The 57,671-nt window shown below is 71.6% G+C and carries 46 protein-coding genes, 1 tRNA gene and 1 pseudogene (2 of these 48 running past the window's edge); 21 read left to right on the forward strand and 27 right to left on the reverse strand.

Translation table 11 applies throughout. The annotated features are described in order from the left end of the window. A tRNA-Arg gene (locus OG226_RS31950) sits at positions 1-66 on the reverse strand (it extends 7 nt beyond the left edge of the window). Between the two features lie 322 nt (positions 67-388). Between OG226_RS31950 and OG226_RS31955 the strand changes: the two genes are divergently transcribed. The 8 genes from OG226_RS31955 (at position 389) to OG226_RS31990 (ending at position 9,991) form a co-directional block, all read left to right on the forward strand. After that, on the forward strand, positions 389-1,996 hold the full coding sequence (locus OG226_RS31955; RefSeq protein ID WP_328683274.1) for a dynamin family protein: 1,608 nt from the start codon (positions 389-391) through the stop codon (positions 1,994-1,996). A 3-nt stretch (positions 1,997-1,999) separates the two neighbouring features. After that, on the forward strand, positions 2,000-4,027 hold the full coding sequence (locus tag OG226_RS31960; protein ID WP_329350842.1) for a YfjP family GTPase: 2,028 nt from the start codon (positions 2,000-2,002) through the stop codon (positions 4,025-4,027). Between the two features lie 202 nt (positions 4,028-4,229). After that, the gene (locus OG226_RS31965) at positions 4,230-4,754 is read left to right on the forward strand and encodes a single-stranded DNA-binding protein (protein WP_328683276.1); all 525 of its coding nucleotides are present in this window, start codon (positions 4,230-4,232) and stop codon (positions 4,752-4,754) included. Between the two features lie 270 nt (positions 4,755-5,024). After that, a complete protein-coding gene (locus tag OG226_RS31970; protein ID WP_443066924.1) occupies positions 5,025-6,437 on the forward strand; it encodes a Cys-Gln thioester bond-forming surface protein in 1,413 nt (470 codons plus the stop codon). Positions 6,438-6,496: 59 nt separating this feature from the next. Beyond that, positions 6,497-7,099 carry a hypothetical protein gene (locus OG226_RS31975; protein ID WP_328683277.1) on the forward strand — a complete coding sequence of 201 codons (603 nt, stop codon included), beginning with the start codon at positions 6,497-6,499 and terminating at the stop codon, positions 7,097-7,099. A 143-nt stretch (positions 7,100-7,242) separates the two neighbouring features. Further along, positions 7,243-8,907, forward strand: a complete 1,665-nt coding sequence (ettA, locus tag OG226_RS31980) for an energy-dependent translational throttle protein EttA (RefSeq protein WP_328683278.1) — start codon at positions 7,243-7,245, stop codon at positions 8,905-8,907. A gap of 5 nt (positions 8,908-8,912) precedes the next feature. Next, positions 8,913-9,326, forward strand: coding sequence for an acyl-CoA thioesterase (locus tag OG226_RS31985; RefSeq protein ID WP_328683279.1), 414 nt, complete (start codon positions 8,913-8,915; stop codon positions 9,324-9,326). Further along, positions 9,323-9,991, forward strand: a complete 669-nt coding sequence (locus OG226_RS31990; RefSeq protein ID WP_328683280.1) for a hypothetical protein — start codon at positions 9,323-9,325, stop codon at positions 9,989-9,991. Before OG226_RS31985 ends, OG226_RS31990 begins: the two co-directional genes overlap by 4 nt. Before the next feature lie 6 nt (positions 9,992-9,997). Here the strand turns inward: OG226_RS31990 and OG226_RS31995 are convergent, their stop codons facing one another. The 4 genes from OG226_RS31995 to OG226_RS32010 all read right to left on the reverse strand — a co-directional run bounded on the left by OG226_RS31995 (position 9,998) and on the right by OG226_RS32010 (position 17,752). Beyond that, positions 9,998-10,954, reverse strand: a complete 957-nt coding sequence (locus OG226_RS31995) for an ABC transporter ATP-binding protein (protein WP_328683281.1) — start codon at positions 10,952-10,954, stop codon at positions 9,998-10,000. Positions 10,955-11,036: 82 nt separating this feature from the next. Next, positions 11,037-13,769 (reverse strand): FtsX-like permease family protein, encoded by a 2,733-nt coding sequence (locus OG226_RS32000; protein ID WP_328683282.1) that lies wholly within the window; start codon positions 13,767-13,769, stop codon positions 11,037-11,039. Positions 13,770-13,964: 195 nt separating this feature from the next. Then, positions 13,965-17,192 (reverse strand): ABC transporter permease, encoded by a 3,228-nt coding sequence (locus tag OG226_RS32005; protein ID WP_329350843.1) that lies wholly within the window; start codon positions 17,190-17,192, stop codon positions 13,965-13,967. Between the two features lie 146 nt (positions 17,193-17,338). Continuing rightward, positions 17,339-17,752 carry a globin gene (locus OG226_RS32010; protein WP_327404007.1) on the reverse strand — a complete coding sequence of 138 codons (414 nt, stop codon included), beginning with the start codon at positions 17,750-17,752 and terminating at the stop codon, positions 17,339-17,341. Positions 17,753-17,829: 77 nt separating this feature from the next. On the opposite strand from OG226_RS32010, the gene OG226_RS32015 reads away from it, so the two are divergent. Continuing rightward, on the forward strand, positions 17,830-18,813 hold the full coding sequence (locus OG226_RS32015) for a methyltransferase domain-containing protein (protein WP_329350844.1): 984 nt from the start codon (positions 17,830-17,832) through the stop codon (positions 18,811-18,813). 90 nt (positions 18,814-18,903) lie between these two features. Here OG226_RS32015 and OG226_RS32020 read toward each other — a convergent pair whose 3' ends face one another. From OG226_RS32020 to OG226_RS32085, 14 genes are all read right to left on the reverse strand, one after another. Then, positions 18,904-20,913 carry an FHA domain-containing protein gene (locus OG226_RS32020; protein WP_329350845.1) on the reverse strand — a complete coding sequence of 670 codons (2,010 nt, stop codon included), beginning with the start codon at positions 20,911-20,913 and terminating at the stop codon, positions 18,904-18,906. Between the two features lie 61 nt (positions 20,914-20,974). Further along, entirely contained in the window at positions 20,975-22,321 is a 1,347-nt protein-coding gene (locus tag OG226_RS32025; RefSeq protein ID WP_328683286.1) for a vWA domain-containing protein, read from the reverse strand. Positions 22,322-22,435: 114 nt separating this feature from the next. Then, positions 22,436-23,779, reverse strand: a complete 1,344-nt coding sequence (locus tag OG226_RS32030) for a PP2C family serine/threonine-protein phosphatase (protein WP_329350846.1) — start codon at positions 23,777-23,779, stop codon at positions 22,436-22,438. Next, positions 23,780-26,320, reverse strand: a complete 2,541-nt coding sequence (locus tag OG226_RS32035) for a serine/threonine-protein kinase (RefSeq protein ID WP_329350847.1) — start codon at positions 26,318-26,320, stop codon at positions 23,780-23,782. It lies immediately after the preceding gene. 26 nt (positions 26,321-26,346) lie between these two features. After that, complete coding sequence (locus tag OG226_RS32040) at positions 26,347-27,678, reverse strand: hypothetical protein (RefSeq protein WP_328683289.1); 1,332 nt, start codon at positions 27,676-27,678, stop codon at positions 26,347-26,349. Between the two features lie 66 nt (positions 27,679-27,744). After that, positions 27,745-28,806, reverse strand: coding sequence for a glutamate ABC transporter substrate-binding protein (locus OG226_RS32045; protein ID WP_328683290.1), 1,062 nt, complete (start codon positions 28,804-28,806; stop codon positions 27,745-27,747). A 14-nt stretch (positions 28,807-28,820) separates the two neighbouring features. After that, complete coding sequence (locus OG226_RS32050) at positions 28,821-30,266, reverse strand: hypothetical protein (protein ID WP_443044816.1); 1,446 nt, start codon at positions 30,264-30,266, stop codon at positions 28,821-28,823. 185 nt (positions 30,267-30,451) lie between these two features. Continuing rightward, complete coding sequence (locus OG226_RS32055; RefSeq protein WP_329350848.1) at positions 30,452-31,423, reverse strand: N-acetylglucosamine kinase; 972 nt, start codon at positions 31,421-31,423, stop codon at positions 30,452-30,454. Beyond that, positions 31,414-32,679, reverse strand: coding sequence for a 6-phospho-beta-glucosidase (locus tag OG226_RS32060; protein WP_329350849.1), 1,266 nt, complete (start codon positions 32,677-32,679; stop codon positions 31,414-31,416). Before OG226_RS32060 ends, OG226_RS32055 begins: the two co-directional genes overlap by 10 nt. 6 nt (positions 32,680-32,685) lie before the next feature. Further along, entirely contained in the window at positions 32,686-33,579 is an 894-nt protein-coding gene (locus OG226_RS32065) for a carbohydrate ABC transporter permease (protein ID WP_328683293.1), read from the reverse strand. Positions 33,580-33,581: 2 nt separating this feature from the next. Next, positions 33,582-34,550 (reverse strand): carbohydrate ABC transporter permease, encoded by a 969-nt coding sequence (locus OG226_RS32070; RefSeq protein WP_328683294.1) that lies wholly within the window; start codon positions 34,548-34,550, stop codon positions 33,582-33,584. Positions 34,551-34,557: 7 nt separating this feature from the next. After that, a complete protein-coding gene (locus OG226_RS32075; RefSeq protein ID WP_328683295.1) occupies positions 34,558-35,895 on the reverse strand; it encodes an ABC transporter substrate-binding protein in 1,338 nt (445 codons plus the stop codon). A 537-nt stretch (positions 35,896-36,432) separates the two neighbouring features. Next, on the reverse strand, positions 36,433-37,659 hold the full coding sequence (locus tag OG226_RS32080) for an ROK family transcriptional regulator (protein ID WP_328683296.1): 1,227 nt from the start codon (positions 37,657-37,659) through the stop codon (positions 36,433-36,435). A 190-nt stretch (positions 37,660-37,849) separates the two neighbouring features. Further along, positions 37,850-38,701, reverse strand: coding sequence for a hypothetical protein (locus OG226_RS32085; RefSeq protein ID WP_329350850.1), 852 nt, complete (start codon positions 38,699-38,701; stop codon positions 37,850-37,852). A gap of 353 nt (positions 38,702-39,054) precedes the next feature. Between OG226_RS32085 and OG226_RS32090 the strand changes: the two genes are divergently transcribed. Beyond that, positions 39,055-39,666 (forward strand): hypothetical protein, encoded by a 612-nt coding sequence (locus OG226_RS32090; protein ID WP_329350851.1) that lies wholly within the window; start codon positions 39,055-39,057, stop codon positions 39,664-39,666. Between the two features lie 142 nt (positions 39,667-39,808). Here the strand turns inward: OG226_RS32090 and OG226_RS32095 are convergent. Then, positions 39,809-40,138: pseudogene (locus OG226_RS32095) on the reverse strand (DUF397 domain-containing protein); the annotation flags it as partial. Between OG226_RS32095 and OG226_RS32100 the strand changes: the two are divergent. Continuing rightward, positions 40,043-40,801: an ATP-binding protein gene (locus OG226_RS32100; RefSeq protein ID WP_329350852.1), complete on the forward strand. Its 759-nt coding sequence runs from the start codon at positions 40,043-40,045 to the stop codon at positions 40,799-40,801. The pseudogene OG226_RS32095 and the gene OG226_RS32100 overlap by 96 nt on opposite strands. Then, entirely contained in the window at positions 40,798-41,157 is a 360-nt protein-coding gene (locus OG226_RS32105; RefSeq protein WP_329350853.1) for a hypothetical protein, read from the forward strand. The genes OG226_RS32100 and OG226_RS32105 overlap by 4 nt, the downstream gene beginning before the upstream one ends. On the opposite strand, the gene OG226_RS32110 is transcribed toward OG226_RS32105, so the two are convergent. Then, entirely contained in the window at positions 41,144-42,238 is a 1,095-nt protein-coding gene (locus tag OG226_RS32110; RefSeq protein ID WP_328683301.1) for a mechanosensitive ion channel family protein, read from the reverse strand. The two genes, OG226_RS32105 and OG226_RS32110, sit on opposite strands and share 14 nt — an antisense overlap. Before the next feature lie 345 nt (positions 42,239-42,583). Here OG226_RS32110 and OG226_RS32115 point away from each other — a divergent pair, with 345 nt between their 5' ends. Beyond that, on the forward strand, positions 42,584-43,120 hold the full coding sequence (locus OG226_RS32115; protein WP_019063156.1) for an HNH endonuclease: 537 nt from the start codon (positions 42,584-42,586) through the stop codon (positions 43,118-43,120). 83 nt (positions 43,121-43,203) lie between these two features. On the opposite strand, the gene OG226_RS32120 is transcribed toward OG226_RS32115, so the two are convergent. The 3 genes from OG226_RS32120 to OG226_RS32130 are packed head-to-tail and all read right to left on the reverse strand — an operon-like array spanning position 43,204 to position 45,787. Next, positions 43,204-44,562: an ABC transporter permease gene (locus OG226_RS32120; protein WP_329350854.1), complete on the reverse strand. Its 1,359-nt coding sequence runs from the start codon at positions 44,560-44,562 to the stop codon at positions 43,204-43,206. Further along, complete coding sequence (locus OG226_RS32125; protein WP_328683303.1) at positions 44,559-45,257, reverse strand: ABC transporter ATP-binding protein; 699 nt, start codon at positions 45,255-45,257, stop codon at positions 44,559-44,561. Before OG226_RS32125 ends, OG226_RS32120 begins: the two co-directional genes overlap by 4 nt. Then, positions 45,254-45,787 carry a PadR family transcriptional regulator gene (locus OG226_RS32130; RefSeq protein ID WP_329350855.1) on the reverse strand — a complete coding sequence of 178 codons (534 nt, stop codon included), beginning with the start codon at positions 45,785-45,787 and terminating at the stop codon, positions 45,254-45,256. Before OG226_RS32130 ends, OG226_RS32125 begins: the two co-directional genes overlap by 4 nt. Before the next feature lie 184 nt (positions 45,788-45,971). Here OG226_RS32130 and OG226_RS32135 point away from each other — a divergent pair, with 184 nt between their 5' ends. The 3 genes from OG226_RS32135 (at position 45,972) to OG226_RS32145 (ending at position 48,755) form a co-directional block, all read left to right on the forward strand. Beyond that, positions 45,972-46,283 carry a hypothetical protein gene (locus OG226_RS32135; RefSeq protein WP_329350856.1) on the forward strand — a complete coding sequence of 104 codons (312 nt, stop codon included), beginning with the start codon at positions 45,972-45,974 and terminating at the stop codon, positions 46,281-46,283. Then, complete coding sequence (gene malQ, locus OG226_RS32140) at positions 46,284-48,410, forward strand: 4-alpha-glucanotransferase (protein ID WP_329350857.1); 2,127 nt, start codon at positions 46,284-46,286, stop codon at positions 48,408-48,410. Between the two features lie 66 nt (positions 48,411-48,476). Then, entirely contained in the window at positions 48,477-48,755 is a 279-nt protein-coding gene (locus OG226_RS32145) for a hypothetical protein (RefSeq protein ID WP_329350858.1), read from the forward strand. A gap of 73 nt (positions 48,756-48,828) precedes the next feature. On the opposite strand, the gene OG226_RS32150 is transcribed toward OG226_RS32145, so the two are convergent. Continuing rightward, on the reverse strand, positions 48,829-49,446 hold the full coding sequence (locus OG226_RS32150) for a TetR/AcrR family transcriptional regulator (protein WP_329350859.1): 618 nt from the start codon (positions 49,444-49,446) through the stop codon (positions 48,829-48,831). Positions 49,447-49,545: 99 nt separating this feature from the next. On the opposite strand from OG226_RS32150, the gene OG226_RS32155 reads away from it, so the two are divergent. Beyond that, the gene (locus OG226_RS32155; RefSeq protein ID WP_329350860.1) at positions 49,546-51,012 is read left to right on the forward strand and encodes an FAD-dependent monooxygenase; all 1,467 of its coding nucleotides are present in this window, start codon (positions 49,546-49,548) and stop codon (positions 51,010-51,012) included. A gap of 54 nt (positions 51,013-51,066) precedes the next feature. Here the strand turns inward: OG226_RS32155 and OG226_RS32160 are convergent, their stop codons facing one another. Next, positions 51,067-51,561: a MarR family winged helix-turn-helix transcriptional regulator gene (locus OG226_RS32160; RefSeq protein WP_328683310.1), complete on the reverse strand. Its 495-nt coding sequence runs from the start codon at positions 51,559-51,561 to the stop codon at positions 51,067-51,069. Positions 51,562-51,698: 137 nt separating this feature from the next. On the opposite strand from OG226_RS32160, the gene OG226_RS32165 reads away from it, so the two are divergent. The 3 genes from OG226_RS32165 to OG226_RS32175 all read left to right on the forward strand — a co-directional run bounded on the left by OG226_RS32165 (position 51,699) and on the right by OG226_RS32175 (position 54,803). Continuing rightward, positions 51,699-52,772: an EamA family transporter gene (locus tag OG226_RS32165; protein WP_329350861.1), complete on the forward strand. Its 1,074-nt coding sequence runs from the start codon at positions 51,699-51,701 to the stop codon at positions 52,770-52,772. Further along, positions 52,694-53,935 (forward strand): sigma-70 family RNA polymerase sigma factor, encoded by a 1,242-nt coding sequence (locus OG226_RS32170; protein WP_329353569.1) that lies wholly within the window; start codon positions 52,694-52,696, stop codon positions 53,933-53,935. Before OG226_RS32165 ends, OG226_RS32170 begins: the two co-directional genes overlap by 79 nt. A gap of 94 nt (positions 53,936-54,029) precedes the next feature. Continuing rightward, on the forward strand, positions 54,030-54,803 hold the full coding sequence (locus tag OG226_RS32175; protein ID WP_329350862.1) for an SDR family NAD(P)-dependent oxidoreductase: 774 nt from the start codon (positions 54,030-54,032) through the stop codon (positions 54,801-54,803). Positions 54,804-54,867: 64 nt separating this feature from the next. Here OG226_RS32175 and pepN read toward each other — a convergent pair whose 3' ends face one another. Beyond that, complete coding sequence (pepN, locus tag OG226_RS32180) at positions 54,868-57,441, reverse strand: aminopeptidase N (RefSeq protein ID WP_329350863.1); 2,574 nt, start codon at positions 57,439-57,441, stop codon at positions 54,868-54,870. 112 nt (positions 57,442-57,553) lie between these two features. On the opposite strand from pepN, the gene OG226_RS32185 reads away from it, so the two are divergent. Next, positions 57,554-57,671, forward strand: partial view of a DUF1203 domain-containing protein gene (locus OG226_RS32185; RefSeq protein WP_329350864.1) — the 5' portion only. Its footprint extends 356 nt past the window's final position; 118 of the gene's 474 nt are visible here — the first part of the coding sequence; the start codon lies at positions 57,554-57,556; its stop codon lies beyond the right edge, outside the window.

The following is a 57,671-nucleotide window of genomic DNA, read 5'->3' on the forward strand; positions in this document are numbered from 1 at the left end:
GGCAGGACTCGAACCTGCGGCCAAGCGCTTAGAAGGCGCCTGCTCTATCCACTGAGCTACGGGGGCCGGGTGTGTGGCCTCGGTCGTGGTGTGCCCGGGTGTGGGCCGGTCCGTGACGTTGCCGGGGACAAGGATAGGGCTCCCGGGTCCTTGTCCCTGTTGCTTCACCTCCGTGGCTCGATGTGGAGGTTCAGTGAAGCGGTCCTGATAATCGCAGGCAGGTACGAATCGTGCATCGCTTTTGGTGCGCGGCGCCACGGGTGTTGTGCACTCGTTATGCCTGGACTGTGCCCATGCCCCAGTCATCCCTTCCGTCCGTTGTGTTCCGTCGGCGCGCAGACATGCTCATATGCTTCAGAATTCCCCCAAAATTGGGCATTCTTCACATGTGGTGACCTTGGACGTACGGCCTCAGCTGCTCGACGCACTCTCCGCCCTGCGCGACCGTGTCGCCGCCGCACGCTTCCCGCTGCCCCTGGCGGGGGCTCCACGCGCGCGTGCCAATCGCGATGAACTGCTCGCCCAGCTCGACGACTATCTGGTGCCCCGCCTGAAAGAACCCGAAGCACCCCTGCTGGCCGTGGTCGGCGGCTCCACCGGCGCGGGGAAGTCGACGCTCGTCAACTCCCTTGTCGGGCGCCGGGTCAGCGAGGCCGGCGTGCTGCGGCCGACGACCCGCACACCGGTGCTCGTCTGCCACCCGGAGGACCATCACTGGTTCAGCGGCATGCGGGTGCTGCCCGACCTCACGCGCGTGTGGGTGCCTCATCAGGACCCGGGGGACGAGTTGCTCCTCCCCGGTGAGGACGGTATGCGTGTGCTGCGGATCGAGACCGCCGACACCCTCCCCCGCGGAGTCGCCCTCCTGGACGCGCCCGACATCGACTCCCTGGTGGCCGACAACCGGGTGCTGGCCGCCGAGTTGATCTGCGCGGCCGACATCTGGGTCATGGTCACCACGGCCGCCCGCTACGCCGACGCCGTGCCCTGGCATCTGCTGCGCACCGCCAAGGAGCACAACGCGACCCTGGTCACCGTCCTGGACCGGGTGCCCCACCAGGTGGTGTCCGAGGTGTCACGGCAGTACGGCGCCCTGCTCGCCAAGGCCGGCCTCGGCGACGTACCCCGCTTCACGGTGCCCGAACTGCCCGAGTCCGCCTGGGGCGGGGGGCTGCTTCCGGCCAGTGCCGTGGCGCCGCTGCGGAGTTGGCTCGTGCAGCAGGCCCAGGACCCGGGCGCCCGCCAGGAGTCGATGGCCCGTACGGCCTACGGCGTCCTCGACTCGCTCACGTCGCGGATGCCCGAGCTGGCCAGCGCCGCCGCCGCCCAGTACGCCGCCGCGCTGCGCCTCACGGCCGCCGTCGACGGGGCGTACGACAGCGAGCACGCGCGGGTGCGGGGGCGGTTGCAGGCCGGGGCCGTGCTCGCCGGGGACGCGCTGAAGCGCTGGCGCGCCTTCCCGCTCGACTGCTCCGCCGGTGAACTGCTCGACGCCCTCGCGGAGAGCCTCGCCGCACTGCTGCTGTGCGCCGTCACGGCCGCCGACGAGCGTGTCGACGACGCCTGGCGCCGCGAACCGGCCGCGGGTGCCCCAGAGCTCACCGAGCGCGATCCGTCGCCGGAGAGCGCCGAGCACCGCATCGGGATGGCCGTACGGCGGTGGCGGCGCGAGCTGGAGGAGTACGCCGAGGAGGAGGTGGCCGACCTCGACCGGAGCATCGCGCCCGATCCCGAGGTGGTCGCCGCCCTGGTCGCCACCGCGCTGCTGGGCGGCCGTAGGGCGCGGTCCGCGGGCGAGGGCCTCGCCGAACGGATCGGCGCCCACGGCGCGTTGCGGCTGCGCGACCGGGCCGGGCGGCTGCTCGACGAACATCTGGACCGGGTCGTGCACACCGAGCGCGAACGACGGCTCGCCCCGCTCGACGCCCTTGAGGTGCACCCCGAACCCCAGGCCGAACTCATCGCCGCGCTGTCCGTACTGCAGAAGGAGAGGTGACCGGTGACTGCCGTCACTGACCAGGACCACACGGACGAGATGGACCACGTCACGCACGCCGGGGACGCGGTCGCCGCCCAGGACGAGCACCCCGAGAACAGCTCCCCCGTAGAGGGCGATTCAGCGGCGGCTCCCGCGAACGGCCTCCCCGTGGAGGGCGCGGAGGAGGCGGGTGCCCCGGAGGACGCCGACGACCACGCGCGCGCGCGGGCCGACGCCGACACCTCGGGTCGTACGGAATCCAAGGCGTCCGCGGACCCGGCGGACCCCGAGGCGGACCCCGAGGAGTCGACCGGTTCCTGGGACGACGGGCTGATCGCGCGGCGGGTCAACGAGACCACCGCCGCGCAGCAGGCCGCCGCCGTGGAGATCAGGGCCTCCCGCGCGCAGGCCGCGCACAGCGCGCACGCCGCACAAGCCGCGCACGTCCCGGCCCCGTTGGCGTACGACGGGCCGCTACGGTCCCGTCTCGACGCGCTGCGCGAACTCGTGGGGCTCTCCCGCACCCGGCTCGACAGCGGCACCCTCGCGGAGGCGGGGCGGGTGCTCGACGAGGCCGCCGCGCGGCGCAGGCTCTCCGGGCAGCACACCGTGGTCGCCATCGCGGGCGCCACCGGCAGCGGCAAGTCGCAGCTCTTCAACGCGCTCGCCGGAGTGGCCATCTCGGAGACGGGCGTGCGACGGCCCACCACCGCCGCGCCCATCGCGTGCAGCTGGAGCGACGGCGCGGCCACCCTCATCGACCGGCTCGGCATCCCGGGACGGCTGCGGCGACGCCCCCTGCAGAGCGCCGAGATGGAGGCCCAGCTGCGCGGGCTCGTCCTGGTGGACCTGCCCGACCACGACTCGGCGGCCGTCGCGCACCGGCAACAGGTCGACCGGGTGCTCGCGCTCGTCGACGCGGTCATCTGGGTCGTCGACCCGGAGAAGTACGCCGACGCGATCATCCATGAGCGCTATCTGCGGCCGATGGCGGGCCACGCGGAGGTCATGTTCGTCGTCCTCAACCAGATCGACCGCCTCCCCGGAGAGGCCGCCGACCAGGTCCTCGACGACCTGCGGCGACTCCTGGACGAGGACGGCATCGCCCTGGGGGAGTACGGGGAACCCGGCGCGACCGTGCTCTCCCTGTCCGCGCTCACCGGGGACGGCATCCCCGAACTGCGCGAGGTTCTCGGCCAGTTCGTGGGGGACCGCGGGGCCGCGGCACGGCGGATCTCCGCCGATGTGGACGCCGCCGCGTGGCGACTGCGGCCCGTCTACGCCACGGGGCGGCGCACCGGGCTCAGCGAGGAGGCGCGGGACGAGTTCGCCGCGCGGCTCGCGGACTCGGTGGGTGCCACCGCGGCGGGCGAGGCCGCCGAACGTGCCTGGCTGCGCAACGCCAACCGCGCCTGCGGCACGCCCTGGCTGCGGCTGTGGCGCTGGTACAACGACCGGCGCGAACCCATCACCGGCCGACTGCCGGTCCGCGCGCAGGCGGACGAGGAGGCCACGGCACGCCAGCGCGTCGAACAGGCGGTCCGTACGGTCGCCGACCGGGCCTCCGGCGGGCTCCCGGCGCCGTGGGCGCAGGCGGTGCGCGAGGCGGCGGTACGCGGGTCGCAGGGGTTGCCCGAGGCGCTGGACGAGCTGGCGGCGCGGGCCGGGCTGCCCGTGGGGCGGCCCCCGCGGCCGGGCTGGTGGCCGGCGGCCGTCCTCGCGCAGGCGTCCATGACGATCCTCCAAGTCGTCGGCGGGATCTGGCTGGTGGGTCAGATCGTCGGCTTCATGGCACCGAACCTGGGCGTTCCGGTGCTGCTGATGGTGGCCGGCATCATCGGCGGCCCGCTCGTCGAGTGGAGCTGCCGGATGGCGGCCCGCGGCCCCGCCCGCCGCTACGGCCTCGACGCGGAACGCCGACTGCGGGAGGCGGCGGCGGGATGCGGACGGGCGCGGGTGCTCGACCCGCTGGCGGCGGAACTGCTGCGGTACCGGGAGGTGCGGGAGCAGTACGCGCGGGTCACGGGGGCGGGGATCGGGGCCGGGTGAACACCGGCCGCGCTGTGGGCGGGTGAGTCACGGTCCGAACGTCGTTCCCTCGTCCGGGTGACGAGGTTTTCCACAGGTGGGCGGTGGTCCACAGCGCTCAGCGGGTCCGGCTCGGCGGAGGCAGTCTGACTGCAGCCGTACGGGACGGGCCCGTACGCGTTTCCGCCCGGCCCCGCGGGGCCGGGGCAGGGAGGGACGAGCGATGAACGAGACCACGATCTGCGCGGTCGGGAATGTGGCGACCCAGCCGATGTACCGGGACCTGGCGACGGGACCGTCGGCGCGGTTCCGGCTGGCGGTGACCGCGCGGTACTTCGACCGCGAGAAGAGTGTGTGGACGGACGGTCACACCAGCTTCTTCACGGTGTGGGCCAACCGCCAACTGGCCACGAACGTGGCGGCGTCGCTGTCGGTCGGCGACCCCGTCGTCGTCCAGGGCCGCCTGAAGGTGCGGACGGAGGTACGCGAGGGACAGTCGAACTGGGCCTCGGCGGACATCGACGCGATGGCGATCGGTCACGACCTGGCACGCGGCACCTCGGCCTTCCGCCGGGCCAACAGGCAGGAGACGGCGGCCTCTCCGCCCCGGCCCGAGCCCAACTGGGAAACGCCGACGGGGGATTCGACCGACTCGACCGCCGATTCCACCGATTCCGCGGAGGACGCTGTTTCCGCCGACGGACAGCATTCCGACCAACAGCTCGCGGAAAGCCTCGTGGTGACGTGATGTCAGTGAATGCCCCCGACTGATCGAACTGCGGCTTATCGATGAATACGCTCCGAAAGACCCGGTGGATTTGTCGATAAGCCCTGCTCGCAGGCGATCTTGGGGATAACGATTCCGAGTCGGATCGGTTATCGGACGATCCGACTGGGGAAGGCGGTGTGCTCGCGTCCCTAGGATGCCGGGCATGGCTCGGGCACAGTTCCCGGTGCTCTGATTCTGCTGGTGGGACAGCACTCCCACGTCGACGGGTCCTGCTCGAAGGGGAGTTCCGTGTCACCTGCGTTGTCTGTGTTCTCCGCGTTGTCCCTGCGCGGCCGAGGCGCTGCGCGCTTCGTCGCCGCGACCTGGGCGTGCGGACTCGTCGCCGCCGGAGTGCTGGCCGGTGCCGGCCCGGCCGTCGCCGACGAGACACCGCAGACCCAGGGCGGGGCGACGGCGACGATAGGCGGGCTCAAGACGTACGGCGCCGCCGTGATCCACGGGGACAGCGGCGACCAGCAGGTCTCCGCGGGCCTGTTCGAGATGTCCGTGGACGGCGGCGGCACCCTGCAGACGTACTGCGTCGATCTCCGCAACCCCACCCAGCGGGACGCCAAGTACCACGAGACCGCGTGGAGCGGCACCTCGCTGGGCGCCAACAAGAGCGCGGGCAGGATCAGTTGGATCCTGCAGCACTCCTACCCGCAGGTGAACGACCTCGCGGCGCTCTCCGCGAAGGCCGGCACCAAGGGCCTGACCGAGAGTGACGCGGCGGCCGGCACCCAGGTGGCCATCTGGCGTTACTCGGACGGCGCCGACGTCGACGCGGTCGACCCGCAGGCGGAGAAGCTCGCGGACTACCTGGAGAAGAGCGCGCGGAACGTGGCGGAGCCGAAGGCCTCGCTGACCCTCTCCCCGCCCGCCGTGTCCGGGCACCCCGGTGGGCGGCTCGGCCCGGTGACCGTGCACACCAACGCGACCGGGGTGACGGTGACGCCGCCCGCGGATGCCGCCACGACCAAGGTCCGGATCGTCGACAAGGACGGCAAGGTCGTCACGTCGGCGGCGGACGGCAGCCAGGTGTTCTTCGACGTGCCCGAGGACGCGGGGGCCGGGTCGGCCAACCTGACCGTGCAGGCCTCCACCACCGTGCCGGTCGGCAGGGCCTTCACCTCCGAGAGCAGAAGCCAGACGCAGATCCTCGCCGGTTCCAGCGAGTCGACGGTCGCCGCGGCCGCGAGCGCGAACTGGGCGGAGACCGGTGCCATACCGGCACTGTCGGCGCAGAAGAACTGTGCCGAGGGCGCTCTGGACATCACCGCGACCAACCAGGGCGACCAGACGTTCACCTTCGAGCTGATGGGCATCGAGCACGGCATCGAGGCCGGGAAGTCCGCGACGGTGAAGGTCCCGCTCCAGGAGGACCAGGCGTACGACTTCACGATCACGGCGCCGAACGGCTACGAGAAGAGATTCACCGGGGTCCTCGACTGCCGCACGCAGAGCGACGCGGGCGGTGCCGTGACGCAGACGCTCAGTGAACCGAGCCCCGCGACGGTGGGCGGCACCACCGTCGACACGAACCTCGCGGAGACGGGCGGCTCCGGCATCACCCCGATGATCACGGTCCTCGCCCTCGGCCTGGTCGGCATCGGCGCGACGACCCTGGTCCTGCTGCGGGACCGGAAGCCCGGACAGGGCTGAGCGACAGCCGTACCGGTACGGAACACCGTCGACACCGGATGTGGGGGGAAAACCCACTGATGAAGACCACCGTTCGCCGTGGAGCGGTCGTCATGGCCGCGAGCGGTTTGCTCGGCGCCGTGCCCGGGACCGTCGCGGCCGAAGCCGCCCAGCCGCGGGCCGCGACGGCCGCGGCGTACACGTGCGGATACGGAGCGGTCTCGGTCTCCGACGCCGCCGGGTCGGTGGTGCCCACGGCACACAGTGCCGACGTGCCGCTGCACGCCCGCCTCCGCGTGCACGACACCGAGGCGGTGGCACTGCCCAGGGCCACCTATGTCCTCGCCCTGGGCGATCTCATGAAGAACCGTGGGCCGGCGCCCCTCGTGCAGTGGCGCGTGGGCAACGGTCACTGGCACAAGGCGAGCCTGCACCGGAACAAGAAGACCAACGGTTCACTGGCGCTGTGGAACTCCACGTCCCTGCCCCTGGGCACGATCCCCGCGCGGGGCACGGTCACCACCGAGCTGTCGGTGACCTTCCCCAAGAAATCGATCAAGGCCGTCGACTACGACTTCCTCGATGTCCGCAGTGGCGTCTGCGGCGGCACCAGGCTCGACTGGTACACCGGCAACGGGTTCGAGTACTGGCCGCGGAACGGGACTCCGGGCAAGCCGGCGTAGTTCCCGCCGGGCCGGGCGCAGCCGTCCACGGCGAACCCCCAGCTCACAGCCCCCCGACCAAACGGGTTACCACCCAAGCCGGGACCTCAGGCAAGATGGATACGTCTGCCCACTCCAGATTTCAAGCTGCCGGACGGTTTCTCTTGGCTGAGTACATCTACACCATGCGCAAGACGCGCAAGGCGCACGGCGACAAGGTCATCCTTGACGACGTGACGCTGAGCTTCCTGCCCGGCGCGAAGATCGGTGTGGTCGGGCCGAACGGTGCCGGTAAGTCCACCGTTCTCAAGATCATGGCGGGGCTTGAGCAGCCCTCGAACGGCGACGCGTTCCTGTCGCCCGGTTTCAGCGTCGGCATCCTCATGCAGGAGCCGGAGCTGGACGAGACCAAGACGGTCCTGGAGAACGTCCAGGACGGCGCCGCCGAGATCATGGGCAAGCTCAACCGCTTCAACGAGGTCGCCGAGCTGATGGCGACCGACTACTCGGACGCGCTCCTTGACGAGATGGGCAAGCTCCAGGAAGACCTGGACCACGCCAACGCCTGGGACCTCGACGGGCAGCTGGAGCAGGCCATGGACGCGCTGGGCTGCCCGCCCGGCGACTGGCCGGTCGTCAACCTCTCCGGTGGTGAGAAGCGCCGCGTCGCGCTCTGCAAGCTGCTGATCGAAGCCCCGGACCTGCTCCTCCTCGACGAGCCCACCAACCACCTCGACGCCGAGTCGGTGAACTGGCTGGAGCAGCACCTCCAGAAGTACGCGGGCGCCGTCGTCGCCGTGACTCACGACCGGTACTTCCTGAACAACGTCGCCGAGTGGATCCTCGAACTGGACCGCGGCCGCGCGATTCCCTACGAGGGCAACTACTCCACGTACCTCGAAAAGAAGTCCACCCGCCTCAAGGTCGAGGGCCGCAAGGACGAGAAGCGCCAGAAGCGGCTCAAGGAGGAGTTGGAGTGGGTTCGCTCCAACGCCAAGGGCCGTCAGACCAAGTCCAAGGCGCGCCTCGCCCGTTACGAGGAGATGGCAGCCGAGGCCGACAAGATGCGGAAGCTGGACTTCGAGGAGATCCAGATCCCGCCGGGCCCGCGTCTGGGCTCGATCGTCGTCGAGGTCCAGAGCCTTTCCAAGGCGTTCGGCGACAAGGTCCTCATCGACGACCTGAGCTTCACGCTGCCGCGTAACGGCATCGTCGGGGTCATCGGTCCCAACGGCGCGGGCAAGACCACGCTGTTCAAGATGATCCAGGGCCTTGAGACCCCGGACTCCGGCTCCATCAAGGTCGGCGACACCGTCAAGATCAGTTACGTCGACCAGAGCCGCGCCAACATCGACCCCAAGAAGTCGCTGTGGGCCGTCGTCTCCGACGAGCTCGACTACATCAACGTCGGCCAGGTCGAGATGCCGTCGCGGGCCTATGTGTCCGCCTTCGGCTTCAAGGGCCCGGACCAGCAGAAGCCGGCCGGTGTCCTCTCCGGTGGTGAGCGCAACCGCCTGAACCTGGCGCTGACCCTCAAGGAGGGCGGCAACCTGCTGCTCCTCGACGAGCCCACCAACGACCTCGACGTGGAGACCCTGTCGTCGCTGGAGAACGCGCTTCTTGAGTTCCCCGGTGCGGCCGTGGTCATCTCCCACGACCGCTGGTTCCTGGACCGGGTCGCGACGCACATCCTCGCGTACGAGGGCGAGTCGAAGTGGTACTGGTTCGAGGGCAACTTCGAGTCGTACGAGAAGAACAAGGTCGAGCGACTCGGTGCGGACGCGGCGCGTCCGCACCGCGCCACCTACAAGAAGCTGACCCGGGGCTGATCTTCTTGCGCCACATCTACCGTTGCCCGCTGCGCTGGGCGGACATGGACGCGTACGGCCACGTGAACAACGTGGTCTTCCTCCGCTACCTGGAGGAAGCCCGTATCGACTTCCTGTTCCGCCCGGACAAGGACTTCCAGCAGGGGTCGGTGGTGTCGCGCCACGAGATCGACTACAAACGCCAGCTCGTCCACCGGCACGCGCCCGTGGACATCGAGCTGTGGATCACGGAGATCAGGGCGGCGTCCTTCACCATCACCTACGAGGTGAAGGACGGCGACCTGGTCTACGTCCGGGCCGCCACGGTCGTCGTCCCGTTCGACTTCGAGGCCCAGCGCCCGCGCCGGATCACCGCCGAGGAACGCGAGTTCCTGGAGGAGTACCGGGACGACGCCGAGGACGAGGCCGTCGCCGCATGACGGTCCTCCACCTCGCCGACGAAGGGGAGGCGGCGGATCTCGCGGCCTTCCTCTCCCGGCTGCTCCACTACGACCGCGCCGCCGCGGTCCGCCTCCAGGCGTCCGGCACGGCGCTCGCCGTCTTCGGCCGGCCGCCGTCCTTCGAGGTCCTCGCCATCCGCGCGGTACGCCTCGCCAAGCCCTACGAGAACGGCCTCGACGTCACCCTCGACGTGACCGTCTCCGCCGGTGAACTCCTGGAATCCCTGGACGAGTTGGCAGCGACGGCCGGGGTACCGGCCGCGGTGACCGGCCCGCCGTGGGCCGGGGTGCTGCCGCCCCGCGGCGGCTGGACCCCCGAGTCCGGGCTGCCGGGTCCGCAGGCGCTGAGCGGGATGATCGCGGCCGGAGTCGCCGAATTCCGCTCCCGCACCCAGGACTTGACCGCCGAGACCCGCACGCGCTCCGAACTCGACCGCATAGGACGGGAGATCTGGTCCCGCACGGTCGGCGAGACCTCGCTCCCGGTGCGCGCCGTGCACGCGGCGCAGTCCCTCGGTTTCCTCCGCCCCGGCGCCGAGTCGGGCCTGTTCTCGTCCGGCGCGTGGCTGCGGCTCCGCACCCCGTACGGCTCGATCGCCGTCCGCAGGGCGGGACTTGGGGCGCTCGGCGTCAGCGTGCGCTGAGCGCGGTCACCGCTGCTCGCTGTCGTCGGGCCACACGCCGATGTGGTCCGCCTCCAGTTCCAGGGCCACCCGGTCCCGCATGTCCAGCGACTCCGTGTATTCGGCCGGGAGTTGGAGCCGCCCAGCCCGGTCCAGCATCGCGTACTCCCGCGCCACGACCGTCTCGTGGCCCGTCGTCGCGTCGACCTCGCTGCGCCGCAGGACCTCCGTGGAGGTGCGGCCGTCGCGGATGGCGACCGTGCGGCGGACCTCGGCGGCCACCGCCTGGTCGTGGGTGACGATCACGATGGTGGAGCCCAACTGCTCGTTCGCCGTGCGGAACGCGGCGAAGACCTGTTCGGCGGTGTGGGAGTCGAGTTCGCCGGTGGGTTCGTCGGCGAGCAGCACGGCCGGGGCGTTGGCGAGGGCCACCCCGATCGCCACCCGCTGCTGCTGACCGCCCGACATCTCCCGCGGGCGCCGGTCACGGCAGTCGGCGACCTCCAGCAACTCCAGGAGTTCCAGGGCGCGTTCGGCCTTCGCCCGGCGCCCGGAGCGGATGCCGGACAACTGCATGGGCAGGGCGATGTTCTGAGCCGCCGTCAGGTAGGGGAGCAGGTTGCGGGAGGTCTGCTGCCAGACGAACCCGACGACCTCACGGCGGTAGGCGAGCCGGTCCTTGGCGGTCATCGTGAGCAGATCCCGGCCGGCGACCCGGGCCGCACCGGCGGTGGGCGTGTCCAGGCCGGCCAGGATGTTCATGAGCGTCGACTTGCCGCTGCCCGAGGCCCCCACCAGAGCCATCAACTCGCCCTCCCTGACCAGGAGATCGAGCCCCTGCAACGCCTGCACCTCGACCCCGTCCGCGGTGAAGACACGGACCAGCCGGTCGCAGGTGATCAGCGCGTCATGGCCGTAGGCGGGCCGGTCGCGGCTCTCGGCCGCGCGGGTGGCCAGCTCGGCGAGGGTGGGGTTCGTGGTCATCGACGCTCTCCTCGGTCCCGGCCGGCACTCCGGCCCAAGCCTGCTCCACGGACACCTGCTCCACCGACACCCGCGCTACGGCTCACCGCGCGTCCCCCGCCCTCAACTCCCGTACGGACGACTGCCGTCCGGACCACCACGCCTGCACCCCCGCGACCCCCACCGCCACCAGCAGCACCCCGATCGCCGGGACGGCCAGTGACACCGGATCGATTCTCAACCTGGCCTCCCCGACCGGGTTCTGAGCCGACGCGAGAGCCACCGACGTCAGGTCCATGCCGGGGGCGAGCAGCCGGATCGTCGCCCAGCCGGTGAGCGCGCCGCCCGCCGCCGCCAACACGGCCTGGGGCAGCGACTCCAGGATCAGCAGCCGGCGGCCCTGCGCTCGGGTGAGGCCCATCGTGCGGAGGCGGGCCAGGAGCGCGGCGCGTTCCGGCGCGGCGCGCAGCAGGGAGAGCAGCAGGGCCAGTACGGCGTACCCGGCACCCGCCGCCACCGCCGCCGTGTAGATGCGCTCGGCACCGGACTGGAGGGGCGAGTCGACGTACCGGGCGCGTTCCTCGGCCCGTACCGTCACCCCGGCCGAGGAACCGGCCGCGCCGCGCAGCGCGGAACCGCTCACGTGGGCGCCGGTCACCAGCAGCGAACTCGGCCGGGCCGCCGTACCGGACAATCCGGTGCGGTCCACGACCAGGAAGTCGGCGCCGGACACGGCCGGGGTCACGTCCCGGACGAGGACGATCCGCACGGTGACCGCGCTGGTGTCCGGCAGCCGGACGAGGAAGGGGCGGGTGCCGTACGCCCTCGCCACGGAGGGCGAGGCGAGGGCCGGGAGGACGGCACCCGAGCCCGCGCGGCGCTTCAACTGCCCCTCGGGGAAGGCTCCCAGGCCCGTGTGACCCGCCAACTCCGCGTAGTCGCCGGGGTCCACGCCCACCAGCGGCACCGACTCCAGGCCGTCCAGCGGTTTCGCGTCGTCGGTGATGCTCACCCCGGCGAGACCGTGCACTCCCGGCAATCGGCTTACCTCGCGGGGGAGTTGGCTCGGCAGCGGAGCGGTCGCGTCGACGCGGGCGTCCGCGCCGACGGCGAGGAGTGCCGCGTGGTCGCGGGCGTCGCTCACGCCCGCGAGGACCGAACCGCCGAACGCGGCCGTGGTGAGCGCGGTGAGGAGGGCCAGCAGGGGCAGGACCGCGGAGACGGACGTACGGCCCGCCCGGGCCAGCGACAGATGGCCCACCGCGCCCCGCAGCCGGCTCGCCGGACGGGCCAGCCGGCGCAGCAGCGGCGGATAGACCCGGACCAGCACCAGGGCCGCGATCACGCCCACCAACACCGGTGCCAGTGCGACCAGTTGATCGCCCGCCGAGCCGGACGTGCCGCGTCTGCGCAGCGCCTCCACCGCGCCGGACGCCAGCACCAGCAGGGTGAGTTCGGCGACCGTACGGCTCAGGGACGGACGTACGGCCGTCACGTCCTCGCGCGGGCCGTGGACGCGCACGGTCCGATGGGTGAGCGCGGCGCGCACGGGCAGGGCGGCGGACGCGGTGAGGGCGACCGCGAGGGCGGCGGCGACGGCCTGGGCGCGACGGCCCTCGGGGGCGGCCAGCAGCGCTGCCGTCAGCCCGACCGCGCCCGCCGGTACGGCGATCACGGCCGTCTCGGCGAGCAGGCGGGCGGTGAGGCCGCGCAGCGAGGCGCCGCGGGCGCGCAGCAGGGCGAGTTCCGTGCGGCGGCGGTCGGCGGTGAGGCCGCCCGTCATGAGCAGGACGACGAGCGCGACCGTGCCGGTGCCGAAGGCGGCGACGGCGGTCAACGGGCGGATGCCCGAGCGGAGTTCGCCGTAGGCGGTGAACATGTCGTCGAGGCCGGTGCTCACGTCGGTGTCGGGGGTCGTGTAGGTGCGGGCCAGTTGGAGGCCGGGACCCGATTCGACGGAGGCGACCGCGGTCTTCAGGCGGTCCAGGTCGTGGGCGTGCAGGGTGGTCAGGTCGGGGGCCAACTGCCAGTACGGGCCCGGCTGCGCCGAGGTGCCGAGGAGGGCCGGGGCCGCGTCCGGGGCCAGCAGCAGGGCGCCGAGCCAGTACTTCGGCCGGTCCGGCGTCGGCAGGGCCACCAGGGTCGGAGTGCGCAGCAGCGGCTGGGTCGACCAGTAGGCGCCGGCCGGATCGCGCGGGACGAGGATGCCGGTGACGCGGACGGCGAGCGGGCCGCGTCCCTCGCCGGGCAGGTGGACCACCGAACCCACCCTGATGTGCAGGCTCTTGGCGGTCGCGGCGGTGACGGCGGCCTCGACCTCCGGGGTCTGCGCGGTGACCGGTGCGGAGGCGCGCGGCAGTCTGCCCTCCCGTACGGTCGCGTGTCCGGCGAGGTTGCTCTGGGTGGCCGGGTAGACATGCGCGGGCAGGCCGTTCGGGCGCGGTATCCAGGGGTCCGGCACGGCCGGTTCGTCGGCCGGGCGCACGCCGTACGCGGACTGGGCGGTGTCGACGACAAGGGGACGGCCCACCACGGTGCGCGCCCGCTCGTACCCCGTGCGCAGCACGTCGGGGCGCAGGGCCGCCTCGCGCTGGTCCGGCGGGAGCATCGGGTCCGGCTGCTCGCCGGAGAGCTGGACGGAGGTCCGGTCGGGGCCCGCCTGCGCGGCGGAGCGCCGCAGCCCGGCGTCCTCGTACCGGTCGAGAGCCCGCGGGAACACGGCGGCCAGACACGCGGTCACCGCGACGAGCAGCGCCAGCGCCCAGGCGGTCCCGGACGCGGAGCGCAGATGGGTGCGGATCCAGGGGGCGGTCACGGAGCCATGCGGGCCGCTCATCTCACTCGCCTCCCGGGGCGGGCGCGGAGGGGTGCGCGGTGTTCATCACTCGCCTCCCTGTTCGCGGAGCGGAGTTGTGGGGGTGGGTCGGTGTAGAGGGGGCTTCGCCGGCATGGGCAGTGGTGCGGTGGCTGTGGCGGTGAGTGGGGCCCGGGTGGTGTCGGGGGGTGGTCGCGGAGGGATGCGGGGTGTTCATCACTCGCCTCCCTGTTCGCGGAGCGAAGTCGCGGGGTCGGCCCGGCGCAGTGCGAGCGTCGCCGTCACGATCAGCGGTGTCACCGCCACGGCCACAAGGAGCAACGCCACGTGTGCGACGGGGAGTTGGACCAGGACGCCCGGTACCGGGCGGGTCGCCTGGGCCGTGAGGACGATCAGGGGGATCACCGCGCGGGTCAGCACGGTCCCCAGGGCGACGCCCACCACGAGGGCGAGGGCGACCAGGACCCCCTGCTCGGCGGCGATCATCCGGGCCAGCTGGCGCCGCGGGGCGCCCAGCGCGCGCAGCACGGCGAACTCGGCATCGCGCTCCCGCAGCGAGCCCGCCGCGCTCACCGCGAACCCGACCGCCGCGAGCGCCGCCGCCACCAGCGCCGCCGCCGCGAACGCGGCCTCGGGACCGGCGCCGAACGGGTCGTCGCGCAGCTCCTGGGCGATCTCCTCCCGCACCACCACCTCCCCGGGATCGACGTCGGGCAGGGCGCGCACCGCCGCGGCCACCGCCGGCGCGTCGCCCGGCGTCGTCCCCAGCCACCACTCGGTGGGCGTGACGCCGTCGACGAAGCGCGTTCCCAACACCCGGTTCACGGACCGGAGATCGACCAGCAGCGCACCGCCGTCGCCCTCCTCGACACCACCCGTCGTCGGCAGTCCCCGCACCGCCGCCACGATCCGCACCGGCAGGTTCTCCCCGCCGAGCGTCACCTGCACCCGCTGTCCGGTGCGGGCACCCGCCGAGGTCAGGAAGCGGTCGGTGGCGACGGCCGTGATCTCGGGCGCCGGGGGCTGTGCGACCCGCAGCCGCACCGTGACGGTGGAGATCGTCCAGATGTCCTTGCCGGGGATGTACCCCGTGCCGTAGTCGACGGTCAGCGGCTTCGCCGAACGCACCTTCGGGGTAGGCGGGTTGGAGCGCGGACCGTACGACTCGCCGGCGGAGGCCCGCGCCGTCCAGGCGGCGGGCAGCGGCAGCGGCCGGACCTTTCCCTGGGCGTCCGTGGCGGTCAACCCACTGACGGTGAGCCGGTGTCGGGACGAGTGCTCGCCGGGCTGGGGCAGGTCGAGCTGAAGTCCGGTGAGGGTCAGCGGGCCGGGTGACGCGGAGACGTCCAGCTTCAGGTCGTACTGCCTTCCGTCGGTGGGGAGTTGGCCGAGGGGTTCCTGGTACGGGGTGCCGTAGCGGTCCTCGACCGTGGCCGTGACGTCGGCCGTGGTCCGCGGGCCCGTGCCGCCGATGCCCGCCCGCACCGTCAACCCGGCCGTTCCCGCCGGGATCCCGGTGCCGCCTGTGCGTCCCCTCGGGCCCAGGCCGGTCAGCAGCGGGCCGGCGGGGTGGCCGGAGGCCAGGTCCCGGCGGATGAGCACCGTGTCCGACGCGTGGGCCGTGTCCAGGGCCAGCACGGTCGCCGTGCGGTCGCCCGAGAGGGACTGGGAGGTGCGGACGGCGGGGGCGGCCTCCCGCACGTGCGGGAGGTTCGCGTAGGTCTCCGTACGGCCCAACCCGCCCTCGCCGGCGGCCAGTACCCGCACCGGCACCCCGGCCTGGAAGTCGGCCTGGTCGCTCTGCGAGCGGTTCCAGGAGGCGCTCTGCCCGATGGCGAGCATGCCCAGCGCCAGGGCGAGCACGAGCAGCAGCACCGGCCCGGCACCGCGCATCGGACGGCGGCTGAACTGCCAGCCCGCCAGCGCCACCGGCAGCCCCCGCCCGGCGCTGGCCCGGCGCTCGGCCAGCCGTGCCACCGGCGGCAGCAGCCGTAGCGTCAGGACCGTGCCCGCGAGCAGGGCGAGCGCGGGGGCCGCGACCAGCAGCGGATCGATGCCCAGGGTCCCGGAGTTGTCGGTGCTCACGGCCCCCGAGGTCTGCCGGTTGAGCTGCCAGTAGGCGACCCCGGCCACCACCAGCAGGCCGACGTCGGCGCCCGCGCGCAGCGGAGCGGGCAGGGCACGGGCCCGGCCGCCCTCGAAGGAGGAGGTGAGCGCGGGCAGCGTCACCGCGAACGCGCAGCCCAGCGCCACGGCCGCCGCGACCAGCCACACCCCGGCCCGGCCGCCCGCCGAGGTGTCCAGGTGCAGCCTGATCCGGGCCAACGCGCCGTACCCGGCGAGGAGTTCGGTGAGCGGCCCCGCCAGCAGCGGGGCAACTGCCGTCGCCGGTACGGCGAGCAGCAGCGCCTCCACCGCCGACAGACCGGCGATCCGCGCCCGGGAACCGCCACGCGCCCGCAACAACCGGCTCTCGCCCGCCCGTTCGGCGCTCAGCAGCCGGGCCACGAGCAGCAGGGCGTACCCCGCGAGCAGTGCGAGCTGGAGCGCGACGATCAGCAGGGTGGAGCGGGAGACGAGCAACGAGCGGTCGATCCGGTCGAGTACGTCCGGCAGCGAGGTCGTCGCGGTGGTGACTCCCGGCACCGCGACGGACTTCCGCAACGAGGTGCTGCCCGCCGCTGCCGTCTCGCGCAGGGAGCCGATCCGCCCGGTCGTCAGCGTGGAGAAGTCGGCCGACGCGAGCCACCCGGACTGCCCGGCGCTCAACCCGGCGAGGCTCGCGGGGTCGGTGAGCAGCGGGCCGTAGGTCGTGAAGCCTGCCGTGCTGAGGCCTCGGCCGCGCAGGTCGTCCAGGAGCCAGTAGGCGGCGCTCGCGTCGGCGGGCCGGTAGACGCCGGTGACGAGGATGTGCGCCGTGGGGCCGCTGAGCCGGTTCGCGAGGGTGAGCCGCTTGCCGGGCTGCACGCCGAGGCCCTCGGCGGCGGTGCGGGGCAGGGCGACCTCGACGTCGCCCGAGGCCGTCGCCCGGGGGAAGCGGCCCGCCAACAGCCGCACCTGCGTCCGGTCGAGGGCGCCGAAGTAGGTGAGATCGGGGTCGCCGGAGCGCTGCGCGGGCGGCTGGAGCGAGCGCGGGAGGGCGTACGGGCCCGAGCGCATCAACGTCCGTACGGTCACGGGCAGTTCGTCGAAGGTCCGCCCCGCCGCCTTCCGTACGGCGACGCCGGCGGCCGTGCGTCCGGCGGGTGGGACGTCGGCCTTGACGATCAGGGCGGTGTCGGGGGTGTTGCGGGTGTCGTTCAGGGAGTGCTGGAGCGCCGCGTCGCCGATCGCGCCCGAGTAGGCCGTGAACGTCGTGAGGACGGCCGTGGTCAGCAGCACCGTGAGCAGGGCAGCGGCGAGCAGCAGGCGGTGTGCCCGCGCGCGTACCAGGACGAACCCCACCGGGCCCCCCGCCGTCGTCCGGATCTTCCCCGGCGATGCTGCCAGAGGGGACCGGCGGCGAGTAACCGTTCGCGACCACTGCTTGACCGGATCGTGACCGGAATTCGATGCCGTACGACCGGAATCCGACGTTCAGTGAACGGCGGTCAGCCCGCCGTGTTCACCATCGAGGCGGCCGCGTACGTCAGGTAGTTCCACAGCGTGTGCTCGTGCTCCTCGGACAGACCGAGTTCGTCGACGGCGACCCGCATGTGCTTCAGCCAGGCGTCGTGCGCGGCCTGGTCGACCTGGAACGGTGCGTGCCGCATGCGCAGACGCGGGTGGCCGCGGTTGTCGCTGTACGTCGTCGGGCCGCCCCAGTACTGCATCAGGAAGAGGGCGAAGCGCTCCTCGGCCGGACCCAGGTCCTCCTCCGGGTACATCGCCCTCAGCAGCGGGTCCTCGGCGACGCCCTCGTAGAAACGGTGGACGAGCCGTCGGAAGGTCTTCTCCCCGCCGACCTGCTCGTAGAAGGTCTGCTCCTGAAGCGTGCCGCGCCGAATCTCGTTCACACTCCCCATGGTCTCAGACGGGGCGGCGGAGGACTTCGGACTGAGGACCGCTCGCCTCCCGGCCGCTACGGCAGGACAGTGGACGTATGAGCGCGCACGCTCTCGACGCGGACCACGAGGACGACCGGCACCTGGACGCCGTCGCCGTCTCCGCGCGGGCGGAACTGGTGCGGGCGATCGACCTGAGCGGCGCCTGGGACGCGGATCCGGGCTGGCGGGCGGTGTTCTCCGCCGTACCGCGGCACCTGTTCGTGCCGTACTACTACGTGGCTGTCGCCGACGGGAACGAGCGGCTGTGGCGGGGCAGCCCCGACCCGCGCACCCGGGAACGCTGGCTGCGCGGGGCCTACGCCGACGTACCGCTCGCCACGCGGCTACGGGACGGGGAGTTGGTGTCGTCCAGCAGCCAGCCGTCGTTGATGGCGCGGATGCTGGCCGAGCTGCGGGTGTCCGACGGCGACCGGGTGCTGGAGATCGGCGCGGGGACGGGCTACAACGCGGCCCTGCTCGCCCACCGGCTCGGCGACGAGCAGGTGACGACCGTGGACCTGGAACCGGAGATCACCGACTCCGCCCGCACCCACCTCGCCGACGCCGGCCACCGTCCGACCGTCGTCACCGGCGACGGCACCCGAGGAGTCCCCGAACACGGCCCCTACGACCGCGTCATCGCCACCTGCGCCCTGACAACGATCCCGCGGGCCTGGCCGGCCCAGTGCACCCGCGGTGCCCGCATCCTGGCCCCCCTGGCCACCGGCCTGATCGCCCTCACCGTCCACGACGCGACGCACGCCGAGGGCACCTTCCTGCACACGGCCGCGTACTTCGTCCCCCTGCGCGGCACCGAACCCGCCGTACAGGGCGAGATCCCGCACCGCCCCGGCGACCACGAACTACTCCGCTTCCTGCTGACCCTCACCCACGGCACGCTCGATCCGCGGGAGGCCCGCGAGCTGTGGGAACGCGAGGGGAGACCCGGGCGGGAGCGCTACGGCATCACGGTCGACGGTGCAGGGGCGCGGGCATGGCTGGACGCTCCGGAGAGCCCGCACACCTGGCAGCTCCCCTAGCTGCAACGCTCCTGCTCAAGGGGCGCGAGGAACTGCGCGACCAGCCACGACGCGGCCGCAGACGACGAACGACGCTGCGGGGCCTTCTAACTAACCGCGCCGCACAGTGATCGTCGTCCAAGCCCCCACGTGCACCCGATCCCCGTCCTGCAACGGCACCGGCACAAACGGCTGAATAGGCTCCTCGCCGCCATTCACCGTCGTACCGTTCGTCGAGTTCTGGTCGACAACCGCCCAACTGCCGTCCGGCTGCTGGACCAGCACCGCGTGCTGATGCGAGACACCCGGATCCTCCGGCGGAACCGACAGGTCGATGTCGGGGGACTCGCCGGTGGAGTGACGACGGCGCCCGATGGTGATCTGGTTCCCGCTCAACTGCCGCTGCTGCTCAGGGGAGTACGCGGGCAGGTTGAGCCCCGCGGCCTCCGGCCCCGAGCGCTGCATCATCGCCATGAAGTACTCGCGGTCCGGCCCGATCGTCGCCAGCCAGGTCATCGGCTGCTGCTGGTACGCGGGACGCGGCGGGGCCTGGTTCGAACCGGGCTGCGGATAGCCGTAGCCGCCCCCGCCCTGACCGGGACCACCGGGACCACCGGGACCACCAGGACCACCGGGACCCCTTGGGCCACCCGGACCGCCCGGGGAGCCGGGGGTCGGCGGGGAGATCACCCAGTCGTCGTCACCGCCGCCGAAGGGCGAGCCGCCCTGCTGCGGACGGTTCGTCTCCTGCGGGAACCCCGGCGGGGCCGGCGGAGCGGACTGCTGGAAGGCCTGCGGGGCACCGCTCGTCCCACCGGGACCCGCGGGCGGGGTCGGTCCGGGCGGCGGCGGGACCGGCCGCGAGGGGTCGGGGCCGAAGTTCGGGGGACCCTGCGGGTTCGAGGGCTCGTTGCCGAACGGTCCGGGCGGACCCTGCCGCTCGCCGCCGAAGGTACCGGGGCGGCCGCCGCCGAAGTCGCCCTGACGGGGACGCTCGGTGCCGAACTGGCCGCCGGGACCCGGGGATTGCTCGTTGCCGAAGGAACCGGGCCGACCGGACGCCTCGTTGCCGAAGGGCGGGGGCGGGGGCGGGCCGGAGGGTTCGTTGCCGAACGGCCGCGGCGGACCGGACGGGTCGTTGTTCCCGAAGGGCGAGGGACCGCCACCCTGACGCTCACCACCGAAGCCCTGCGAGCCGGGGCCGCCAGGACCGCCAGGTCCTCCGGGCCCGCCTTGCCGCTCGTTGCCGAAACCTTGCGAGCCGGGGCCACCGGGGCCGCCCTGCCGCTCGCCACCAAAGCCCTGCGAGCCCTGGCCACCGGGACCACCAGGTCCACCCTGCCCACCGGGACCGCCGCCCTGACGATCACCGCCGAAGCCTTGTGCACCGGGGCCGCCAACTCCGCCGGGCCCACCCTGCCGCTCATTGCCGAAGCCCTGTGAACCCTGACCACCGGGGCCACCGGGTCCACCTTGGCGTTCGCCACCGAACCCCTGTTGGCCGGGACCGCCAGGACCGCCGCCGGGTCCACCCTGCCGCTCGTTGCCGAAGCCCTGCGAGCCGGGACCGCCCGGTCCACCGGGCCCACCCTGCCGTTCGCCACCGAAGACACCGGGGCCGTTCGGTCCGCCAGGACCACCGGCTCCACCGGGACCGCCAGGCGCACCAGGTCGCCCCGTCGGTTCGTTGCCGAACGGGGGTATGGGCTCCGCGGGCCGGTTCATCTGCGACGGCCGCGACCCCTGGTACTCGTAGGGGTCACCGCCGTACGACGGACCGGCACCGGGCGGCGGAGGCTGCTGGAAGCGGGACGCCGGGCTCGGGCCGGGGCCCGGGTTCGTGGGGCGCGGGGCGGCCGGGGTGTACGACGTCGCCGTGTTCGTGAGGAAGTTCCACCGGCACTCCTCGCAGAACGGCGCACCGCCCTCGCGGGGCGTGCGGCACTGCGGGCAGAGCTCCGCCTCGGCGGACGGGCCGCGGCCGGGCGCGGGCGGCGGGAAGCCGTAGCCGCCGCCGGGGGGCGGGGGAGGGGGCGGGGGCACGGCACCGGCCATGCGGTGACCGCAGACCTCGCACCAGTCGTCGGAACCCGACTGGTGTCCGTTCGGGCAGGTCGGCATGTCGGCGCGTCCCCCTTTCGCACAGGGTCGTTCTGGGTCTCACGGAGTCGTGCTGGCTAAGTCACTTCTTTACACGAACAGTCTTTGTGGACCGTGTTTCGAGAGTCATCTCGTCGGCCTCCGCGACCTTCGCCTTCAGTCGCACAGTACCCGCCGCGGCATCGACCACGTCCACCACCTTCGCAAGCAGTTTCGCAGTATCCGCGTTTCCGGAGACGCTGGCGAGCTGAACGGCCCGTCCCAGTTTGGCCGTTGCTCCATCGACATCACCCGATTTGCGGAGATCGAGGCCTTGTTGGATGACTTGCGCCAGTTCGGCCTGGCCGGTGTAGTGCGCGACCTGCGGGTTGATGGACGTGGACGCCACCATGTCGTCGGTCCACAGGGCCTTCACCAGGCCCTGTGCGCCCAGGTTCTGGGTACTTCCGTCGGGCTGCGGGACGACCAGCGAGACCCGGGCGGCGAGCATCTCCTGGCCGACGCCGGCCTCGGGGACCTCGACGCACACGTGGTAGTCACGCGACTCGTCTCCCCAGGACCCGGTGGGGTAGTCCCCGGCGCGGGGTCCCGCCTCGGTGCGCCGGTCGGTCAACTCCTCGACCCTGGGCGCGACTTGCTTGACGAACTTGATGGCCGTGCCCACCGGCGTCCACAGCCGCAGCGCGACGTCCGCGACCTCCTTGCCCATCGCCGTCTCCATCATCTTCGTGAAGTCGGCGGCGAGGTTGGCCGGGTCGGCGACGATGTCGGCGGTGCCGAGCAGCGCGGAGGCGATCCCTGTGACTTCTTTCACTTCCCAGTCGGTGCCGACGCCCCGCGCGTCACAGGTGAAACGTCCGGCGCAGGAGTCGAGGGCCGCCTTCAGGTCCTCCGGCGCCTCGTGCTCGTTGCGGCCGTCGGTCAGGACGATGCCGTGGCGTATGGAGACGTCCGCGGAGGACAGCAGCCGGTCGGCGAGGCGCAGCCAGGTGCCGATCGCCGTGCCGCCGCCCGCGCTCAGCTTGCGCAGCGCGTGCTTGGCCTGCTCGCGGGTGGTGGCATCGGCGACCGCGAGCCGCCCGCTGCCCGGATAGACCTCCTTGGCGACGTGCGTGCCGCCGATCACCGCGAAGTGCACCCCGTCACGCAGGGTGTCGATCGCGGCGGCCGTGGCGTCCCGGGCGTTGCGCATCTTGGTCGGCGGGTAGTCCATCGACCCCGAGCAGTCGACCATGATCGCCACGGCCGCGTCCGGGCCCTGCCCGGCCGAGTACAGGTGGGGCGCCGCGACCGGGCTCCCGATGGTGCCGCCGCCGGTCGAGGTCACCGTGACGATCGCGTTGACCTCACGCCCGCCCTCCGGCAGGTACTCGTTCTGGTACACGTCGACCGAGAACTGCGGCACGTTCGACTTCGAGAAATTGGCCATGCCTGCTCTGATCCCCCTCAAGTACCCCACCTGGATGGGGTGATGACTACGTGCTGACCGGTCCCCACCGGTCCAAGACCGACGTTTCCTCGCGATTCCGCGGTTTTACGGCCTTCAGCCGATTACTGCCCCCTGCGGCGGGGCGGGGAACGGGACGACGGCCACTGTTACGTTGTCGTGGCCCCCGCCGTCCAGCGCGTGGCCGACCAGGACCTGGGCGCTGTGCAGCGGACGGGCCGCCGCGTCGACGGGGACGATCTCGGCCATCTCCTCGGCCGACTCCGCGTAGTTCCACAGTCCGTCCGTGCAGACCACCACCACACCGGGGCGGTCCGGTTTGAACGAGGCGGTGTGCGGCTCCAGTTCGTACGCGTCCGCGCCGAGCCAGCCGGTGATCGCGTGGGCGCGCTCGTCGGCGTAGGCCTCCGCCTCGCTCATCAGGCCCGCGGCGACCATCTGCGCCGCCCACGAGTCGTCCTCCGTGAGCCGGGCCGGCGGTGAACTGCGGTCCACCGGGATCCAGTAGGCGCGGCTGTCGCCGACCCAGCCGACGACGAGGAGGGTCGGGGTGACGATGGAGCCGACCAGCGTGCAGGCCGGCGCGTTCTGGTGCGGGGCGTGCTCGCGGGCCGTGGCGGGCTCCTGGGCCAGGGAGTTGACCGCGTGCGAGGCCGCGATGATCGCCTCGTGCATCGCCGCCTGCGGATGCGTGCCCTGCGGCAGCGCGGCCAGCAACGCCTCACCGGCCTCCCGCGAAGCGGCCAGCGAGGCCGCGTCGGGCCGCGTCGCCGACGACACCCCGTCACACACGACCGCGACCAGCGCGGGCGTCCCGTCGGGCAGCGCACACTGTCCCACGGCGAAGGCGTCCTCGTTGCGGTGGTGCCGCAGCCCGCGGTCGCTGACCGCCGCGAGCGGGCCCAACTCCTGTTCCATGTGGTCGCGTTCGCGGGGCTGGGCGTGCCCGCAGTTCTCGCAGTAGCCGTCCGGGTCCACCCGGCCCGAGCGGCAGGCCACACACACCTTGACGCCCTCGCCCGCGGTCGGCGGATCGGCGGCGACCCGCGGGTCCGGCGCCTGCAGCGGGTACTCGTCGGGCTCCGGCGGCCGGTCGAACCGTACGCCCGTCGCCGCGGCGGCCGGTGAACCGGCGGGCGGCGGCGGGGCGTTGGACGGCAGGGGGGTGCCGCCCGAGTCGGTGCCGGGCAGGTCCGTCGGGAGATGGACCGCCGGCGGGGTCCCGGCGCCCTCCGGCGGGGGGACCACGGGCCAGTTCACGTCCGCGGCCTCCTCGGGCGGGGGCGGCACCGCGCCGTTCATGGTGAGCGTCGGGTGGTCGTCCGGCGGCGCGGGCACGGCGGACAGGTCGTATCCGCACGCGCCGCAGAAGCGGTCACCGGACTCCAGGGGCTCTTCGCAGCTCGGGCAGGCGGAGAGCTGGGGCATCTGCGACATCAACTACACCCACGTCCGGGGGCGGTAACGGTTGGCTCGTTCCACCAGGTCGATCCTCTCCTCGCCGTCCCGTGCCAGCCGGGCCAGCGTGCGGTACGAACGCTCCAGGCCGAAGCGGAGTCCCCGCTCGTCCAGTTCGCTGCCGAGCAGCTCCCGCCGCGTGAGCGGTACGGAACCCTGGCCTCCGGAGAGTATCCAGTCGAGGGCGCGGCCGAGGACCTCGGCCGACAACCGCTCGCGCCGGACCGCGTCCAGACCGTATCCCTCCAGCGCTTCCACCTGTCCGGCGGCCGCGGTCAGATCGTCCAGGAACGGCGTGTCGTCCGCCGTCGCGGCCCGCTCCCGAAGCCGCGCCCGTACGGCGGCCACGCGCGCGGCCGTGTAGTGGATCGACGCCTCGGGCACCGACTCCAGCGTCCGTACGGCGCCCCGCCGGTCGCCGGTCGCGAACTGGACGCGGGCCAGGCCGAAGGCCGCGCTGACATAGCTCGGGTCGGTCGACCACACCAGCCGGTAGTACTCGGCCGCGTTGTCCAACTGCCCCAGCACCTCGGCGCACAGGCCCAGCGCCAGCTTCGGCGCGGGCTCGCCCGGGAAGGCGTCGTAGATCGCGTCGAAGGACAGCGCGGACGCTTCGTAGTCCCGGGTCGCCAGCGCGGCCACGCCCGTGTACCAGACCACCCGCCAGTCGTCGGGCCGCTCGTCCTCCAGCTTCGCCAGGGCGTCCAGCGCGGTGTACGAGTCGCCGTTCTCCAGCCAGGCCCGGATCTGCCGCAGCCGGGTCTCCACGGACGGCGACGGCGCCGACGCGAGCGCGCCGAGCAGTTCGGTCGCCGCGGTCGCCATCAGGCCCGCCAGGAAGCCCGCGTTGGGGTCGGTCGGGTCGACGTGCGGAACGGGCAGCGCGAGAGCCACGGCCGGGGAGTCGACCTGCTTGACGATGCTCGGCGCGCTGCCGTTCAGCCCGGTCAACACCGCGCCGCCGTGCGGCCGTTCGGCAAGTGCCGTGCCGGAGCGGGCACTTGGGGTCCGCTTCGGCGGCAGTACCGCTCTCGCCCCCAGCAGGGACACATCCCCGTCCATCTTGGGGAACAACTCCGTGTCCGTGACCTTGAGTTCGGGCCCGAACAGGGTGGACAGGGACGGGCGGGCCCGCCCGGTCTGCAGCGAGACGACCTCGCGCAGCACGCCGGTCAGCTGCTCGGCCATCTCCTGCGCGGAGGCGAACCGGCGGGCCGGGTCGGGGTCGGTGGCGCGGACCAGGAGCCGGTAGAACGACTCGTAGCGGCGGAAGACCTCGATGTTGTCCGGGTCGGGCAGGGAGTCCACGAAGACGTTCGTGTAGCCCTGGAAGTCGAAGGTCATCACCGCGAGCGTGCGGGCGACCGTGTACAGGTCGCTCGCCACCGACGGGCCGACCTCCGCGACCTCCGGCGCCTGATAGCCCACCGTGCCGTAGATGGCCGACTCGTCGTCGTCCATCCTGCGCACCGCGCCCATGTCGATCAGCTTGAGCTGGTCCTCGGTCTGGATCGCGTTGTCGACCTTGAAGTCGCAGTACAGCAGGTTGCGGCTGTGCAGGTGACCGAGCGCCTCCAGGGCCTCGATGCCGTACGCGCAGGCCTGCTCCACCGGCAGCGGATCGCGCTTCCCGCCTTCCGTACGGCGGTCGTTGGCGATCTCCTTGAGGGACTTGCCGCCGACGTACTCCATGACGATGTACCCGTCCAGCGAACCCGTCCGCTGGTCGAGGTGCTCCACGAAGTTGTAGATCCGCACGATGTTGGCGTGCTCGATCTCGGCGAGGAAGCGCCGCTCGGAGATCGCGGCCTCCATCGCGTCCTGGTCACCGGTGTCGAGGAGACCCTTGAGGACCACCCAGCGGTCGGAGACCGCGCGGTCCACGGCGAGATAGACCCAGCCGAGGCCGCCGTGCGCGAGGCACCCCACGGTCTCGTACTGGCCGTGCACGATGTCGCCGGCTTCCAGCTTGGGCGTGAACGAGTAGGGGTTGCCGCACTTGGTGCAGAACCCCTCCGTGCGCCCCGGGCTGTCGCCGCGGGAACGCCCCACCGGCGCACCGCAGTCCGAGCGCGAGCAGAACCGCTTGCGCTCCGGGACCTCCGGGTTCTCCAGCACCATCTCGCGCGGGTCGGGCCGCGGCACCCCCGGCACCTGCACCAGACCGACGCCGAGCCGGCCGCGGCTGGAGGTCCCGGACGAGGAGCCGGAGCTGCGCACCGACACCGAACGGCCGGTGGAGCGGCCCGACTCCGAGCGCGAGAGCCGCCCCGACACCGAGCGCCGGGACTTCGACGACTGCGACGACGTACGCGAACTGCGGCTGCTGGTACGGGAACTGCCGCTCCCCGTGCCCCGCGAGCCCTTGCCGCTGGTCATCCCGGTGGGCGGTGAGCTGATCGCGCCCTTCGCCGACACCACCGGCGCCAGACCGCACGTGTCGCAGTACAGCTCGCCGCCGCCGACGTCCTCGTACGAGCCCTCGCAGCCCGGCCGTTGACACTTCTGCTGTGTCTCGCTCATGACCGACCCCGCTTCTTCCCCGTCACTCACGCGCCCGGCCCCCTCTGGTCCTCGGGACCGCCCTGCGGCTGTGTCCGCGGAGCGTTGAACTGCTCGGCAGCCGCGTGCTGGTAGCGCAGCACCGCCTGTTCGGCGACGCGCAGGTCGCAGGGCGCGCTCCACAGCATGCGGCGGGCCGCGTCGTACCGCTCGATCAGCAGCGGGTCCTCCGCGAGGCCGTGCCGGGCGACCTTCGCCTTGTACGCGTCGAGGCGCCCGCGCAGCTCCGCGCGGACCGCCAGCGGCTGGGTGACCGCGGTCAACGACTCGCGGGCGCGCAGCAGTTCGTCCTCCGCCTTCCGCTCCAGGGACTCCAGGAGCGGGGACAGACGGTGCCACTGGGCGTGTCTGCGGTACTCGGCGGCCGTCGACAGCTGCTCCTGCAGCACGGTCGGCGGACCGCCGACGACCGGCACCTCCGTGGCGGCGATCTTCGCGAGGACCTCACCGCGCGCGGTGCGCGCCTCGGCGAGCGTGCGGTCCGCGCGGGAGAGCACGTCCCGCAGCTTCACCAGCCGCGCCTCCGCGTCCTGCCGGACGGTGAGTACGGCGTCGATCTCGCGGCGCACGTCCTCCAGGGCGCGCGCCTCCCGGTCGTAGACCGTGGTGTCCGGGCGGCCGCCGCCGGGGGCCGAACTGCCCTGCGCCCGCACCCAGTAGGACAGCGGGTCGGAGATGACCCGCTCGCGCAGGTCGGTCAGGACGCGGGTGATGCGCTCCAGGTCGTCGCCCGCCGGGTGTTCGCCCGGGCGGACGCCGACGGAGTGGGCGAGCTGGCGGGTGCGCTGCAACTCCGCGGCCAGTAAATCGATCCGGGCGGGCAGCGCCGACCACACCGCGTCGGAGGTGACGACCATGTCGAGCGAGTTCGCGTACAGGTCGTTCATCTCGTCGACGAGCGCGCTCAGCGAGAACTGGTGGCTCAGCTTGCTCGAACCGCCGGTCAGCGTCGGCATGTTGGCCGTCGCCGTGGTCGAACCGGCGACCGTGACGGACTCGCCGCGCAGCAGCTCGGTCAGCTCGACCAGGTCCTCACGGCTGGACCAGCGGCGCCGGGAGCGGATGCTCTGTGCGGCGCGGAACGCGTCCGTGTAGGCGTCGAAGTACGCCCACAGCAGCGTGATCGACGCGTCGGTGGACGCCCAGCGCTCCTTGGTCGTGCCGGTCAGCTCGGCGCCTTCGAGGAGTCTGCGGCCCGCGTGGTCCTGCAGGGCGAGGAGCGAGGTCTCGATGGCCTCGTGCTCCGCGCCGAGCCGCGCCAGCGCACGGTCCACCTCGTCCCGGTCCATTACCGGCCCGGGGGGTCCCGTGACGCCCATCGATCACCTCTCGCTGCGTTGTGTTCCGTGGAAGGTCCGTTGTGCCGTTCGGTAGTTGACGGTCCGTCACTTGTAGTGCGGGGGCGGCGGGTCGGCCGACTCCGAGTTCTTACCCAGGGTGGGCAGCAGCCATTTCGCGTACGACGCCCGCCAGCCGTCCGGGCCGGTGCGGTAGCTCTCCAGTATTCGGTTGACCCGCTGCACCAGATCGGTGGCGTCCTTGTTCATCGCCACGCCGTAGTACTCCTTGGTGAACGTGGTGCCCTTCAGCTCCACCGTCGGGTCCTGTGCGGCCTGGCTCGCGGCGAGCGCGCCGTCGGTCACCACCGCGTCCGCCTGGCCGAGTTGGAGCTCCACCAGGCAGTCCAGCTGGTTGGCGACGGGGGGCAGGATCCGCACGCTGGCGGGCAGCTTGCCGCTCGCCTTGTCGTCGGTCAGCCGGTCGTTCGCCGTGGAACCCGACGCGGAGCAGACGCGCTTGCCGGCCAGGGACTTGTCGTAGCCGGTGATCGTCGACGCCTTCGGGGCGAGGACCTGCTGGCCGGTGAGGAAGTACGGGGCGGAGAAGGCCACTTGACCGGCTCGGGCGCAGGTGATCGTCATGGTGCGGACCACCATGTCGACCTGCTTGTCCTGGACCGCGGGGATGCGCTGGTTGGTCGGGATGGCCAGGAACTGGACGCTGTTGGCGGTGTACGCGTCGCCGAAGATGTTCTTCGCGATCGCGGTGACCAGGTCGATGTCGAAGCCCTCCAGGTCACCGGAGGAGCTGTTGGGGTTGCGGTAGCCCCAGCGGTAGCTGTTCTGGTCGATGCCCACCTTCAGCACACCGCGCGCCTTGATGGCGTCGATCGTGGTGCCGTCGGCGTCCGACGGGGACGGGCTCTGGTTCTGGACGGTCGACTCGTCGCACTCGGGCGCCCTGGCCTGGGTGCCCTGGACCGTGCGCTGACCGCCGAGGGCCGCGCCGCCCTCGCCGCGCGACTGGGTCAGCGGCAGCAGCAGCACGAACGCGACCGCGAGGACGCAGACGACCGCCATCGCGCCCACCCCGCCCCAGCCCCGCAGGCCGGCCCGCAGGCGCCGCACCGCGCTCAGGCGGCGAAAGAAGTCACTCCGTGCGCGCATCGTCACGCCCCCTTTCACCGGTACTCCGACAGCCTGCGCCCGATGCCCAGGACGGCCCCGGCCGCACCCAGCACCGCGAGCACCGCGGCCCCGACGGTGAGGCCGGTCATCGCGTCCAGGCCGTCGCTCGCCGACTGCCTGAACTCCTTCGTCTCGTGCACCAGCGCCGTGTTCAGCGAGGCGTCCACCGCGTTGAAGCACTCGCCCGTCGCGCCGCTCTTGCCGATGACACCGTCACGGGCCTGCTGGTAGAGGCCCTTCTCGTTGTCGTCGCTGACCTTCGCGTGGCGGGAGATCCACACCTTCATCGAGCTGTTGGCGACCGCGACCGGCTTGCGGCCCGCGGAGTCGTCGGCCAGCGAGTCGGCCAGCTTCAGACCCTTGCCGAGCTTCGCGATCTCCTGGTCGTACTCGTAGTCGTAGGCGTCCACGACCGTCTTGTCCGCCAGCGTCTTCGTCTCCGCGCCGCGGCTGACCAGCGTCAGGTTCTCGTCGCTGCGCGCCTTCAGGGAGGCGATCCGGGCGTCGTGCAGCACGTTGAGCGACTTCACCCCGTGGTCGTACGAGGCGTCGAGGCCCGCGCGGGCGACGGTGTGGCCGACGACCACCCACAGCAGGACGACCGCGGTGGTGGCCGAGGCGGCGACCAGGCCGTGGTTCAACACCCGGTTCGTGCGCTGGTAGTTGCGCCGCTGCGCCCACGCAAGGCCGCCGAGCGCGAGGAGTCCGAGGACGATCGCGAACCACGGGTACGGCTTCGCGTCCCCGTAGTCGTCGCTCAGCCGCTGGTTCTCCGTCTTGTAGAGCGTCTCGGCCTTCGGGAGCATCTTGTTCTGCATGGTGTCGTTCGCGGCGCGCAGATAGGCGCCGCCCACCGGGAAGCCCTGCCGGTTGTTGGCGCGGGCCGACTCGACCAGACCCTTGTACTCCGGCAGCAGTTCGTTGAGCTGCTCGATGGTGGTCGCGGACGACGAGCCCGGGTCGGTGTTGGCGGCGGCCGTCACCAGCTTCGCGGCGGCCGTCCTGATGTCCGCCTCGTACTGGTCGCGGGTCGCCTGCGTCTCCTGGAGCCCGGCCAGATAGCCGCTGGCCGCCATCGTGTTGGCGTCGGCGAGCGAGCGGTAGATGTCCGCCGCGTCCGAGCTGAGCGGCTGGCTGTGGTGGAGCACGTCGCCGGCCGCCGTCGCGCGGCTGTCGGTCTGCCAGGCGGTGACCGCGCCGAACGCGATCACCAGCACGGCCAGCAGCGCGCCGATCGCGCGCAGCCGGCCCGGCTCGGTGGTGGCGGCCACGCGCAGCCGGTCCACGCCCTCGGCGAGCGCCGTACGGCGCGCGGGCGCCGCGTCCGGCGTACGCCGGGGCGCGGGCGCCCCCGGCCGGCCCGGCTGCGGCGGCAGCACCGGCATCGTGGGCACGGCGGTGCCCGGTGGCGCTGTACTGCTCTTCTGCGGTTGTGTCACTGCTGACCTCCCCCAGGGTCATCCCGTCGCGGCAAGTATCGCCGCAGGGACTGACATTCCGCACCGGCCTTCACTGGATCTTGATCGGATCGCAGCGTGGTCACCGGATTTCCGGCACCACACAACGCCCCGCACCGCCCCCCTGTCCATGAATACGCCGTGGGAATCTGTTCGGTTCCCGGGTGTCAGTGCTCGTAATAGGCCCTGGCCCGCACATGTGCCTCGGCCACGGCGCCCACATGGTCCAGACCGAGCAGGACGGCGCCGAGGACCGGTCGCGCGGTGACGACCGTCGCCACCGCCTTGGGCGCCTTGGCCGCCAGCAACTCCCGTATACGGTCGTCCAGTTGGGGATGCCGGGCGGCGAGGACGCTGCCGCCGAGCAGCACCGACGCCTCCTCGTCGAGCAGGTCGAGGCGGGTCAGCGCGACCGTCGCCATCGCCACGACCTCCTCCGCCATCCGGTCCACGATCGAGCGGGCCACCGGATCGCCGTCCGCCGCCGTCGCGAACAGCACTGGAGTCAACTCGTGTCGCCGCTCGTTCGTGACGTGTTCGAGATGCAGCGCCTCGATGAGGGCGTACATCGAGTCCAGGCCGAAGTACGCGGGCAGCGTGCGCGCCAGGGCCGTAGGACCGCCGCGGCCGTCCTCGGCGCGGGCCGCGTGCCACAGGGCCTCCTCCGCCAGGCCCCAACCGCCTCCCCAGTCACCGGAGATGCGGCCGATCGCCGGGAAGCGGGCGGTGCGGCCGTCGGGGCGCATGCCCGCGCAGTTGATGCCGGCCCCGCACACGACGGCGACCCCGCGCGGCTCCGGGATGCCCGCCCGCAGCACGGCGAACGTGTCGTTGCGGACCTCCACACTCGTGCCCCACGCGCGCGCGTGCAGCGCGACGGCCAACTGCTCCTCCTCCACGGGGAAGTCGGCGTTGGCGAGACAGGCCGACACATGCTCGACCGAGCTCACCCCCGCCTCCGTGAAGGCGCGGGCGACGGCCTCGGCGACGTTGTCCACGGCCGGCCCGATGCCCACGACCGGCGGCCGGAACCCGCCGCCGCGCGCGGTGGCGAGGACTTCCCCGTCGGCCGCCACGACCGCGACGTCGGTCTTGCTGTTGCCCGCGTCGATGGCGAGGACACTTGCGGTCAGGCCCACGCGAGGTGCTCCCGGTTGTGCGCGATCAGCTGGTCGGTCAGGGCTTCGGCGTACTCGTACTGGCCGATCAGGGGATGCGAGAGCAGCGCCCGGAACACCCGGTCCCGGCCCCCGCGCAGCGCGGCCTCCAGGGCGAGGTCCTCGTACGCCGTCACGTTGGCCATCAACCCCGCGTACAGCGGATCGACGTCCGCCACGGCAAGGGGGGTCGCGCCCTTGGCGCCGACGGCGGCCTGCACCTCGATCACCGCGTCGTCCGGCAGGAACGGCAGCGTCCCCTTGTTGTACGTGTTCACCACCTGGTAGGGACTGCCACCCCCGCCGAGCAGCGAGGCGGCCAGGTCGACGGCGGCCTCGGAGTAGTAGGCGCCCCCGCGCTTGGCGAGCAGCGCGGGCTTCTCGTCGAGCGCCGGGTCGGCGTACATCTTGAGCAACTCACGTTCCATCTCGGCCACTTGGGAGGCGCGGGACGGCTTGGTCCGCAGTTCCCGTACGACCTCGTCGTGCGCGTAGAAGTAGCGCAGGTAGTACGACGGGACCACGCCGAGCCGGTCGAGCAGCACCCGGGGCAGGCTCAGGTCGGCGGCGATGTCGTCGCCGTGTTCGCCGAGCAGCTTGGGCAGCGCGTTCTCGCCCTCGGGACCGCCGAGCCGCACACCGGTCTCCCAGGTGAGGTGGTTGAGGCCCACATGGTCGAGGTGCACATCGGCCGGGGTGACCCCGAGGAGTCCGGCGAACTTGCGCTGGAAACCGATCGCCACGTTGCACAGGCCAACCGCCTTGTGGCCGGCCTGGAGCAGGGCGCGGGTCACGATCCCCACCGGGTTGGTGAAGTCGATGATCCAGGCGTCCGGGTTCGTACGCCGGACCCGCTCGGCGATGTCGAGAACGACCGGTACGGTCCGCAGCGCCTTGGCGAGGCCGCCCGCGCCGGTCGTCTCCTGGCCGACGCAGCCGCACTCCAGCGGCCACGTCTCGTCCTGCTCGCGCGCCGCCTGCCCGCCGACCCGGAGCTGGAGCAGCACCGCGTCGGCGCCCTCGACACCGGCGTCCAGGTCGTCCGTCGTGACGATCCGGCCGGGGTGGCCCTGCTTGGCGAAGATCCGGCGGGCCAACCCGCCCACCAGCTCCAGGCGTTCGGGCGCCGGGTCGACGAGGACGAGTTCCTCGACGGGCAGGGTGTCCCTCAACCGGGCGAAGCCGTCGATGAGTTCGGGTGTGTAGGTCGAGCCTCCGCCGACCACGGTCAGTTTCATACCTGGTTAACCCTTCACTCCGGTGAGCGTGACGCCCTCGACGAACGCCTTCTGGGCGAAGAAGAACACGAGGATCACGGGGGCCATGACCAGTACGGTCGCGGCCATGGTGAGATTCCAGTCGGTGTGGTGCGCGCCCTTGAACGACTCCAGGCCGTAACTCAGCGTCCAGGCACCGGGGTTCTCGGACGCGTAGATCTGCGGCCCGAAGTAGTCGTTCCAGGCGTAGAAGAACTGGAAGAGCGCCACGGCGGCGATACCGGGCTTGGCCATCGGCAGCACGACCCGCACGAGCGTCTTGAAGTCGCCGCAGCCGTCGACCTTCGCCGCGTCCAGGTACTCGTTCGGGATGGTCATCAGGAACTGCCGGAGCAGGAAGATCGAGAACGCGTCCCCGAACGCCATCGGGATGATCAGCGGCCACAGCGTGCCCGACAGGTCCAACTGCTTGGCCCAGAACAGGTACATGGGGATGATCACGACCTGCGGCGGCAGCATCATCATCGAGATGACCAGCATCAGCGACAGATTCCGGCCCCGGAAGCGGAACTTGGCGAGCGCGTACGCCACCGGGATCGACGACACGACGGTCAGCACGGTGCCGAGGCCGGCGTAGATCAGCGTGTTCTTCCACCAGGTCAGGAAGCCCGGAGTGTCGAACACCTTGCGGTAGTTGCCCCACTCCCAGGTGTGCGGGATCAGGTCCCGGCTCAGGGCCTGGCTGTCGCTCATCAGCGAGGTCAGGAACACGAACACGAACGGGAGCGTGAAGAAGAGGGCCGCCGCGACGCCGAGTGAGTGGACCGCGATCCACTCCATGAGCGCCTTGCGGCGGGCGGTGCGCTCGGCGGGGGTCACCGGCGCCCTCAACTCCACGGGCTTGTCGAGTACTTGGGCCATGGTCAGTCACCTGCCAGGTTGAGGCCGCCCCGGCGCCGCATCAGGAACGCGGTGAACACCATCGACAGGGCGAACAGGACGAGTGCCACCACGCAGGCCGAGCCGTAGTCGAAGCGCTGGAAGCCGAGGTTGTAGACGAGCTGGGGGAGGGTGAGCGTGGACTTCTCCGGGTAGCCGGGCTCGAACTGCGTGCCGGCGCCCTGGATGACGCCGGACGCGACCTTCCCGGCGATGAGCGGCTGTGTGTAGTACTGCATGGTCTGGATCACGCCGGTGACGACGGCGAACATCACGATCGGCGAGATGTTCGGCAGCGTGACGTACCGGAACCGCTGCCAGGCCGACGCGCCGTCCAACTCCGCCGCCTCGTACTGCTCTTTGGGTACGTCGAGCAGCGCGGCCATGAAGATGACCATGAGGTCGCCGATGCCCCAGAGGGCGAGCAGGGTGAGCGCCGGCTTGGACCAGGTGGGGTCGTTGAACCAGCCCGGGGCCGGGATGCCGACCTTCTCCAGGAGTGAATTCACCGGCCCGGTACCGGGGTTGAGGAGAAACGCGAACGCCATCGTCGCCGCGACCGGCGGGGCGAGATACGGCAGATAGAACAGCGTCCGGAAGACACCCGTGGCCGTCTTGATCTTGGTGATCAACAGCCCGACGCCGAGCCCGAACAGGACCCGGAGCGAGACCATCACCACGACCAGCCACAGAGTGTTGCGCATCGCGGGCCAGAAGTACGGATAGTTCTTGAAGACGTACGTCCAGTTCTTCGTCCCCACCCACGTCGGCGGCTTGAAGCCGTCGTAGTGCATGAACGAGAAATAGACCGTCGAGATCAGCGGGTACGCGAAGAAGACCGCGAAGCCGATCAGCCAGGGCGACATGAAGGCGAGGGTGCGAAGCGCCTGTTTCCGCTGTTTCGCGGCGAGGCCGGGCGTGCGGTGCTTCTTCGCCAGGGTGACTGTGCTCATGCTGCGGCTACTTCGCCTGCGCGATGTCGGTGTCGATCTGCTTGGCGGTGCTCTTCAAGGCGGAGTCCAGGTCCTTCACCTTGCCGCTCTCGTAGTCGTACCCGAGGTTCTGGATCGTCGTCAGATACACACCGCCGTTGATGGAGGCGGGACTTGTCGTCGAGTACTGGTTCGACGCGATGTCCAGGAACGTCTTGAAGCGCGGGTCGTACTTCAGCTTCGGGGACTTGAGGGCGGCGAGGGTGGAGGGCACGTTGTGGATGCCGTTGGAGAAGTTCACCACCGCGTCCGTGTCCGTGCTGATGTACTTGACGAACTCCCAGGCGGCGTTCTGCTTCTTGCTGGTCGCGGCGATTCCGGTGATCGTGCCGGTGATGTAGCCCTTGCCGTACTGGGCGACCTGGTCGTCCGGCACGGGCAGCGGGGCGACTCCGATGTCCAGCTTGGGATTCGCGGCCGTGGCCATCCCGAGCCGCCACTCGCCGTCGAGCTGCATCGCGACCTGGCCGGTGTGGAAGGGGTGCTTGTCGCCCCACTCGTCACCGAGCGTGGAGCGGTAGCTCTCCAGCTTCTTGAATCCGCCGAGTCCGTCGACGAGCTTCTTCTGCAGCGTGAAACCGGCCTTGAACGCGGGGTCGGTGGCGAGCGCCGACTTGCCGCTCTTGTCGAAGTACGTCGGCGAGAACTGCGCGAAGATGTGCTCGGTCGTGGTCTCCCAGCCGTGGTAGTCCGGCATGAACCCGAGCTGCGAGTAGGTGTCGCCCTTGCTGATGGTCAACTTCTTAGCGTCGGCCTCGAATTCGGACCAGGTCTTGGGCGGGCTGGTGATGCCTGCCTTCGCGAACTCCGTCTTGTTGTAGTAGAGCCCGTACGCGTCGCCCAACAGCGGGGCGGTGCAACGGTTTCCGTCGAACTGGGTGTACTCGTTCATCGCCTTGGGGAACGTGGTCTCCGGGTCGATGTTCGCCTTCTTGAAGAAGGGGTTGAGATCGACCAGGGCGCCCGACGAACAGAACTTGCCGACGTTGTTCGTGGTGAACGACGAGATCACGTCCGGGGACTTGCCACCACCGGTGCGCAGCGCCTGGTTGATCTTGTCGTCGGTCATGTTGCCGACGACGTTCACATGGATGTTGGGGTGCGCCTTCTCGAACCCGGCGACCAGCGACTTCACGGCGCTCAACTCCGAGGCGGCGCTCCAGGCGTGCCAGAAGTTGATGGTGACGTCCTTCGAGGCGTCGTCGGAGGCACCGGACGAGGACTGCCCCGTACAGGCGGTCGCAAGCAGGGCGAAGGAGGCGGAGGCGGCGAGCGCGATAACCGCTTTCCGGGATATTCCGGGCATGACGAGGTCTCCCAAGGGCAGGGCAGGGCGGGGTGAGGTGAGGTGGTTGAGGGGCGCCGGTGGGGCGGGCGGGGTGAGGAAGCGGGGTGGGGCGGGGTCGGTCCGGAGGGGCCGGGTGGGGCGGGGTGGTGCGGGCGGTGCGGGGTGGTGCGGAGTCGGTCCGAGGAGCAAGCGAGGCGGATCGGGGTCGGTCTGGAGGTGCGGGGTGGTGCGGAGTCGGTCCGAGGAGCAAGCGAGGCGGATCGGGGTCGGTCCGGAGGTGCGGGGTGGTGCGGAGTCGGTCCGAGGAGCAAGCGAGGCGGATCGGGGTCGGTCCGGAGGTGCGGGGTGGTGCGGAGTCGGTCCGGAGGTGCGGGGTGGTGCGGGCGGTGCGTGTGGGTCGGAGTCGGTCCGAGGAGCCAGGCGGATCGGGGTCGGTCCGGGAAGCCGGTTGGTCAGTTGGTTCAGGGGAGCAGGGTGGGTCGAAGTCGGTCCGGGGGAGCCGGGTGGGTCGAAGTCGGTTCGGGGAGGGCGGAGTTGGCTGGTCGGAGCGGGGTCTCAGCGGGAGGTGTCGAAGACCTCGTCGCGGGTGGTTGCCAGCGCGCTCTCCAACGCGCCGCGCAGCACGGGGTGTTCATGGACGTCGCCGACGACGAGCCGGGGCCGTGACGCCGCCAGCTCCTCCAACTCGGCCTGGACGAGGGCGCGGAGAGGTTCGCCGCCCGCGGCCAGCGAGCCACCGCTGAGGACGACGAGTTCGGGGTCGAGCACGGAGACGAGCGAGGCGAGACCGGTCGCGAGATGGGTCGCGTAGATCTCCAGGAGCCGCCGCTGGGGTCCGGTCGTATGGTCGGCGGCGGACGCGACGAGGGCGGCGGCGACCTCGGCGTGCGGACCCGTCGGGATCTCGGTGATGCCGAGTTCCCGGGCGAGCCCGGGCAGCGCCTGCGAACCGGCCAGGGCCTGGTAACCACCGCTGTTGGCCTTGGTCACCTGGCGGACCAGGGGTGCGCCCGGCACCGGCAGGAAGCCGACCTCGCCCGCACCGCCGGTCCAGCCGCGGTGCAGCCGGCCGCCGAGGACCAGGGCGGCACCGAGACCGCCCTCGTTCCACAGCAGCACGAAGTCGCCGTGCCCGCGGGCCGCGCCGAGCCGCTGCTCGGCGATGGCGACGAGGTTGACGTCGTTCTCGTACTCCACCGGCATCGGCAGCGCGGCGGCGAGTTCGTCGAGCAGGGCGGGGGAGTGCCAGCCCGGCAGGTGGGAGGCGTAGCGCAGCCGGCCGGTGTTGGGGTCGAAGGCGCCGGGGGTGCCGATGACGAGCCGGTGGACGTCGTCCCGGGCGAGCCCGGCCGCCTTCACCGCCCCGTCGAGGGCATCCGTCACCTGCCGTACGACGGGCTGGGCGGGCCGCCGGCCAGGAGTGGCGAGCTCGAACTCTCCCACCGTCCGTCCGGTGACGTCGGCGACGGCGGCGCGGATGCGCTCCGGCGTGACGTCGAGCCCGGCGGCGTACGCGGCACCCGGATTGACCACGTACAGCTGGGCGTTGGGGCCCGGCCGCCCCTCGCTGGTCCCGGTGGCGAGTACGAGCCCCGCGGCCTCCAGCCGGGCCAGCAGCTGCGAGGCGGTCGGCTTGGAGAGGCCGGTGAGCTTGCCGATCCGGGTGCGGGAGAGCGGGCCGTGCTCCAGGAGGAGGTCGAGGGCGGCACGGTCGTTCATGGCGCGCAGGACGCGGGGGGTGCCCGGGGTGCCGCTGCCCGGGGTACCGGAGGTTCCTGCCATGTCTTACGCCACCTGCCTTTCGAACTCCCGAACCACATAGCGTGTCACGTGATCACTGTTAGGAAAGTTTCCAATTGGGTGGGAGGAACGTAAGCCCGGGACGAAGGGGGCGTCAATAGACACCGCCCCCGAGGCAACAGACTCGTTACCTGCGGGGGCGGTGGGGGAGGGGTTGGTGCTACCCGGCGTCCTACTCGACGTCGATGAAGTCACCGGCGGCGGTGGCCGCGCCGGTGGTGGAGGTGCCGGCGAAGACGTAGCGGAAGTAACCGTCCTGCGCCGCCTTCACGGTCGTCGTCAGGGCACCGCTCTTCCCGGTGGTGACCGTCTTGACGGTGGTGTAGGTGCCCGAACTCTTCGCCCTGAACTGCAACTTGGCGGGCTGGGACACGTAGCCGGAGTACTTGCCGGTCTCCCAGTTCGCCCGCGTCAGCGCGCCGGTGACCGTGATGGTCCTCCCCTTCTTCACCGGCTCCGGGGAGGCGTTGGCGGTGAGTTTGGCGGCGCGCTGGATCCTGACCTTGCCCTTGTTGCCCCAGGCGGCGAAGTCCATCGACGAGCTGATCTTGTCGTCGGAGTCGTCCAGGTCGACGTCGTAGCGGCCGTACATGCCGCCGACGTTCCAGGTGGTCGCGTCGGCGGTCTCGTACAGGCTGTCGCCCGGGTCGACCGTGATCGTGTCGGAGCACGACTCCGTGACCGTGGTGTCCGTCGTGGCGGTCGTCGTGCACGTCGGCGACATGTCGCTGTCGAGCTCGTTGTCGAAGTCCGAGAGTCCGCCCCGGTAGAGCATGATCCCCGCGAACGTCGTCTTGTAGTCGATGACCAGGTCCGAGGGTCGCGTCAGGGTGTACGTCACGGGCACCTTCACCGCGGCGGTGGTACCGACGACGACCGCCTTCCCCTTGTTGACCGTCACGCCGGAGAAGACCAGGTCCGGCGTCGCGGCCTGCGCGAGCGGCGCGGCCAGACCGGTCAGGGCCAGGGCACCGGTCAGGGCCAGGGCACCGGTCAGGGCGGTGCCGATGGCGATTTTTCTCATTCTTGTCCCCGCATTCGAAACGGGCCCCTGGGCATTGCGCTCCAGAACAAGGGCCCGTCGTGGGGCGACCTTAGGCATGGGGAGCCTGCGATGAAAATGAATTGAACCTGTGAAGGTGATCGCATCACGGCTTCGTCACGATGGGTAAAGTCGCAGGTGGGAGCGGGTGGCGGAGATTCTCCCGATGTGCCGGAATTGCGAGCCCTGTTGGGCGCTTTTCAGCCGCTACGGCTCCGCCCCCGAGGCCGATTCGTGATGTGGACCGACCCGTCCTGCCAGTCGCCTCACAGGCTTCTGACTTTTGATCAGCGGCGTTTGCGAGACAAGGGGATCCAGGGAACGGGGTGCGGGGCGTGAGGGTGTTGGTGGGGTGCTGGCGGGAGGCGGCGGGTGGGTTCGGCGCCGTGCTCGGGACGGTCGAGATGCTCCGGGTGGCCTTGGGCCAGGACGGCATCACCTGGGCCGAGGCGGGCGAGGACGTCGTGTTGTGGGCCGCAGTCAGTGTCGTCTGGGCGGTCGTGACATCGCTGTCGCTACGGCGACGGGCCCGTACGGTGGGTGTCGCCTTCACCCCGGATGTCCTCGCCGACCGTCAGACCCGCCAACTCCGCGCGCTACAGCCCTCGGTGGGCTGGTCCGACCGGATGGGCGCGGAGTTGAAGGCCTCGGACCGGGTCGCCGTCACGGCGGAGAAGGGACGCGAGGAGATCTGGTTCCGCTGGCGCCCGGGCCGCCATGGCCACACGGTCTGGGGCTCGATCACCTTCGACGAACCTTCGGGGACGGTCCTGCTCGACCTTCGCGAGGGGGAGGCGTACACGGGGATCTCAGGGGTGCGGCGGGGGGTGTCATTCGTCGCGTTGTGTCAACTGGCCCAGGGGTTGGGGTTGGTGGAGGCCGAAGCGTGCCGACAGGCCGGCCAGGATCTGCGGACGTACCGGGGAATGGGCTTGCTGCGCGGGTGACTTGGGCGTGGGGTTGGGGGTGGGCGCATCCCGTCGACCGCGATGTCCAGGAGCCGGGACGCCCGGCGCCGAGGGGTGGGGTGTGGAAATGTGACACTCGGGGCGAAAGTGTCACACTTCTGCGGGGAGGGTGTCCTGTGGGGGACTTGGAGTCGCGGATGGCTATGGTGCCGGGGATGTTGCGGGCGACTTCGAGGCACTCGCCGCTTCCACTGCTGTAGCTGGACGTCACGAAGCCGAAGCCGTGCGTAGACCTGGAGTGGCTCGGGCGCCGACAGGCCCTCGCTGACGACCACCCCTCGCGCGTACTCGGGCTACGGATTTCGACTCGTCCAGCCCGTAGAACGCGCACAGCACCCGGATGTCGGGGTCCCGCATGGGCACCCAACCCCGTTCCGAGTGGGAGCGCCCCGCCCTCGCCGGTGATGTCGCCCTCGTCGTATCCGAGTTGATGACCAACGCCCTGCTGCACGGCAGCCTGCGGGACCGGGTGATCCGGGTCCGCATCACAGTCACCGGGGTCACCCTCCGCGTCGACGTCAGCGACCCGCGCGGCGAACGGTTGCCGAACCCGTGCCCGGCAGGCGACACGGATCAGTTCGGGCGGGGACCACTCCTGGTCGGAGCCTTGTCCCACCGCTGGGGATGGGAGCCCCGTTGGCGTGAGGGAGTGACGGGAGCGGCGTTAGCGTGGGCACGTCCCACAAGGGCGCTCGGTGAGCGGAAGGGGCGGCCGATGACCATGCCGTACGCGGAGGGGGACGCTCCACTGATCCCCCGTCCCGACCTCACGCTTCCGGCACTTCGGCAGGCCGTGGCCACCGTCGTCCCCTCCCGCCTCCCGGAGTTCTTCGAGGACGTGCGGAGGGCGTTTGTACGGGCCGGTGACGAGGACAGCGTCGTACCGATCCGCATGTTCCACCGGGAGTGGGGCGTGATCGTCGAGATGGAACGCCACCCGGAGACTGCACGCCGCCGAGCAGGCGATCAACAGCGCCGACGCCTCCGTACACGACCGTGCCATCCGCGAAGCCGGCGAGATCGCCGTACGCGAGTCCATGGTCCTTCAAGTGGGCTGGTTCGGCCGGCGGTTCACCGATCGCGGGACGGTGAGGAGTGGGGGAGCAACAGGTGAGCGAGCAGTCCTGGTACGGCGTCCGGTGGGTGTTCCGGCATCGTGAACTCGGTGTCTATGAAGAGAGGTTGACCCTGTGGCGGGCCACCTCGCTCGACGAGGCCATCAGCCGTGGGGAGTTGGAGGCGCACGAGTACTGCGCGGACCTCGACGGCGTCGAGTACGCCGACTTCGCCGAGGCGTACCGGATGTTCGGCGAGCCGGGGGAGGGCGCCGAGGTCTTCTCCCTCATGCGGGAGAGCGGTTTGGCCGCCGGCGAGTATGTGGGGCGGTTCTTCGATACGGGGGCCGAGCGGGCGGGGTTGGGCGAAGCCCGCCCCACCTCGCGTCGGCCTCCTACGCCTAGCGCCCCGTAGGCCGCTGCGAGGAAAGCGGCGAAGTGGCCGCCACCTGAGGCGAGTCCGAGTTCGAGTACACCGACGGCGCCGCGACCGACTCCGTCGGGTCCGCCACGTCGTCCACCGGATCCGCCGTCGCCCCGCCCACGATGCGGATGTTCGCCTCGTCGAAGGCCCGCTTCACCCGCCACCGCAGCTCCCGCTCGACCGTCACCGACTTGCCCGGCATGGTCTTGGCGGAGAGCCGGACGACCATCGAGTCGATCAACACACTGTCCAGGCCGAGGACTTCGATCGGGCCCCAGAGGAGCTCGTTCCAGGGCTCCTCCTTGCTCATCTTCTCCGTGACCGAGTCGAGCGTGGCCTTCACCCGGTCCAGGTTCTCGGAGGCACGCACCGTGACGTCGACGCCCGCCGTGGCCCAGCCCTGGGACAGGTTGCCGATGCGTTTGACCTCGCCGTTGCGGACGTACCAGATCTCGCCGTTGTCGCCGCGGAGCTTGGTCACGCGGAGGCCGACCTCGATGACCTCGCCGGAGGCGACGCCCGCGTCGATCTGGTCGCCGACGCCGTACTGGTCCTCAAGGATCATGAAGACGCCGGAGAGGAAGTCCGTGACGAGGTTCCGGGCGCCGAAACCGATCGCCACGCCCGCGACACCGGCGGAGGCGAGAAGCGGGGCGAGGTTGATCTCGAAGGTCGCCAGCACCATCAGTGCGGCTGTGCCCAGGATCACGAAAGACGCCACCGAGCGGAGGACCGAGCCGATCGCCTGGGAGCGCTGGCGGCGGCGTTCCGCGTTCACCAGGAGGCCGCCCAGCGCCGTGCCGTCCACCGACTCGACCGTGCGGTTCATCCGGTCTATCAGCTTGGTGATCGCCCGTCGCACCGTCATTCTCAGGACCGCCGCGATCACCACGATCAGCAGCACCCGGAGACCTATCGCCAGCCATGTGGACCAGTTCTGCTCCACCCAGCTCGCGGCGTTGGTCGCGCTCTCCTGGGCGTCCTGGAGCGAGGGCACGGTCACCGCCGTCTCCGAGGGGCTCGGAGAGGGCGACGGCGTGGCGGCGGCCGGCAGGACGGCGGACAAGGACACGGCAGGTACCTCCAGGTGCGGTCCGCCCCCGGCGCTGCGGTCAAGGTCGTACACGTCTTCGTACACGCGGTTCTAGGTCACGAATAGGTCACCGTAGGGGCAGGCACACCACACTATCGGGGCATCGTGTGTGGATCGTTGCCATGTTCAGGGGAGAGGCCGCGCTCAGCCGGGAATGAACAGGTGGGACGAACCCACACCCGTCCCGGGACGGCGTCACATGTGGTCGAAAACACTCCCAGCCCGTTACCGGGACATGGTGGCGCTTCCACCAGGCATGAGGGGAGACTGACTACAGATCGTCCCGGCGCGAGCCACGCGCCGCCGACGCACAAGGAGGCATCCGTGCCGCATGTCCTGGTCCTCAACGCGTCGTACGAGCCACTCGGCGTCGTACCGCTCCGCCGCGCGCTCGTCCTCGTCCTGGAGAACAAGGCTGTCTCCCTTGAGGAATCCGGCGCCTTTATGCACAGCGCAACCGTCACAGTCCCCGCACCCAGCGTGGTCCGGCTCAAGCGATTCGTACGGGTTCCCTATCGGGGGCCCGTTCCTCTCACCCGCCGGGCGCTCTTCGCGCGCGACGGGGGCCGGTGCATGTACTGCGGTGGCGTCGCAACCAGCGTCGACCATGTCATTCCGCGCAGCCGCGGGGGCAAGCACGTCTGGGACAACGTGGTGGCGTCCTGCCGCCGCTGCAACCACACGAAGGCCGACCGACACCTCTTCGAGATCGGCTGGCGGCTGCGCCACAAACCCGCCCCACCCACCGGCCTGGCCTGGCGCATCATCGGGACAGGCCATAGGGACCCGCGCTGGCTGCCGTACTTGCAGCCGTACGGCGCGGAGGACGCGATGGCCCGGATCGACGGCATCTCCGCCTGACGATCCGGGCTTTTGTGTACGCCCACGCACGGCGGTACGGAGTCGTCCGCCCCGGCAGCCCCCCGTGCTGCCGGGGCGGACCGTCATGCGTACCGCAGCTCGCCCGGCCGCACCGACCGCCGCAGCAGCGGCAGTGACGTGGCCGCCGCCAGCACGCAGGCCGCGTACACCCCGACCGGCACCAGCAGCGCGCCGTACGGCACCGGCACGTCCGTGTGCCTGGAGACGGCGGCGCCGTACCAGAAGCTGATCGCCGTACCGCCGAGGCCCGCCACCGCGATCGCCGGGAGCAGCGGCAGCGCGGTCTCCAGGAGGAGCGCGCGGGCCAGTACGGCGTGCGGCACCCCGGCCGCCACCTGTGCGGCCAGGCCCCGGCGCCTGGTGGCGAGGGACTCGGCGGTGCCGACGGCCAGGGCGGTCAGGACGAGCGCGAAGGCGACGAGGATCGCGGCGGCCGTGAGGTCGATGCCCGTCGTGTAGTACGACATGCGCGTGCCGAGGTGGCCCCTGCGGCGCATGTCCTCCAGGCCCGCGAGCAGGATCTGCCGTACGCCCGCGAAGCCCGAGCCGACGACCGTCACCAGCAGCAGCGCCGCGTGGGTACGGGCGGTCGACCAGGGGTCCTCGCGCATCCGTTCCGCCGCGATCAACAGGGCGGGGCGGGAGGTGCCGGCCGCGAAGCCCTCACCCAGTTGGCGGGACGAGGCCCCGGAGAGCCAGATCGCGATCAGGCTGATCAGTACGGCCAGGACCAGCACGGTCACGGGGCCGAGTCCGAAGGAGACGGGGCTGCCGAAGACCGGCGTCAGCGCGATCGCCGCCGCCGTCACCGCCAGCAGTCGCGTCGCCGTACCGAACAGCCGCCCCGGCCCCCGCACCGGCCGGGTCCGCCGTACCCGGCCCAGCGGATCGGCCACCACCCGGCGCAGCGCCACCGCGCTCACACCCGCGCCCAGCACCGGCACGGCCGCGGCGACCAGGACGACACCGGCCCAGGCGACGGCGTACGGCAGCAGCGGTACGACCACCGCCGTCGCGACCACCGCACCGGCCAGGCACGCGAGCCCCGACTCCAGCGCCGCGATCCGCCGCACCTGCCAGGGCCCGGCCCCCGCCAGCCGCAACGCGGCCAGCCGCCGGTCCCGGTGCACCGCCCCGATCCGCGCGCACTGCCCGAGGAACCCGAGCACCGGGATCAGCAGCAGCCCGACCGCCAGACTCACGTTCTGCCGGTCACCGGGGGAGTCGAACAGCCCCGACCCGAAGGACACGGCGTAGAACCCCTCCAACGACAGCAGCGCTACGACGGCCAGTCCGATCCCCGTCGCCAGCGCGGCCCCGAATGCCGTGAGCCCGACCCGCCACCACTCCCGCCGGTCCGAACCCCGGGTCAGCAGCCAGGCCAGCCGCAGATCGGACCCCAGTGACCTCAGTGACCTCATACCGTCACCCCCGCCGTCGCCACGGTCCCGTCCGTCAGCCGGATCTCGCGGTCCGCGTACGCCGCGACCTGCGCGTCATGAGTGATCAGCAGGACCGCCGTACCGGACTCGCGGGCCGTCGTGACCAGGGCCGTCATCACCTGCTCGCTCGCCAGGGAGTCCAGCGCGCCCGTCGGTTCGTCCGCGAAGACGACCTTCGGGGCGGTGACCAACGCCCGGGCGAGGGCGACCCGTTGGGCCTGGCCGCCGCTCAGCTCGCCCGGCCGCGACTCGGCCTGCCCACGCACCCCGAACCGCTCCAGCCACTCCCCCGCGGTGGCCCGGGCGTCCGAGCGCGAGGCGCCCGCGAGCAGCAGCGGCAGCGCGACGTTGTCGACGGCCGTCAGCTCGGGTATCAGCTGGCCGAACTGGAAGACCACCCCGAACTCGGTCCGCCGCAGCTCGCTGAGCCGCTTCTCGGGGAGTTCGTCCAGCCGTTCCCCGGCGTACGTCACCGTCCCCTCGTCGGGGCGGACGATCCCGGCCAGGCAGTGGAGCAGGGTGGACTTGCCGCTGCCGCTGGTCCCCGTGACGGCGAGGATCTCGCCGGCGCCCAGGTCGGCCGAGGCGCCGCTCAGCGCCCGGGTCCTGCCGTGCGTCTTGGCGAGGTCACGGGCCGCGAGAAGCGGCACCGAGGTGTCCTCCTGGTTGCTCATGCTGTGTCGACCTCCGCGGTCAGAGTGGTCAGCCGGGCCGCCGTCGTCGCCATCCAACGGAGGTCCGCGTCAAGGTGGTTGAGGGCGTAGTCCGCCGAGAGCACGGTCGCCAGGTCGGATCCCTTGGCGGTCTTGACCGCCGTGAGTTCCCTCATCCGCTCCATGTGGGCGGCGCGTTGGGCCCTCAGATACGCCTCCGGGTCGCCGTCGGCCAGGATCGAGACGACGACCTTGGCGAAGATCTCGTTCGTCACGAAGGGCGCGGGCGGCGCGATCTCCCCCGCCCAGCGCGCGAGTTCACGCGAACCCTCCGCCGTCGAGCGGTACGCCGTGCGCTCCGGGCCGCCGTCCGAGCCGGTGCCGTCGACCTCCGCGAGACCGTCCCGGACCAGGCGTTGCAGGGTCGTGTAGACCTGCCCGTACGCCAGTGGGCGGGCCTGCGGGAAACGTTCGTCGTGGCGTCGCTTGAGGTCGTAGCCGTGGCTCGGTCCTCCGGCGAGCAGGCCCAGCAGGATGTGGCGGGTGCTCATGGCGCTCAGTATGCACCAGGTACATGTACTGAGTGAATAGTGATCAGTAGGAGAATGGCGGGGAGTGGGAGGCGGGAGTGGCTGCCGTGCCACCCGTACCCCAACCTGGAGGTCTGCCGTCGCGCCCACTGGGTAGGGCTGCGGTGACCCGCCCGCACGCCCGACACGACAGAAGGAGGCCCCCGTGGCCGCAGCATCGGCGTCGCTTCCGCGCCCGGCCCGCTCCAAACGCACCCCGGAGCCGGCCGCCGACCTCACCCCCGACCTGTTCTTCCTCGACTCCGAGGGAGCCTGGGCCGAGACCCCGCTGACCAGCGAACCGCCGCTGGCCGACGCCGAACCCCTCACCAGCGAGCCCCCGCTCGCCGACGCCACCCCGCTCACCAGCGAGTCCGCCACCATGGACGCGCCGCTCACCAGCGAGGCCGTCGCGTTCGACGACCCGATGGGCGGAGAACCGCTCGCTTTCGCCGACCCGGACTCGACGAGGCCCTAGATGACCGCACCCCGGCCGGCGGACACCCTCGGCGAGGACCTGTCCCGGCTCGCCGAACTGCACGGCGTCGCCACCGCCTACAGCCCCTCCCCGGACCGCGCGGTCCCCGCCTCGACCGTCGCGGTCGTCGCCGCGCTGGCCGCCCTCGGCGTCGACGCGAGCACCCCGCGGGCCACCGCCACCGCGCTCGCCGCCCGCCAACAGGAGCTGGCCGAACGGCTGTTGCCGCCCACCGTCGTGGGCCGGTACGGCGGTACGCCCGCCGCGCTCGACGCGCTGCCCGAGGGCACCGTGCTGCACATCGAGACCGAGCAGGGCGAGGCGCGGGCGAGCGCCGAGCAACTCCCGCCCGGCGTCCACCACGTGACCGCCACCGCGCCGGACGGCCGCAGCGCCGAGGCCCAACTCGTCGTCGCCCCGGACCGGTTGCCCGCGCCCGCGGGACGGTCGTACGGGCTGATGGTGCAGGTGTACTCGCTGCTCTCCCGGCGCTCCTGGGGCATGGGCGACCTCGGTGATCTGGGTGAACTCACCGCCTGGGCCGGGCGATCGCTCGGGGCCGGGTTCGTGCAGGTCAACCCCTTGCACGCGGCCGTGCCTGGCGCGCCCACCGACCCGTCGCCGTACCGGCCGTCCTCGCGCCGCTTCCCCGACCCGGTGTATCTGCGGGTCGAGGACATCCCCGAGTTCGCCTACGTCGAGGAAGCGGAGCGCGAGAGACTGCGCGGGGTCCTCGAACGGGCCGTACGGCTGCGGGAATCCGTCCTGGAGAAGGACGCGTTGATCGACCGCGACGCCGTGTGGGAGCTGAAGCGGGAGGCGCTGGAACTCGTCCGCGAGGTCCCCCTCGGCCCCGGACGACGGGCCGCCTACGTCGACTTCCTCGCCCGCGAGGGCGAGGCGCTGGAGGACCACGCCACCTGGTACGCGCTTGCCGAGGTGCACGGCTCGAACTGGCGGGAGTGGCCGGCCGCGCTGCGCGACCCGCGCTCACCCGAAACCGCCCGCGCCCGGGGCGAGTTGATGGACCGCGTCGACTTCCACTGCCGTCTCGCCTGGCTCACCGACGACCAACTCACCGCCGCCCAGCGGGCAGCGCGGGACGCGGGCATGCCGATCGGGGTCGTGCACGACCTCGCCGTCGGGGTGCACCCGGACGGTGCCGACGCGTGGGCGCAACAGGAGTACTTCGCCGCCGGCATGTCGGTCGGAGCGCCCCCGGACGCCTTCAACTCCCTCGGCCAGGACTGGGGGTTGCCCCCGTGGCGCCCCGACCGTCTCGCCGAGTCGGGCTACGCCCCGTACCGCCGCCTGCTCCGCGCCCTCTTCCGCTACGCCGGCGCCCTGCGCATCGACCACGTCATGGGCCTGTTCCGCCTCTGGTGGGTCCCGCAGGGGCACCCGCCGACGGAGGGCACCTACGTCCGCTACGACGCCGAGGCCATGCTCGCGATCCTCGCGCTGGAGGCGTCCCGCGCCGGATCGGTGGTGATCGGCGAGGACCTCGGGACCGTGGAACCGGGGGTGCGGGAGACCTTGCAGGAGCGTGGGGTGCTCGGCACGTCGGTGCTGTGGTTCGAGCGGGACTGGGAGGGCGACGGGCGTCCGCTCGCGCCGGAGCGGTGGCGGGCCGACTGCCTCGCCACCGCCACCACCCACGACCTGCCGCCCACCGCGGCCCGGCTCACCGGCGAACACGTCGAACTCCGCGACCGGCTGGGCCTGTTGACCCGGCCGGTGGAGGAGGAGCGGATCGAGTCGGCCACCGATGTGGGGGAGTGGCTGGCGCTGCTGTCCCGGCTCGGCCTCTACGAACACGCCGAGGGCGGCGGGCGGCCCGCGTCCGAGGAGGAGGCCGAGATCCACGCCGTCCACCGCTTCCTGCTCCGCACCCCGGCCCGGATGATCGGCGTCTGGCTGCCCGACACCGTCGGCGACCGGCGCCCGCAGAACCTGCCCGGCACATGGGACCAGTATCCGAACTGGCGCCTGCCCGTCGCCGACGCGGAGGGGCGGCCGGTGACGCTGGAGGAACTGGCCGCCTCACCGCGGCTGCACGCGCTGGTGGACGTGCTGCGGGTGGGGTCGGGGGAGGGGGCGGAGGTCGGCGGAGAAGGGGGCCAGTGAGGGGTGTGCGCCCCATACGGCACCCCCGGGCGCGCGGCCCGTTCGGGCGTTCGCTACTTTTGCGGTGTGGACAAGAAGAACGCTCTGCGCGCCGGTGCCCTGGCTGCCGGTACGACGCTGATGATGCTGCTCATGACGTCCCCCGCGCTCGCGCTCACCCGCGACGACGGTGACGACCCGGGCAATGGCCTGAGCGTCGCCGAGACGCTGGGGCTCTATGTCCTGATCCCGCTCGCCCTGTTCGCGGTCATCGCGGGCCTGGTCATGGCGCTGGACAAGTCCAAGGACCGCGCGCCGAAGGCCAAGCCCGGCAAGACCGGCACCGCCGTCGACGCCAAGGTCTGACCTCACGTTTTCCGGAGGGCGTCCGCATCACCCACAGCGGTGAGGCGGGCGCCTTCGGCATGTCCGCTTCCGGTCAGGGGCTCGGTGCCGTCAGGTAGCGCTGCAGGGTGGGGCCGAGCCAGGCCACGATCTCCTCGCGGGCCAGCGCCACGGTGGGCGGGAAGCGCAGTACGTAGCGCGTGAGCGCGAGCCCCAGGAGCTGGGCGGCGACCAGCCCGGCACGCGCCGGTGCCTGCTCCGGGTCGGGGCACGCCTGCCGCGCGACCGGCATCAGCTGATCCCGGAAGATCCCCTGCATCCGCTCGGCCCCGCCCTTGTTCGTGGCGCCGACCCGGAGCATCGCCGTCAGCTCCTCGTTCTCCTCCCACATGGCGAGGAAGTGTGTGACCAGGGCCCGCCCGACCTCGCCCCGCGGGGTCGAGGCCAGGTCCGGCAGCCGCAGGTCGTAGGAGACGGCCGCCGCGAACAGGCCCTCCTTGTTGCCGTAGTAGCGCATCACCATCGACGGGTCGATGCGCGCGTCCTTGGCGATGGCGCGGATGGTCGCGCGTTCGTAGCCATCGCTGGCGAAGCGCTCGCGCGCGGCTTCGAGGATGGCGGTGCGGGTGGCGTCGGAGCGGCGGGCGCCATGGGTGCCGTTGGTGCCGTCGGTGGTGCTGTCGGTGGTGCTGTCGGTGGTGCTGTCGTCCATGCCAACGAGCGTAGGCCAACACGTGTTGACAGTCCAGGGAACGGGTTTTATGTTGGCCAACAAGCGTTGGCAAACGGTCGTTGGCATTTGGAGGCCACCATGAACGGCACCAACATCATCCGCACCGGCAACCCCGACCGGACCGTCATCGTCGTCGGCTCCGGACCCACCGGTCTGCTCCTGGCCGGTGACCTCGCCGCCGCCGGCGTCCCGGTCACCCTGCTGGAGAAGCGCCCGCGGAAGATCAGCAACCTGTCCCGCGCCTTCGTCCTGCACGCCCGCGCCCTGGAGCAGCTCGACGCCCGCGCCCTCGCCGACGAGCTGGAGACCGTCGGCCAACCCCTCGACCGGCTCCGCCTGTTCGGCCGCCTCACCGTCGACCTCACCACTCTCCCCTCCCGCTTCAACCACCTCCTCGTCCTCCCGCAGTACGAGGTGGAGAAGGCGCTGCTGCGCCGCGCGACCGAGGCGGGGGTCGACTTCCGCCACGAGACCGAGATGACCGGGCTGGCGCAGGACGCGGCCGGCGTGACCGTCGAGGTGCGCGGGCCGGGCGGGGTGGCCGGGTCGCTGCGCGCCGCTTACGTCGTCGGGGCGGACGGGATGCGCAGCGCGGTGCGGGACGCCGTCGGGCTGCCCTTCCCCGGTCACTCCGTCATCCGTTCCGTCGTCCTCGCGGACGTGCTGCTCGACGAGAAGCCCGAGACCCTGCTCACCGTGGCGACCGTCGGCGACGCCTTCGCCTTCATCGCGCCGTTCGGCGACGGCTACTACCGGGTCATCGGCTGGAACCGCGCCCATGACGTCGCCGACGACGAGCCCCTCGACCTCGACGAGGTCAGGGAGATCACCCGGCTCGCCCTCGGCCGTGACTTCGGGATGCGCGACGCCCGCTGGATGTCCCGCTTCCACAGCGACGAACGCCAGGCGCCCGCCTACCGGGTGGGCCGCGTGTTCCTCGCGGGCGACGCCGCGCACGTCCACACACCGGCCGGCGGCCAGGGCATGAACACCGGCCTCCAGGACGCGGCCAACCTCGGCTGGAAACTGGCCGCGGTGATCGACGGCCACGCGGCCCCGGGCCTCCTCGACACCTACCAGACCGAGCGCCACCCCGTCGGCAGGTCGGTCCTCCGCAGCAGCGGCGGCATCGTCCGCCTCGCCATGGCCAAACGCCCCTGGACCCTCGCCCTGCGCGCGGTCCTCACCACGGTCCTCGACCACGTGGCCCCGGCCCGCCGCAAGGCCCTCGGTCAACTCACCGGCATCGGCTACAGCTACCCGGCGCCCCGAGGCGCCCACCGCCTCGTCGGCACCCGGGTCCCGGACGTGACCCTCGCCGACGGCGGTCGCCTCTACGAGGCGCTGCGCGGCGGCCGGTTCGTACTGATCACCCCGGAGCCGTACGAGGACCAGGGCACCCGCAAGGACCGGCTGGCCGTGGAGCGCTGGGCGAGCGACCGTCGTACGGCACTGCTGGTGCGGCCCGATGGGTACGTGGCGTGGGCAGCCGATGCCGCGGACGCGAAGGAGATCGGCGGGGCGCTCGCCGAGCACGTCGGCTGACAGGTGTCGTAGGAGACGGGCGGTTCAACGAAGGCGCCAGGGGCGGGACTTGGGCTACCGCTCGGTCGAGGTCAGCAACTTCCGGAGCAGGTCGGCCAGTTGGGCGGCCTGTTCGGGGTCCAGGCCGGAGAGGGCCGCCGTCTGTGTCGCGAGGCCGGAGCCGACCGCCTCGTCGATGAGTGCCAACCCCTTCTCCGTCAGGGTGACTTGGAGGCCCCGGCGGTCGTGCGGGTCGGGGGAGCGGCGGAGCAGGCCGGCCCGTTCCAGTTTGTCGAGGCGGCCGGTCATGCCGCCGGTGGTGAGCATCAGGGTCGCGGAGAGTTCGCGCGGCGAGAGCGTGTACGGCTCGTCGGCGCGGCGCAGGGTCGCGAGGACGTCGAACTCGCCGCGTGAGATGCCGTGCGGGACGTACGCCTTCTCCATGCGGTCGCCCATGGCCCGGGCGAGCCGGAAGATCCGCCCGAAGACCTCCATCGCGGCGGTGTCGAGGTCGGGCCGCACGGCCGCCCACTGCTCGACGATCGCGTCGACGGGGTCCTTGTCGTTCATGGGGTGAGTATCCGCCGGTCAGTAGGTCGGTCGCAAGAAAGTGGATCAGTGGTCAGCGGATCACCGACAAGTGGCTTGACGGTAACTAGCTTACGGCTAAGCTAGTTACCAGTGACCTACTTTGGAAGGTGTCTCCCATGGCCAGTCGTCCGGTCCTGACGGCCGCGCTCACCGCCCTCGCCCCCATCTCCTGGGGCACCACCTACGCCGTCACCACCCAGTTCCTCCCGCCCGACCGCCCCCTCTTCACCGGCCTGATGCGTGCCCTCCCCGCCGGTCTCGTGCTCCTCGCGCTCGCCCGGGTGCTGCCGCGCGGTGCCTGGTGGTGGAAGGCGACGGTGCTCGGCGCGCTGAACATCGGCGCCTTCTTCCCGCTGCTGTTCCTGTCCGCGTACCGGCTCCCGGGCGGCATGGCGGCGGTCGTCGGCTCGGTCGGGCCGCTGATCGTCGTGGGCCTCTCGGCGCTGCTGCTGGGGCAGCGGCCCACGGTCCGGAGCGTGCTCACCGGCGCCGTCGCGGCCTTCGGCGTGAGTCTCGTAGTCCTGAAGGCGGCCGGAGCGCTCGACCCGGTCGGGGTGCTCGCGGCCCTCGCGTCCACCGCCTCCATGTCCACCGGCACCGTGCTGACCAAGCGGTGGGGCCGCCCCGACGGCGTCGGCCCGCTCGCCCTCACCGGGTGGCAACTCACCGCCGGCGGGCTGCTGATAGCCCCCGTCGCCCTCCTGGTCGAGGGGGCGCCGCCCGCGCTCGACGGGCGGGCGGTCGGCGGTTACCTGTACCTCGCGCTGGCCAACACGGCGATCGCGTACTGGCTCTGGTTCCGCGGCATCGGCCGGCTCTCCGCGACCCAGGTCACCCTCCTCGGCCCGCTCTCCCCGCTGACCGCGGCCGTCGTCGGCTGGGCGGCGCTCGGGCAGGCGCTCACGGCGGTGCAGGTGGCTGGGATGGCACTGGCGTTCGGGGCGACCGTGTTCGGGCAGATCGGTACGCGGACGCCTCCTGTTCTCGTTCGGGAGGTAGCGTCACGCGGGAATGTCGTTACGCAACGCCGGAGGCGCTCGTGGCCGAAGACCCCTGCCCCAGTTGTGGCAAGCCGCTCGCCGCACGGGCGGGCCGTACCGGCCGGCGTTCCGTGTACTGTTCCGCGGCCTGCCGGCAGAAGGCATACCGGGAGCGGCAGGGTGGTACCGGGGTCGGAGTCGACGGGCTGATCAAGGAGATCGGGCGGCAGGTGGAGGAGCTGGTGCCGCAGCCGCCTTCCGTCTTCTACTCCGGCGTGACGGAACTGTCGTCGTCCGTCGCGCGGCTGCGGCGGGTGGCGCGGACGGCGCGGGACACCGCTCAGGAACCCGTCACTCACGTACCCGTTACGGAAGCCCCCGCAGGTCCCGAAGTCCCTGTCGACGAAGGCGACTTCGCGGCCCTCGTCGAGTCGTACCGCCGTGAGATCCAGGTCCACTGCTACCGCATGACCGGGTCCTACGACGACGCCGAGGACCTGGTGCAGGAGACGTTCCTGCGGGCCTGGCGGGCCCGGGACACCTTCGAGGGGCGGGCCGGTGCCCGTACCTGGCTGTACCGCATCGCCACCAACGCCTGCCTGGACTTCCAGCGCCGTACGGCCCGCCGCCCCAAGCGCTACGAACCGTTGCCCGGCATGAACCACGGCGGCGGGGAGCCGCCCGCCCGTATCACCTGGCTACAGCCTTACCCCGACGACGAGTTGCCCTCCGCCGAGGAGCAGCCGGAGGCCGCCGCGGTCTCCCGCGAGACCCTCGAACTGGTCTTCCTGGCCGCCGTGCAGCATCTCCCGCCGCGCCAGCGCGCGGTGTTGGTGCTGCGGGACGTGCTCGGGCTGACCGCCGTGGAGACCGGCGAGGCGCTCGACATGACCGTGGCCTCGGTCAACAGCGCGCTGCAACGGGCCCGCCCCACCCTGCGCGACCGCCTGCCCGGCCGCCGCGCGGACTGGCCGACCGACGAGCCCACCGAGCACCAACGCACCCTGGTCAAGCGGTACATGGCCGCCGCCGAGCGCCTCGACCTGTCCGAGGTCGCCGCGCTGCTCAGCGAGGACGTCACCCTCACCATGCCGCCGAACCCGTTCTGGTTCACCGGCCGCGACGCGCTGCTGGAGTTCCTGAGCGTGAGCCTCGACGCCAACTCGCCCATGTTCCTTGGCCATTGGCGCCACCTGCCCGCCCGCGCCAACGGCCATCTGGCGGCCGGGGGTTACGTCCGCCGCCCCGGTACGACCGTCTACCGCGCCCAGGTCCTCGACGTACTGCGCTTCGGCGCCGACGACCGGATCGTGGAGATCACGTCCTTCGAACCGCACTTGTTCCCGGCCTTCGGACTACCGCTGAGACTGTGAGCGACGGGTGGTGACCAGTGACCGATGAGTGGTGGACCCCGCGTGCGTCTGTATGGCCGACTCGAACGACACACGACCCGCAAGGAGAACCACCATGCTGCTCACCGACAGGACCGCGGTCATCTACGGCGCCGGCGGCTCGATCGGCGGTGCGGTCGCCCGTGCCTTCGCCGCCGAGGGAGCCCGCGTCCACCTCGTGGGACGCACCCGGGAGACGCTGGAGGCCGTGGCCGGTGACATCAAGGGCATCGGTATCAAGGACGCCGAGGTGGCCGTCGTCGACGCCCTCGACGAGACGGCCGTGGAGGAACACCTCGCCCGTGTCGGAGACATCGACGTGTCCTTCAACCTCGTCTCGCGCGGTGATGTTCAGGGACTGCCGATCACCGACATGCCCGTCGACGCCTTCCTGGCGCCGGTGATCAACGGCACCCGCGCCAACCTCATCACCGCCCGCGCCGCCGCCCGCCGCATGGCCGAACGGGGTTCCGGCGTCGTCCTCACCCTCAACAGCGGTTCCGCGCACGGCAGTCCGATGATGGGCGGCACCGGCCCCGCCGACGCGGCGACCGACAGCCTCGTGCGCAACCTGGCGATGGAACTGGGCCCGCGCGGCGTGCGCGCCGTAGGACTGTGGGCCGCCGGCATCCCCGAGACCCTGACCGTCGAGAAGCTCGGCAAGGTCAACCCCGACCTCAACGAGGCCGCGATCCAGGGCATCCTCGACCAGCTGTCCAGCCTGCGCATGACCCGCCGCAACCCCACCCTCGCGGAGATCACCGCCACCGCCGTCTTCCTCGCCTCGGACCACGCGGCGAGCATCACGGGCACGTTCGTGAACGTCACGGGCGGGATGTTCCCGGGCTGAGCGGCGCACGCGAAGGGGCGCCCGGCACGATGCCGGGCGCCCCTCGTGGCCGTAGCGGAACCGACTACGACGCGGTCGCGTCCGCGGCCTGTGCCTTCAGCGCGCGTTCCACGCCCGAGCGGGATTCCGAGACCAGGCGGCGCAGGGCCGCGTTGGGTTCGGTGGTGGTCAGCCAGGTGTCCGTGCGGTCCAGGGTGTCCTGGGAGACCTGGATCGACGGGTAGAGGCCGATCGCGATCTGCTGGGCGATCTCGTGCGAACGGGTGTCCCAGACCTCCTTGACCACCGCGAAGTACTTCTCCGTGTACGGCGCCAGGAGTTCGCGCTGGTCGGTCTGGACGAAGCCCGAGATCACCGCCTCCTGAAGGGAGTTGGGGAGCTTGTCGGACTCCACGACCTGCGCCCAGGCCTCCGCCTTCGCCTCCTCGGTCGGACGGGCGGCACGGGCGGTCGCCGCGTGGCGCTCACCGGCGGCCGTCTTGTCCCGCTCGTGCTCGGAGGCGATGTCCTCCTCGTCGAAGTGCCCGACCGCCACGAGCCGCTCGACGAACGCCCAGCGCAGCTCGGTGTCGACGGCCAGCCCCTCGATCGTCGTCGCGCCGTCCAGCAGGGAGTCCAGCAGGTCCACCTGCTCCGGGGTGCGCGCGGTCGCCGCGAACGCCCGCGCCCAGGCCAGCTGGTGGTCGCTGCCCGCATCCGCGGAACGCAGGTGCGCCAGCGTGGCATCCGTCCACCGGGTGAGCAGGACCTCGCGGGCGGCCGGGTCGGCGTACAGCTCGATCGCGAGCTTCACCTGCCGCTGGAGCGACTGCACGACGCCGATGTCGGACTCCTTGCCGATGCCCGACAGGACGAGCGACAGGTAGTCACGGGTGGCGAGTTCGGCGTCCCGGGTCATGTCCCAGGCCGAGGCCCAGCACAGGGCGCGGGGCAGCGAGGACTCGAAGTCGCCGAGGTGCTCGGTGACGAACGCGAGGGACTGCTCGTCGAGGCGGACCTTCGCGTACGACAGGTCGTCGTCGTTGAGCAGCACCACGTCCGGACGACGCTTGCCCACCAGCTGCGGTACGGCGGTGAGTTCGCCGTCCACGTCCAGCTCGACGCGCTCGTCGCGCACCAACTTGCCGGTGTTCTCGTCGAGTTCGTACAGGCCCACCGCGATGCGGTGCGGGCGGAGGGTGGGCTCGCCCGTCGCACCGGCGGGCAGGGCCGGGGCTTCTTGGCGGATCGCGAAGGCCGTGATGACGCCGTCCGCGTCCGTCTCGATCTCCGGGCGCAGGATGTTGATGCCGGCGGTCTGCAGCCACGCCTTCGACCAGGCGCTCAGGTCACGCCCGGAGGTCTCCTCCAGCGCGCCCAGCAGGTCCGACAGGCGGGTGTTGCCGTACGCGTGGCGCTTGAAGTACGCCTGCACGCCCGCGAAGAACTCGTCCATGCCGACGTACGCGACGAGCTGCTTCAGGACGCTCGCGCCCTTGGCGTACGTGATGCCGTCGAAGTTGACGAGGACGTCGTCCAGGTCGCGGATCTCGGCCATGATCGGGTGCGTGGACGGGAGTTGGTCCTGCCGGTACGCCCACGTCTTCATCGAGTTGGCGAACGTGGTCCACGAGTGCGGCCAGCGCGAGTCGGGCGCGTACGCCTGACAGGCGATGGAGGTGTAGGTGGCGAACGACTCGTTCAGCCAGAGGTCGTTCCACCACTCCATGGTCACGAGGTCGCCGAACCACATGTGGGCCAGCTCGTGCAGGATCGTCTCCGCGCGCACCTCGTACGCGGCGTCGGTCACCTTGGACCGGAACACGTACTGGTCGCGGATGGTCACCGCGCCCGCGTTCTCCATCGCGCCCGCGTTGAACTCCGGGACGAACAGCTGGTCGTACTTCTTGAAGGGGTACGCGTAGGCGAACTTCTCCTGGAACCAGTCGAATCCCTGCCGCGTGACCTCGAAGATCGCGTCCGAGTCGAGGTACTCGGCGAGCGAGGGCCGGCAGTAGATGCCCAGCGGCACGCTCTGTCCGTCCTTCTCGTACACGCTGTGCACGGAGTGGTACGGCCCGACGATCAGCGCGGTGATGTACGTCGAGAGGCGCGGCGTCGGCTCGAACACCCAGGTGTCGTCCCGGGGTTCGGGCGTCGGGGAGTTGGAGATGACGGTCCAGCCGGAGGGCGCCTTCACGGTGAACTGGAAGGTGGCCTTGAGGTCGGGCTGCTCGAAGGCCGCGAACACGCGGCGGGCGTCCGGCACCTCGAACTGGGTGTAGAGGTAGGCCTGTTGGTCGACGGGGTCGACGAACCGGTGCAGTCCCTCACCGGTGTTGGTGTAAGCGCAGTCGGCGACGACGCGCAGAACGTTGGGCCCCTCCAGCAACCCCGCGAGCGTGATCCGCGAGTCCTTGAAGACCTCGTCGGGGTCGAGCGGGTCGCCGTTCAGCGTCACCTCGCGGACGGCCGGGGCGACCAGGTCGATGAAGGACTCGGTGCCGCCCTCCGTCACCTCGAAGCGCACCGTCGTCGCGGACCTGTAGGTCCCGCCCTCCTGCGCGCCGGAGAGGTCGAGATCGATCTCGTACGAGTCAACGGTGAGCAGCGTTGCCCGCTGCCGCGCCTCTTCGCGAGTCAGGTTTGTGCCAGGCACGCGGTCATCTCCTCGTTATGTGTGGGTTGCGCCATCCTTCCACGGGAGCTGCGGGAAGCGCGATGTCCGTATCCCGCCGGTGAGCGGGGCGGACGAGCGCGAGCCTGGTGCCATGACGACATACACGGCACGGCCCGTCGACTCGACAGTCCTGAAGGAGCTGCGCTCTGCTGACGATGCGGGGCGCGGAATGGTTCCCGCACTCGACGAGGAGGGCGGCGCTCCGCTCC

The sequence above is a fragment of the Streptomyces sp. NBC_01261 genome (genome assembly GCF_036226385.1).
GTDB lineage: Bacteria > Actinomycetota > Actinomycetes > Streptomycetales > Streptomycetaceae > Streptomyces.

Excerpts from the sequence above, each read along its gene's own strand:
- OG226_RS32150 (WP_329350859.1), bottom strand. The coding sequence starts at position 49,446 with ATGGACGACAGCACCACCGACAGCACCACCGACAGCACCACCGACGGC.
- OG226_RS31995 (WP_328683281.1), bottom strand. The coding sequence starts at position 10,954 with ATGACCACGAACCCCACCCTCGCCGAGCTGGCCACCCGCGCGGCCGAG.
- OG226_RS32000 (WP_328683282.1), bottom strand. The coding sequence starts at position 13,769 with ATGAGCGGCCCGCATGGCTCCGTGACCGCCCCCTGGATCCGCACCCAT.
- OG226_RS32040 (WP_328683289.1), bottom strand. The coding sequence starts at position 27,678 with ATGGGCGTCACGGGACCCCCCGGGCCGGTAATGGACCGGGACGAGGTG.
- OG226_RS32020 (WP_329350845.1), bottom strand. The coding sequence starts at position 20,913 with ATGCCGACCTGCCCGAACGGACACCAGTCGGGTTCCGACGACTGGTGC.
- malQ (WP_329350857.1), top strand. The coding sequence starts at position 46,284 with ATGACCGCACCCCGGCCGGCGGACACCCTCGGCGAGGACCTGTCCCGG.
- OG226_RS32160 (WP_328683310.1), bottom strand. The coding sequence starts at position 51,561 with ATGAACGACAAGGACCCCGTCGACGCGATCGTCGAGCAGTGGGCGGCC.
- OG226_RS32035 (WP_329350847.1), bottom strand. The coding sequence starts at position 26,320 with ATGAGCGAGACACAGCAGAAGTGTCAACGGCCGGGCTGCGAGGGCTCG.
- OG226_RS32010 (WP_327404007.1), bottom strand. The coding sequence starts at position 17,752 with ATGGGGAGTGTGAACGAGATTCGGCGCGGCACGCTTCAGGAGCAGACC.
- OG226_RS32155 (WP_329350860.1), top strand. The coding sequence starts at position 49,546 with ATGAACGGCACCAACATCATCCGCACCGGCAACCCCGACCGGACCGTC.
- OG226_RS32070 (WP_328683294.1), bottom strand. The coding sequence starts at position 34,550 with ATGAGCACAGTCACCCTGGCGAAGAAGCACCGCACGCCCGGCCTCGCC.
- OG226_RS32165 (WP_329350861.1), top strand. The coding sequence starts at position 51,699 with ATGGCCAGTCGTCCGGTCCTGACGGCCGCGCTCACCGCCCTCGCCCCC.
- OG226_RS32025 (WP_328683286.1), bottom strand. The coding sequence starts at position 22,321 with ATGGCCAATTTCTCGAAGTCGAACGTGCCGCAGTTCTCGGTCGACGTG.
- OG226_RS32080 (WP_328683296.1), bottom strand. The coding sequence starts at position 37,659 with ATGGCAGGAACCTCCGGTACCCCGGGCAGCGGCACCCCGGGCACCCCC.
- OG226_RS32065 (WP_328683293.1), bottom strand. The coding sequence starts at position 33,579 with ATGGCCCAAGTACTCGACAAGCCCGTGGAGTTGAGGGCGCCGGTGACC.
- OG226_RS32060 (WP_329350849.1), bottom strand. The coding sequence starts at position 32,679 with ATGAAACTGACCGTGGTCGGCGGAGGCTCGACCTACACACCCGAACTC.
- OG226_RS32085 (WP_329350850.1), bottom strand. The coding sequence starts at position 38,701 with ATGAGAAAAATCGCCATCGGCACCGCCCTGACCGGTGCCCTGGCCCTG.
- OG226_RS31965 (WP_328683276.1), top strand. The coding sequence starts at position 4,230 with ATGAACGAGACCACGATCTGCGCGGTCGGGAATGTGGCGACCCAGCCG.
- OG226_RS31975 (WP_328683277.1), top strand. The coding sequence starts at position 6,497 with ATGAAGACCACCGTTCGCCGTGGAGCGGTCGTCATGGCCGCGAGCGGT.
- OG226_RS32120 (WP_329350854.1), bottom strand. The coding sequence starts at position 44,562 with ATGAGGTCACTGAGGTCACTGGGGTCCGATCTGCGGCTGGCCTGGCTG.
- OG226_RS32100 (WP_329350852.1), top strand. The coding sequence starts at position 40,043 with ATGGGCACCCAACCCCGTTCCGAGTGGGAGCGCCCCGCCCTCGCCGGT.
- OG226_RS32015 (WP_329350844.1), top strand. The coding sequence starts at position 17,830 with ATGAGCGCGCACGCTCTCGACGCGGACCACGAGGACGACCGGCACCTG.
- OG226_RS32175 (WP_329350862.1), top strand. The coding sequence starts at position 54,030 with ATGCTGCTCACCGACAGGACCGCGGTCATCTACGGCGCCGGCGGCTCG.
- OG226_RS31990 (WP_328683280.1), top strand. The coding sequence starts at position 9,323 with ATGACGGTCCTCCACCTCGCCGACGAAGGGGAGGCGGCGGATCTCGCG.
- OG226_RS32125 (WP_328683303.1), bottom strand. The coding sequence starts at position 45,257 with ATGAGCAACCAGGAGGACACCTCGGTGCCGCTTCTCGCGGCCCGTGAC.
- OG226_RS32045 (WP_328683290.1), bottom strand. The coding sequence starts at position 28,806 with ATGCGCGCACGGAGTGACTTCTTTCGCCGCCTGAGCGCGGTGCGGCGC.
- OG226_RS32130 (WP_329350855.1), bottom strand. The coding sequence starts at position 45,787 with ATGAGCACCCGCCACATCCTGCTGGGCCTGCTCGCCGGAGGACCGAGC.
- OG226_RS32075 (WP_328683295.1), bottom strand. The coding sequence starts at position 35,895 with ATGCCCGGAATATCCCGGAAAGCGGTTATCGCGCTCGCCGCCTCCGCC.